A 57671-nucleotide genomic window follows, 5' to 3' on the forward strand; every position below is an offset into this window, starting at 1 on the left:
TTGTATTTTTTAGTTGTGTTGTTATATATTTAAAAGTATAGCACAACACCCCAAAACTAATGACACGGACTACTAGTGGTCTGTGTCATAAGTTTTGGTAGGTTGGTTTGCAACGGATGTAACGGATGTAACGGATGAGTTATTCGTCAAAAATATAGATTTTGTTATCTAAAATTACCTATCCGTTACATCCGTTTCACATCCGTTGCTAGCCTACCCACCAAATTTAATGACATGAACTAGTAGTTACGCAAAACCAAGGGCGCCTTTATAAAAGCATTTGGTGCAATGGTTAGAGAAGATTATCCATGTAACTTTGGACTGTTAGTATAGTTTTAGCAAATTTCTAAATTAACAAAAGTTAACTCAGTGGTTATTATTTCGATTATTCTTCTGGAGGCTAAAATAGTATTTTAATACTGCAATTCCTTATTTGAGTTTTATGTTGCAACTACGAACCCGTTATTATGGACTTAAATGAAAGGCACCGTCGTTGGCAACTAATTTTAGAATCAGGTACTGAAGGTGTGTTTGGCAAAACTTTAGATGATATTTCCCAGGCACGCGCGCAAGCTATTACATTTCTCTATGACCGGGAATATAATTCCAAAGGTAATAAATCACGGAATATTCGTCCTGGCAGCTTGGGTACACAAAGAAAAGTCAGCAAACTTTCTAAAAGTGGGCAAAACAGTCACGCGACACAAGAAGATAAACCATCTCAACAACAAGCAAAACAAACCGAAAATTTAAACAGTGATGGTTCCAGCGAAGCTTTGGCGCCTTCTCTTCAACAAAAATCAGAACAAGAAAATGGTAATAGTAGTGACAAGTTAGAACAAACTGGACAAGGAGAAGGACAAGGGCAAAGTGGGGATCAAAATTTTGTTCCACCTTTAGACCGTCAGGGAGGGATAGGACCATCTATATTAACGATTCCCGACTGGATTAATGCGATACACGAATTGTTTCCACAAAAAACTATTGAACGTTTGGAAAAGGATGCATTGGAACGTTACCAGCTTGAAGAAATGGTGACAAATCCAGATTTGCTAAGTCGCGCGCAACCAAGCCAAACTTTACTCAAAGCTGTACTACGTACTAAGCATTTAATGAATCAAGAAGTGTTGGCAATGGCACGTCACTTGGTTAGAAAAGTAATTGAACAATTAATCGAGAAACTCGCGCAAGAAGTAAAATCTCCGTTTATTGGTGCAGTTAACCGAAAAAGGTCTTTTCTAAAAGCTGCCAAGAACTTTGACGCTGATACTACTATTCGTCGTAATTTACAGTACTATGACTTAGCAACCAAACGTTTGTACATTCAACAACCTTACTTTTTCTCTCGTGTCCGGCGCCATCTCGACCGTTGGCAAATTATTATTTTGGTTGATGAGTCAGGTAGTATGCTCGATAGTGTAATTCATGCAGCGGTAACGGCAGCAATATTCTTTGGCTTAAAACAAGTACGCACTCACCTTTGTTTATTCGACACTTCAATAGTTGATGTTACTGAAGATTGTTCAGACCCAGTAGAAACAATCATGAAAGTACAGCTAGGTGGTGGGACAGATATTGGTAAAGCACTTGCTTACGCTGCTACTTTAGTTGAGAATCCCCGCAATACTATTGTGATATTAATTACAGATTTCTTTGAAGGGGCGCCTGTACAGCAATTACTCACCACTACTAAAAACTTAATCGAAAGTGGCGTAACATTGCTGGGACTCGCGGCTTTAGATGAACAAGCTAATCCTAATTATGACCGTAACATAGCGCAACAAATGGTTAACCTTGGCGCCAGTGTTGGGGCAATGACTCCAGGAGAATTAGCTGAATGGGTAGCACAGAAGATACGGTAAATTTGCAACGGATACAACGGATGTAACGGATAGGTTATTTAAAAATAACCAAACTTTTTTTGTAACCAATCACTCATCCGTTACATCTGTTCATCATCCGTTGCCAATCTTCCCTCTGTGTCCTCTGTGACTCTGTGGTAAATATCTTTACCATCAAACCAGCTTATAATACGAAGAAAATGATAGATAAACTAACTCAAGAGCAAGAAGCATTAATTCCTGTATATCAAGAAAAATGGAATAAAATTGCGCTATCAACAGAGAGTATAGATTTTAATAAGCTTAAAGCTGATATTGAAAAAGCTTGCAGTATACTGGGCGTTAATATTCCTAAAATATCTTTTTACGAAAGCCCATATGCTGCATTTAAAGAAGACATAGTATACCCTTGTAGTGAATTTTTAAGTCAACTGCGCTCGCAAATTTTAATAAATCCGGCTGATAAAATTTCCTATTCATCAAAAGATTATTTAATAAATAACTTATATTTAAATCAAGACGTATGGCAGAAGTTAATACATGCACTAATGTTTATATACGAAGTATTACAAGATAACCTTGATAATGGAGATGTGTTTATTAATGAAGATGCATATGGTTATAATGATGATTGTGGCACCACTTATTACTACCCTGAAATATTAAGTCTTAATTGTAGTTATTTAGATTTTTGTATTTCTGTATTAGGTATTCCTCATAATCAAGAAATTTGGGAAGTTTATCAAGATATAATTACCAATTGTGGTTGAATTTTTGAAGATTACAAAGGAGATTATATTGTTTGTAATCGCCCAGTAAAACTTTCTTTTGATAATCAATGTACTATCCACGCTGAAGGAGAAGCGGCTATTCAATACGCTGATGGTTATGCTATTTATGTATATCATGGTGTACGCATTGAATTGAAAGGGTAGTTCTAAAAAGTAGATTATTGTACTCATGCAAACATTTTGTGTCGGCATCAGGGGTATCTACAATCGCTATTTATTTGCTAATTGGTAATAATGCGAACTATATTTGTGATTAACCTACAATCATATATGGAATAGTAGCATTTCCCCCTTTCTTAGGTCGCTTGTATCAAACCCAGAACATGTAGAATAAAGTTAATGAGTAAAATTGCATCACATTGTGCCAAGAGTAATAGCAAAACCCAAACGAAAAACTCCTATTTGGTCAAAGAAAACTGAAATAGTCAGCTTGGCATTTGACCTGATTGCTTCTAAAGATGCCATACTTTACCCTCAGTACACTACAGGACTTCATGCTTGGTTTTTAGACCAAGTTCGCAGTATTGACCCAGATTTATCAGCTTATCTTCACGATGGACAGTCAGAAAAAGCGTTTACAATATCAAACCTTGAGGGAAATTTAATTGTTTCAGGACAGCATTTACATGCAATAGCAAACCAAAGCTATCGCTGGTACGTGACTGGACTTTCTAAAGAATTAGTGCAATGTTTAGAGATTTGGTTGAAACAATTACCTTCAACTATTGCACTTAGGCATTGTCCTTTAGTAATTCAAAATTGTGAATTAGCACTACCTGCTACAACCTATCGTGAGTTATATAACGCTGAACTAATTAACCAAACTATAAAATTAAGTTTTGTAACTCCCACAAGTTTTAGGCGCCGTTCCCATCATTTCCCGTTACCAGTTCCCAGTACAGTATTTCAAAGCTACCTGCGGCGATGGAATAATTTTTCAGGCATGGAATTTGACTCAACAGAATTTAGTGATTGGGTAGAGAATAATGTAACCATAAATCGTCATCGCATTGCGTCAGAGAAAGTAGCAGCGGGTAAACGAGGAATGGTGACAGGGTTTACAGGTATGGTGGAATTTGGATTATCTAGTAAAAGAGAGCCAAACCCAGAATTCGAGAAATTATATTACGCCTTATATAGACTGGCGCCGTATTGTGGAACAGGACATAAAACAACATTCGGACTAGGGCAAACACGCGCTTGTTGGATAGAAGAAGAAACAATAGAAGCCCCATCATTACAAACTATATTGGCACAAAGAATAGAAGAACTAACAGAAAAATTCAGAATCCAACGCAAACGCACAGGAGGAGAACGCGCGGATTTAATAGCAGAAAAATGGGCAACAATATTAGCACGTAGAGAATTAGGAGAAAGTATAATTGCAATAGCCGAAGATTTAGAAATACCGTATGAAACCGCAAAAAGTTATTTAAAATTAGCACGACGCGCAATAAACGTAGGGGCGGGTTAACCCAAAATCCACACACATAAAACAATCAAACAAAACCCGCCCCAAACCCAGCCCCAAAAACGCATCAATCATAAACACATTATAGCGGCGCCAATCATTAAGAGTAAGCCAAAAAATGAATTATCCTGCGGTGTCATGCTGAGGTACGAAGGGCGCAGTTTTCCCGTTATCCGTAAACGGAGTTTTCCCGCAGGGTAGGATATCCCGAAGGGTAGGGTAGCATCTCCGCGAGATTATAATTCAAGTTTTACAACAAAAGCGGATATGCTGATAAAAATGACTGGAGTCCGCTTTTAGCAAGTGAGAATCCTTTCGTGTAGTAATCAGCGTACTAATACGGACTATTAGCGTTAGATAAAACACTTCTTATTAATGCAAATGGCGCCTGCCAAATCGAATAAAATAGAGTATTATTATATACCAATAAACTTTAAGGCTCAATTCGTATAGTACTTTTGCATTGCATGAATAATTATTACTTTAGAATCTTTTCCATAGCTTCAGTTATCACAATACTTATATTGCTAACTAGTAAAACATTACTGAGTAGTAATAATAAAGCTAACGAAAACCAATCTAATTCAACCGAAACAATAAAAACAGAAAAGCCACAACAATCACAAGTAGAATTATCTCAACAAAAACAGTGGCGCCAACAATTATCTGTACTACAGCCAAATTTAAAAAAATACCAGCAAGATGGTAATATTACTCAAGAAATATCAACATTAAGTCAAATAGGTATTATTCATAACGAGCTAAATGAATATTCACAAGCATTAGAATATTTACAATTAGCCCAAACGAAGCTCAACGCATCAAATTTGGCGCCAAGGGAAAAATCTTTTATGGAATCTGAGCTACTTGTTGGTTTAGGAACTATTTATGCTGACCAAGGAAATTATCCTCAAGTTTTAGAAATTACAAGAAAAATATCTCAGTCTAGCTCTTTAAGTATAGGTGATTTGGGTAGCAATGCAAAACCTACACCAGACAAAAAGCAACCGCCAGAAGTAAATATAAGAAAAGATGCTTATACACTTTATAGCATCGCAACCACACAACAAAAACGCGGTAAAGTTCGTGAAGCATTACGCACTGCTGAAGAAGTATTAAAAATGCTCAGAACAGTAAATGAGAAAAACGGCGAACAAGAAGTTACTAATTTTATTAATACTCTGCGTCAGCAATTACAGTAACTCTATTCTCAAAATATAAATAAAAAAGATAGAAGTTGAAATTTACATCAATCAACTTCTATCAAACCTTTTACATGCATTATACAAATATAGCCTTCAAGCATCTAACTATCTAGCTAGAATTACTTTGCACCTTAGCCGTTCAACATAACATCAGGGCATCGTCTACGACAAACTTTTTTACCATTGATAATTTCACAGATTAAAACAGGGTATCCACCTCCGTTACACTGTGCAATTAACTGTTGAGGTTTTAAGTTTGATGAGGTTTGGGCTACAACTGGAATTACATTTAGTAATAGGGTAGTTGCAGTTGACAAGAACGCAGCAAAACTAAAAATTTTTGACTTTTTCATGGTCAATCTCACAAACATTGTATGTTTAATAGATTTGTAAGTTGTTATCCTTACCCATCTAAACGTTTACATGTTTGGCTATTCAGGTTTATGCAACTTATTCAATATAAACAGGCGCCTTATAGGTTTACACAAAGGCTCAAGATGACTAGCACCCTCCCAATGCTGATGATTTCAAATATCTGGCTTATTCCAAACCTTAGTCCTAGGTTGGTGTAGAAGAACGTAAACGTTTCTCAAGCAGCCTACGCATTCTCACTAGACCGCGACTTCGTTATTTATTATCCTGAGAATGGGAACGGCGCCGTGTGTTAAATTTATTTCTAAGAAGTCTTATTAAATAAACACATTTTGCTTCGGGCGCCATTTTTAATAAATCATAAGCCCGTAGCGATACATCTTCCATTACTGTGTTTTTTCCTAAGTACGATATACTTTTAAGTAGCTTATATTTTGGCGGCTCGAAGCGGGAGCTAAAACCTAGGGGGTTCTGCCAAAATGCTCAGAACCTAGACAACATAATATTTACAGCAATTCAGTATTTATAATAAGTGAGAAATTGTTTCAATACTGGCGCCTGAAATGGCATCTTTTTTTAGTCCTGCCAAAACCTACTCTCAGAAGCTTATTCTACGGTGGTTACAGGCGCCGGGGTTCTTACCACTACTTCTCCGTGAGGAGATTGAAACCTCTCTTCGTTATGCCGAATTGCATGACAAGGCTCTGTTCTTACCACTACTTCTCCGTGAGGAGATTGAAACAACTTTATTAGCAACATCTTTCGGATTGCGGTCAGATAGTTCTTACCACTACTTCTCCGTGAGGAGATTGAAACTTGTTAGCACGATGATTATTAGCCGTTTGTTGGGTTACGCAAAGCCTCCACCCAACCTACAAATTTTCTTAACCGAGCAGTATTGTATACTCAAAACGGCTTAAAACTATACTTTTTATGCAAACGTAAACCTTTAAGATGCTTCGTTCCTCAGCATGACAAAGTTCATTTTTTACCCGTTTGCAGTATATCAGTTCCGAGTTTCTTACTACCACTTGTCCGTAAGGAGATTGAAAGATTACGAACGTAGCTTCAATCTTTAGTAATTACACGAACAATTTATGATTAGCGCTCCTGTATCTTTATACCTTTATACTCATTATTTATTGCTACTTTGTACTTACGCTAACAATATTATTAGCGTGTGCTGAAAGCAGATATCAACGTGGTTCTGTTCCAAAAAAAGGCGCCAATGTTAGAAAAGCAGGTATCAATGGGTATTCTAATATTAGAATGCAAAGATTACTTCACTTTTAAGCGTGCAAGCGCATAAAAATGACGTAAGAAATTGTCAAAAAATCCCCTCTAACCCCGTGAATTCGGGAAAAAAAGAGCATTTTAGTCTCATTATTAAGGGGAAAAAAAGATAATTCTTAGCCCCCCTTATTAAGGGGGGTTGGGGGGATTATAACTTTTAAATAAAACTGTGCTTAACTCTCAAAACAATTCCCAAAACAACCATCCTCTACCACCTGGATACTCCATTCGTCTTGCAACAGACGAAGATATTCGCAAGCTAAATAATAATATCAATATACCGATTTTAATCGGTACATTTTTAGGTTGCTTAGTCATCTCAATTCCAATTATTCAAATTGTTATTCAACAAAGCTTGCAGAATTGGGAAAACATGCAGAGAGCTATATTATATGAGACTGGAACGCGAAGAAACACACCAACTATTGAAGATTTGTATCAAATTATTATTAACTTAGGTATAGATAAATTTTTCTTAGGAATTACCACAAGTCTTGCAATTGGACGTGGTATTTATTTATTATTACAGTCACTTTTCCCACAATCAAAGCACAAATTTCAACGTTGGGTTGCTGAATATAAAGGTAAAATAATCGGACAGGCAATACTTGAAAGAAAGCGTAGTTACACATTACTTATATATATATGTGTAAATTCTAGCCATTGGTGGCAAGGTATTGGTTCTTGCTTAGTATGGAATAGTATAAAAGATGCAAAAAAGCCACTTTATTTAACATGTAGACCAGGACTAAAACCTTTTTATCAACGCTTTGGGTTTGTTTCAGTACCTAATTTTGAGCAACCAGTAGAGTTTAGACGATACAATCTTGGTTGTGTCATGGTACTGCTTAATAAAGCTATTTTACCATTAGAACGGCGCCAATCTCAGTATCCATTACCTGCTAATCATTCAATTACCAGCTTTGACAACATCTGGATGCGATGGCAAGTGTATAAACAATTATGGTCAAGTCAAGTATTTAAACAGTGGCGCTTCTATATCTTAAACTTTATAGCTGTAATATACATACCTTTAATTTTAATTCTTGTAGCTATTTGGAATATACTTATCACCTGGGATATTTCCTGGTTAGCTGGTATAATTAGCATTATTGCACTTTTAACACCAATATTTACCATCTTTATATATTGGCAAGAATGGAGAGTCGAAATAAATAACAATACAGTTGCTTATGCTCACTTATCATGTCGTTTAAAATACTCCATCCTTTACTGTTTGTATGCAGAAAATAGCCCCCTTCTTCAACAAATTAGTCAAGCCTTTTTAGAGCGATTAAGTCGAAGAATTCAATTACCTATATACCTAGTTTGCTCACGTCAAGAAGCTAAATTATATACCCAGCTAGGTTTTTTTCCAATCAGTCAGCAACTCTTACCATTTGAACTACAAATTATCCGCTTTCAACATTACGTTGCACTTAAATATACGGCGCCTATAAATACGCAAACTGAACAATAAGTTTTGTAAAGTTACCAGACGAGAAACCCTTGTATGCACTGCACAGGCGCCTTTGACTTGTGCTACAACGTAATAAAATCCCAAAGAGCGCGTAAGTAATATGTCACGTCAAGATTTACTTGCACTTACCACAGATGATTTAACTGTCCTTAGTAATAGAGGATTAGTTAAACGTGCGCTCAAGGAACTCGAAGAGGGGAAATTATCTTATGAGTTAACACAAGACACTCAAGGTAATATTTCTGTACGCTGGTCGGATGTAGAATGTATATTGCCTGCTACAGAAGAATTAAGTGACCGTCATTGTAATTGTTCTGCGACTACTGTTTGTCGTCATCTTATTCGTTCGATTCTGATTTATCAACGTACTCAAGAAGCTAAACCAGACTCTCAAACCTCTTCACAATTTTGGAATCCTGGGGATATTAGTGATGCAGAACTGAGTAATTATTTTAATAAAACTATCATTACGCGCGCTAAAAGTGAATTTGACTCAGGTCATGTTATCGAGCTTATCAAAAGTAACAAACCTGTTGCCCGTATTCATACTTTAGCTTATACGGTTAGATTTTTAGTTCCTGGTGATATTCGTTATACTTACTGTGATTGCTCTGAACCTGCTCCTTGTCGTCACGTTCTTTATAGTGTTTGGGCTTTTCGCAAACTTCAACCTGAACAAATTAGTGGTATTATTTCTACACAGCAAGAAGCGGCGCCTATTCCCGTTGATGTATTAAATGATATTGAAGATAACTTGAACTCATTACTAAAAAGCGGAATTAGAGGTGTTAATAAAGCTTATATTAGTCGTTTACGGCGCCTAGAACAAAATTGTCGCGCTTCTTCTTTAATTTGGCTAGCAGAAATTATTGCAGAAATTATACAAGAAACAGAACGTTACGAATCTCGTGACGCGCGCTTTTCTCCCATACGAGTAGTTGAACTTGTCGGAGAACTTTGTATTCGCAGTGATGCTATACGTAACGATACAGGCGCCGTACCCCAATTATTTATTCGCGGTTCCCAAACTGATAAACTTACTGATATAGGCGCCGCACGATTAATTAGTTTAGGTTGTGGTGTGCAGGTGCGTCATAAAAATGTACAGCTAACTACTTATCTTCAAGATACTGACTCTGGTAGTGTAGTTGCGATTTACCATGATTTTCCAGACTCTCAAGATGATAACCTTGTTGATTTTTGGCAGTTGGCTCAAAATAATGCATTTAAACAAGTCTCTTTTGCTACTTTGAGTGCTGGGCAAATGCTGGTGAAAGGAGGCAAACGAACACCCAATTATCAATTTTTACCAGGTCGCGCACAAGTAGTAGTCAATCCTCAAACTTTTGAATGGGAATCGTTACGACCACCTTTACTGGTTGAAGATTTTAATTCATTGCGAGCGTATTTGGAGTTATTACCCCCTACTTCACTACGTCCCAGAAGACTTACTGAGAATTTTTATGTTTTCCAAATTCATCAGCTACAAAGTGTTGAGTTTTGTAACGTTGAGCAAGTAGTTAAAGCTAGGCTTTTTGACCAAAGTAATAATCAAGCTGTTCTGAAGTTTCCTTATTTATATAGAAGCAGAATTGGAACTGAAGCTTTATTAAAATATGTTACAAACCCATTGTTGTTTGTTGCAGGTCACGCTCATTTAACTACCGAAGGTTTGGTAATTATTCCTGTTTCTTTAATTTTTGAGGTGGATAATAAGCGCGTTATGCTTCAACCTTGGATTTGTGGCGCCGATTTTGAACGAGTTAAGTATGAGGGTGAATTATTACTTGATGGTTCTCAGTTAGATTTATCTAATAAGCATCCAATAAATTTGGTTTTGGAGGAGTTGCAACAAGTTTTGAGCGATTCGTTTATTATAGGATTGGAAAGAGTTGATGCACAAGTTATACATGAGTGGCGAAGAGTTTATAGTTATGGTCAGAGTATAGGGTTTAGTTATTTGCTGGAACCGATAAGTAAGTTGGTAAAGATTTTTGAGCAGAGGTTAGAGCGGGAAAATGGCGCCGTTATGTCTGAAGCTATTACAGATTTTAATTCATCTGTGGCTCAATTGGTGCTTCAAGTTTGTGTTTTGGTTAGGTTATCTCAGGATATATAAGAGTAAGTATGTGGGAAAGTGGGAAAGCGCTAAAGCGCTTATTACTAGTGGTTTCAGGGTTTTAATAGGTTTTGAATAGTGCGTAAATATAGGCTATGGCTTCGGGAATTACTGTTCGTATTCCTTCGCTGGAACTCCACCATCTTTTTGTGTCGTAACTGCGGGTTTCGGCGGCAATTACACCTATTTTTACATTTGGTAAGACTTTTTTGTATAGCATCCAGCTACGTCGCGCGTGTACGTTATCGCTGAATAGGTTCATTGATTCTAGTTTAATTGGAGATGTTGCTAGTTTTTCTTTTAATGCAATCACTGATGCATATGTTCTATCTTTTCTGACGTCTGGTGTTGGTATTGGTATTATTTTATCTCCGTCGGCGCCCATCGCTTTTAATGTGGAGAAAGCAAGGTTTGCAAAGTCTTTATATTCAGATAAATAATATCCACGTTGTAGGGGAATGCCTGTAGTTATTATATGAGTATATGAACCCATTTCAAATTCATTTAATGCTTGTTTTAGTGCTTCGTCAGCAAGCCATCCTTCGACTACCAGTATATCGGCTTTTATTGGAGAGGTAACGGCGAGAAATGGTTGAACTTGAGTTATTAAAATTGTGATTAAAGCTAGGATTAGTGTAGTTGTTAGTATCCAGCCTTGTAGTGTTAGAGTCAACATTTCTTGCCGTTTTACTAATTTAATATCAAAAGGTTTTTTCCTTTTACTAACTTTACTACGCATTTAGTTATGTTGAAGGTTGTTCCTTTTGTTGTGCTTTCAAATAAGCAAACACTGATTTGTCTCCAATATCCGGAGGAATTGCTTGAATTAATTTGCGTGTTGCGAAGACTACAAAGAAAATAGCCCAAATGCCTAATAACGCCCGCTCCCACTGTAATGGTAAAATTCCTAACATGTGTCCTAGTAGTAGTGTGGGTACTAGGGGAGTTAAAATTTTTGTTTCTAAGCGATTAAAACAAAATGCTTCTTTGAAGAAAATACCTGTGAGCGCTGCAAATGTAAAACCTATTCCTAGTATGGTTAATGGATGGGTGTATACGGTTACTGCAAAGGGTTGAGGGTCTGTATGTGCGACAAATAAAGCTGCGATACTACCAATTACCCAGAATGCTTGTAACGCTCGATGCAGTGCTGCCATGTATATGTGGATGAATAGTAAGCTGACACCTAGGGCTATACTAAAACATGTGTATAGGGGTGTTAGAAGTGGGTAGATGTTGGGGTTGTTATTGAATAATACTAAGATGGCGCCTGTTGCGAAGCATGATGCAGCAACTGCTAAACCTGTACGGTAGATTATTACTCCCCGACGGTCGTCCGAATCTACTGTGAATTCGCCAAATTGTCCTTGATATATTTCCATATGTTATTCCTGTGTGGATGGGTTGGGTTGGGGTGGGTCGGGTCGGGTCGGGGCGGGTTTATGTATATCCTAATGATAATGAAGATTTTGCGTTAACCCGCCCCTACCTCTACCGTTTGTGCTAATTGTATATTTAATTGTTGTTGGGCGTTGCCTCTATTAATTGCTATTTCTACCCAACCTTCACTTCCTACTAGTGCAATTGCACTATCTATGGGTACACTATTATATGTTGCTCCTCCTTTTATCTTTAAGTTACCTACTACGATATGCCAAGTTTTACCTTCTACGTAGCTTCCGGGTATGTTGGTGATTAGATTTCCGAATATGTCTATATATTGGATGCAACCGACGGCGCCTGTGGTAATGTAACAGCATTTGGGCAAGTTAAGTTCTACCAAACTATCTATATCTATTTCCCTACCTAAATTTTTTATTGGAACACCACTGGCAAGATGTGCAGCACACGGAGCAAAGATGTCTCGACCGTGAAAGGTGTAGCTCGGATTAGGAACTCTCCAATATTGTGGGTTTGTTAATTCTACTGCTCGAATCGCTCGACTTTGACTTAATACCCCACTAATTATGCCATTATCCGGCGCCACCAAAAACCCATGTGCAAATTCTACGGCAACGGCACGTCGCGTACTTCCAACACCTGGGTCAACTACTGCCATGTGTACTGTTCCATCAGGAAAATAGGGACAAGCACTCATTAAACAAAACCGTGCAGCAGCTATATTTTGCGGTGGAATTTGGTGCGTTAAGTCTATCACCCTCATTTCTGGGTTAATTCGAGCTATTACACCCTTCATTACACCGACATAAATATCACTTAAACCAAAATCGCTTAACAAGGTAAGCAGTTGTGGAGAAATCATCGTGTTATCACATAGACACTTATCTTGCTTGCTACATGATAAATAATTACATTTCTGTAACAACAGTTACCAAATTTATGCTATATTATGAATACAAGACATAGATATTTATAGATGATAGAGGCAAATTACTATGATTCGTAACAAGTTTGAGGCTGCTGAAAAAGCGCGCGAAGCACACAAACAAAGCATTAAAAAGAATTTAGAGCATCGTCTAGAAGTTGCTAGAACCAAAGGTGATGAGAACTTAATCCGCCAAATTGAAGCTGAAATGCAGTATTTCAATTAACCCATCACAAATTTTTGTTGTTGTAGAGACGTTACATGTAACGTCTCTACACACGTTGGGTTGTTTTACAAAATAATTCCCAACATCCCCAAAATCTCATTCACAGGAGCTTTGCTAATTTCTAGCTCCAGAATTATGTTGAACAAATGCTTTGGTATATATGTACTGCGAGAAATTGTTTTGCTTCCTGTGTTTAATTCCCAGTCATACCAAGGTTGCTCATACTGCTTACCATTTCTTTTAGTTACAGTTCTAAAATGAATTCTTCCCGTTCCTTTTCCTCTGCTTCTCCTTTTGGTACTACTGGTTAACTCAACTGGTAGTACTTCATCGTTTGATGGTAGTTGCTGCGCTTCATCTGACTTCCAAATTGGAAGGTAGACTATACCATGCGGTTCAAATACTTCTTTGAATCTATACTGGTTATTTCCCCAGTAAAGAAAACAGTGAGACTGTGTTGCTGGTAAATTGGGTTGTGAATTTGCGTCTAAAAATGTAATTCGTTCTTTCCAAAAACAAACTGGTTGAGTCTTTAATACTGAATTTAACCAGTCTGTATCCGTCTGTGCTGGTAAAAGAGCAACCGCTTCACTGACTCTGCCACTTGATACTTCGGTTTGTAATTTTGCTATCCACTTGTCTGGATGAGAAGAAGGTGGGTACAGGAAAAGGCGCCCATTCCACTCATGTTCTAATCCATCATCTATTCTGGTGTAATGGGAACGTGCTGGAATATTCTTATTACCCTCTGCACAAGGGTCTAAGTCAATCTCATTTAAAACCCTCTGTACAAGGGAGATAATATTTGGTGGAGTGTACCATTCATCTAAATGTTGTGTATTCGTTGTATAGTAAGCACTCGGAGCTTCTTGAGTAACAACGCGCGTTGTTCCCAAGTTTTGGTACTTCAAAGAGTACCGATTGATTACATTAACCATTTTTAGCAGCCATTGTTGATTTTTCCGCAGAAATCTCTTTTTACGTGTATTACCGTTCCCGCTTCACCACCAAAGTGTGCTACTAAAACCATGATTAATTCTGTGAATTCAGTTAGATGGTGTACCGGGTTGCAGTATTAAGTTTTGTCTATGTGCGAGAGCTATAGCGTCTGAGTACTTACAAACTGTTACCTCCGCGATTATTTTGATAGTATTGAGAAGTAAGTTAATTCGCTATTATAAATTAAGCCACTACTGAATATTATAAGCGATCATTCAGTCATGGCGTAACCAAACTTATGAATTTTTCACAGGCTTTGGATAGAACCCTCGAAAAGTATGGGATTAGTGCTAAGTGGCTGTCTGAGCAAACAGGTGTTTCTCAGCAGATGATTAGTGGCTTTCGGCGGGGTCAACAGCGAATTTATTCTGATAGTCTAGAGCGACTGTTAGCTGGATTACCCTCGGAAGCTAAGAATTATCTGTTATGCCAACTAGGAGAAGTTGATACAAATAAGATAGATATACGCTCGTTGGTGCTATCGGCATCACCGACCGAAAAAGCAGAAATTTTAAATACACTCGCTAATTGGGTACTTTTAAGCAAAGAAGAAATAGCACAAAACGCGGAATTAGTCAAGATTAGATAAATCCTATCAACAAATAATTGAATGGATTTACCAGGCTATTATGTGCTGTGTACTTTTGTGCTGGCTTCAATTGCAGGCGCCTATAATAAAATACGTTATTCAGTAAGTAACTTCATCACTATAAATTTTTTAAAGTTATTTGTAGCCAAAGAGTATTTATATACCTGTTCGATTAATACTAAGTTCGATTAATACTAAGTTCGATTAGTTTCTGCTTGTGGATATCAAGAAGAAATCGCACTTTGGGATTGTATCGCTGGGGATAGAATTGATTAATACCAATAATAACTAGTTAATGGTGCGTAACAGCACAAAGTTATTTTGTTTGAATCGAATTTGTTTATGCTGTTACGCACCCTACTCTTTACCAAAGGGTTGTCCCCAATATTTCCAATTTTCTTTGTTGAATGGAGATTTCCATTTCTTGATTAACTCTAATTCTAATCGCTGTCGCGGTCTTGTTGGTACAGGTGCATCCCACCAAAAGCCGATGTTTACTGCTGTCTCTAATTTATATCTATGATGTAAGTCTTGGTAATTTTCAATATACCGCTTACAATCATGTACTCCTTTCCATCGTTTGTTAGATTTACAAGTTTCACCGATGTATAAAAGTAGATTAGCTGTTGAATCAATTACAAAATATAGACAAGCTTGTCCAGGACTATCTACAGGTAGTCGATAAAAAGATAACGCTGATAAATGTAGGGTAAATGGGTCGATAAAATTTGGGTCAACGTGCGACTTGGGCACGTCGAATAAACTTACTTCTTCTATTGGTTCGTTTGTTGTTACCTGTTGTTGATGGATGGCAATTTGTTTTTTCCATTTGGAAAGTGCTATATCATCCATCAATAACAAAGGGCTTCGATTAAGTGGCGCCCTTACTATATCAGTTGGTGAGAACAAGTCAAGTTGATTTGTCTCCAATGGCAATCCCCAATAAATGCGACGCTGGTCATGCTATCACTGGGGTGTTACATTTGTAAACAATAAACAAGTACTATTTTATACTGAGAAGTATATTCGTGGCGCCGAGCAACCTAAATTTACTAAAAGTACTACCTGTTTACTTAACCAGTAGTACTTCACAGTTGTGACTTAAAAATTCATTATCTTGATAAAAGTACCCCCAATTGAAAAATATCCGTTTTTAATCTTGTAGGATAGGCTTGGAGCCTGTCCGTCTTAAAACATTATTGGCGCCCGCACACCATAAGGAACAGTGAGCAACTGGGTAGGCGCCGTTCACAGTACTACCTGTTTACTTAACCAGTAGTACGAGAAAGGGTGCTGATTTAAAAGTTGATAATCTTGTTAATACTAATCTCTAAACAATCAGATTAACGTAAATATCACTACTTGCTTTTGAAATTAACTACGTGTTATTCTCCTCCGGAGACACTCCGTGAACGCAAAAAAAGCGTTGTTTTACAGAATGAATAGATATGAATAATAAATTTTTTATACAGATAACCCCACAGACATTGGGTGATATTAATTTCAATTACTGGGGCTTATTTACTATATCCCCCAGTAAAATATTATCGGCGCCCACACACCATAAGGAACAGTGCTGGTATTCGCTGCTCAAGTTATAAATATGATAATTTTTACCACTTGACTCAAATCGCTGTTTATTTAAATTACTGGGGCTGTTTTTACTGGTGGTTATGATTTCTATCTCTTTTTACTGGGGTTTGTTTCTTATATCCCCCAGTAAAACATTAGTAAGCGTTCAGAAGGCGCCGCTACATCTTTATCAGCAAAATTAATGTTATAAATAATACTGAACTATTTAAAATAACACATCCGTTACATCCGTTTACCATCCGTTGCCAATCTTCTTATTCTCTGTGACTCTGTGGTAAAAATAATTATTAGTACTGACTGCACAGGCAAGATGCCTGTGCCACAAGAGCAACAAGAGCCACAAGGATTTGTATTTATTCAGCGACAGTAGAACTTAGGCTTCGAGTATCCCACATTACAACGTTGTGATTGCTGTGTGTAACAGGCTGACTGTTAACGTGACTTAGGAGTATTGGTGATGAGGGTTGATGCAGAGCGATTAACTGTGCTAGGGTTTTCTTCATTTGGGTGCGGGGGACTATTTCGTCGATAAACCCGTGCTTGAGTAAATCTTCTGCCGTTTGGAAATCTTCGGGTAGTTTTTCTCGCAGGGTTTGCTCTATCACGCGCCGACCAGCAAAGCCTATTGTTGCTTTTGGTTCCGCTATTATTATATCTCCTAACATTGCGAAGCTTGCCGTTACTCCCCCTGTTGTTGGGTTTGTTAATACGGGTATATATAATAGTCGCTCGTCTTGATGACGTTGTAATGCTCCTGATATTTTTGCCATCTGCATTAGCGATAGCATTCCTTCTTGCATTCTGGCGCCACCTGATGTACACACAATTACCACAGCACAGCGTTTTTGTGTGGCGATTTCTATTAAACGAGTTAATTTTTCACCCACTACCGACCCCATACTGGCGCCAATAAAACGAAAGTCCATTACACCCAGTGCAACTGGTAAACCGTCTATTTCTCCTAAACCTGTTCTTACAGCATCAGTCAAACCTGTTTTTTGCTGCATTTCTCGCAAACGGTCAATATACGGTTTACGGTCACGAAACTGTAATGGGTCTGCTGGACGCAAATGCTCATCTAATGGTTTCCATGTATTCGCGTCTATTAATTGTCGAATACGTTCGTCGCTATCTACCCGGTTGTGATATCCACACTCGGTGCAAACCATTTGATTTGCCATTAAATCTTTTGTATAGCTTAATACTCCACATTTAGAACATTTGTGCCAGAGTCCATCAGCTATTTCACGCTCTTGACGTTCTGGTGTTGTTGACCCTGATTTTCGGCGGTTTGCAAACCAATCTAATAGAGATTTTAAACCGCGTGTTTCTTCGTTGTTTGCCATTTTTTTCTTATAGGTCGTGGGTAGTATGTCGTTATCAAAGTCATCTTGTTAGCAAGACAGACATTTTAACAGTATCTTTGGTTGCCAGCTTAACGAAAATATGTATACCAATTCAAGTATTTTGCTCGAATACCACCCCAGACTAGCAATATTCGTTGGTATGCATGTTGTAAATGCACAGCACGGCGCCTGTTCTGAAGAGGAATATTTAAGATACAAAATAATATTACCAAAATATGAAGAATAGTTGAGGTAATCAAATTGACAGTTGCGGTTTGAGGAAAAATGTGGTTAGGGAAATAATCGTAAATAGCTTGATATAATCATCTCGCCTCCCAACAGGGTAATCAGCGAACCCAAGGCTAGACATGGACCAAATGGCATTTTTTTTCCCCATTTTCTACTCGTAAGTACTACGCCACTTCCACCAGCTACTACACCAACTATACAGCTAATAAAAACCGCTAGTAGCAAATGTCTCCATCCTAACCAGGCGCCCATCATCGCAGCAAGTTTGGCATCTCCTCCACCCATTGCCTCTTTTTGAAATATTATCGAGCCAATAAAGGAAATAGCGTCAAAAAGCCATATTCCCAAAACTGCACCAAATATGGCGCCTATTAGATGGTTGATACCAGTAGAACTATTAGACTGCATAAAACCCAAAACCGTTTGGTACACAACCCCTAACACTAAACCAGATTTAGTTAATGGGTTTGGTAGAGTCATTGTATCGAAGTCAATTAACGATAAAGCGAGTAACCAACTACAAAAAATCCAATATCCTATAGTTTGGGGCGAATACTGAAATACCCAAAATACCAACAAAAACAACAACCCTGTAATAGTCTCAACCACAGGGTAACGCATCGAAATTTTACTCTTGCAGTAACGACAACGCCCTTTCAACCATAACCATCCCAACAAAGGAACATTGTCATAAGCTTTTAACTCATTCAAACAACGTGGACACCGTGATGGTGGATAAATAACCGATAACCCAGCAGGGAGACGGTAGACCACTACATTTATAAAACTGCCAATCGATGCACCCAAAGCGAAGACAATAAGACTTGCCGGGACTAACATCAAAACATCCATATATCATTTAAGCCATTTGTCCTTTGTCATTTGTACTTTGTACAAGTGTCATTTGTCACTTGTTATTTTTCTTTACTGAATGACAAATTCTTTGAATGCATGGAACAATGACTAATACATATACGATTCAATTTGACTTATAGGTACAAAGCACTCTTCTGGCAACAATACCGGATGCTGCGTAAAAATAACTTTACCTCGGTGGTTAGAACGATTAATCGCTACACCCGAAGCATGTCCTGTAATTTCAGGATGAACTTCGCAATATATATGATATATCTGTCCAGCGGCTCTAATGAGGGCAGGGTCAATCAAAGCTGGCTGGTTTCTATTATTCGTGTAATTATCGGGTTCTTGTTTTAAAGCGTACACTGCTTATACTAATTATTTGTGTTTAGGTTTACTTTTAGTTTATCCGAAAATTTAGGCGCCGAAACTTCCTAAATTTTCACAGATTGAACCAAACTATTATTCTTCCAAGGCTTGAATTAATGCGTCGCCTATTGCACGACAGCCTAATTGCTTCATACCCGGAGACATTATATCTCCTGTACGCAACCCCCGCTGTAAAATCAGCGACACACTTTTTTCAATATGGTCAGCGGCTGTGGGTTGATTTAAGCCGTATCGTAACATCATTGCAGCACTTAAGACCTGTGCTAAAGGATTAGCTTTGTCTTGTCCTGCAATATCAGGTGCAGAACCATGAACTGGCTCAAACACTCCTGGCCCGGTTGCACCCAGACTAGCAGATGGTAGCATACCTATACTGCCTGTCAACATGGCTGCCGCATCCGACAGGATATCACCAAACAAGTTACCTGTTACAATTGTGTCGAACTGAGATGGCGCCCGTAGAAGTTGCATCGCGGCATTATCTACATAAAGATGCGATAATTCTACCGAAGGATACTCTGCTGCGAGTTTAGTCATGCTTTCGCGCCATAGCTGTGACACATCCAAAACATTCGCTTTATCTACAGAACATAATTTACCACTACGTTTCTGTGCTGCTTCAAAAGCAACTCTGCCAATACGATTTATTTCCGACTCTGTATAAACCATCGTATTTACACCACGCTTTTCACCTGTCTCTGTGGCAAAAACTCCTCTAGGTTTACCAAAGTAAATACCTCCCGTCAACTCGCGCACCACCAGAATATCAACGCCTTCGACAACTTCTTTTTTTAACGTTGAAGCATCAATTAACTCAGGAATGATTTTTGCAGGTCGCAAATTAGCAAATAACTCTAAACCCGCGCGCAATGCTAACAAACCTCCTTCGGGACGTTGAGCAGGTGGTAATGAGTCCCATTTATAACCGCCAATAGCAGCAAGTAACACCGCATCACTATTACGACATTTTTCTAAACTTTCTTGTGGTAAAGGTTCCCCAGTTAGGTCAATCGCGGCGCCACCAATAGGCACCTCTTGAAAATGAAACTCAATATCAAACTTCTTTCCTACAACCTTGAGTACATCCACAGCAACGTTCATGATTTCGGGACCGATGCCATCGCCTGGTAGAAGGGTTATGCGGAATTGCTGTGTCATAAGGGTTATGGAAATATTTTATAGTGCCAATAAATTTAATATCATACAAAGAAAGTGCATTATCTTAGATGGAATATTTAATTTATCTTGTGGAATGGGCATCGCAAGCCCCGTTCCATAAGCTTAGGGCGGGCAAGGATGCCCACCCCACAAGAACTTCGCTCATAGAAGTTTGAACATCTTTTATTTGGAAGATACAAACGCAAAGGACGCAAAGGAAGAAATAAAAAAGTTACGTCAAGATTATACACGTGATAGATATAAAATATTAGGAAATCCTACGGTTGATGAGATTTTCTCACGTATTAAGAAGCGGCGCCAACAGGGAGAAATGTGAGGTAATGAGGGCTGAAGCCCTCACAACGAACATACTACAAATTTACGCGCTTCGATATGCTGTGATAAATGCTTTTACGCAATCTCCACAGTCACTTAGTGTTGTGTAATTTACACTCTCTCGTTCTTTGAATTTGGCGATTAATCTGGCGCCCAATAATTTGTTAATTTCTGCAAATTGATTTCTTGATACCGATTGTAAGGCTTTTTGTATAGCGGAGGGCGCCGAGGATGTTTCTAGTTGATTTGCTAGTTCTGTAACGCTGACACCTGATGCTGCTGCTAATACAAGCGGATGTGCGGTTGCACGTATTGTATCAATTCCATAAATAGTAAAAAGTGTTGACGTAAGCTTGATATGCGAGTAAAGCAATGCTGCTATTTCTGATGGTATTCCTGCTGTGTTAAAAAAATCACCACAATATTGTTCATCAATATTGTTTCGCAAGGTATAAACTGCTGACTCGCTAATAGCGTGTTTAGCCATTTTAGTTTTATTACCTTTCCAAGACAGGTCATTTACGAACAGTTGCCCCCACTCCCTACCATGCTCTATTGCTAGGGCAACCGTTTGTCCAATCACGTGCAACCTGATTCCAGAGATATCGAAAAGCATAAAATATTTGGTAATGAAACGATTTTTTAAAGCCTACAGTTCCATAGTTCCCATTTTTATTATCAAACTAACTACAGAATGTAATGCTTAAATGAATCTTTATTGTTTTGATAATACATATATAAAGTTTCAATGAATACAGTTACATTTTCCGTAACAGGTGTAACAAAGCCTGTAAATAGAAGCTAAGTTAGTATTTACTTACGTGGCTTTCTGGTATAGCTATGGTGACAGATTTATCAATACATACTATTGGTTTAACTAAGCAGTTTGACCGACACATTGCTGTTAACGAGATCGAATTGGAAATAGGCGCCGGGGAAGTCTATGGTTTAATTGGCCCGAATGGTGCTGGTAAAACCACCTTAATTAGAATGTTGGCAGCAGTTGAGGAACCAACACAAGGGGAAATTTATATTGATGGGAACCGACTGACACGCGACAGAAGTAACCCAACTCTTAAGCGTCGTTTAGGATATCTACCCGATGATTACCCTTTATACGATGAACTTACTGTTTGGGATTACTTAGAATATTTCGCCAGATTATATAAGTTACGCGAACCACGTCGCACTCAGCGGTTACATGAGGTGCTAGAACTGATTCAACTCGGAAATAAACGTAATAGTTTAATTTCTACGTTGTCGCGTGGGATGAAACAGCGCTTAAGTTTAGCACGCACTATTATTCATGAACCAATAGTGTTGCTACTCGATGAACCTGTTTCTGGACTAGACCCTATTGCACGATTGCAGTTTCGCGAAATTATTAAAGCACTGCAAGAAGCTGGGATGACGATATTAATTTCTTCACATGTTCTTAGTGATTTAGCTGAACTTTGCACATCTGTAGGAATTATGGAGTTGGGTTGTTTGGTAGAAAGCACATCGCTTACGGAACTTTACCAACGTCTGTCTCGTCAGCAAATAGAAATTTCTACTCTTGGAAAAATTGATGAGTTACTGGGGGAATTAAAAAATAACCCATTTGTACAAGAGTGGGAAGTTATGCCAACTAAAGACAAAGTACGGGTAAATTTTTCTGGTCAACAACAAGACTGTGCCAATTTGCTTCGTTCTTTGATTGACGCAAGAGTTCCTCTAACTAATTTTCATTGTACTCAAGAAGATTTAGAAACAATTTTCTTGAAAATGGGTCATAAGCAAGCTTCGTAACAATTCGCAATTTATTAAATTGAATAAATATATGCTTCAATTTCTTGAGAAAATCGGTGAATGGAACCCGCAATTTACTAGGGAAATAAAAGGGCGCCTTAAAATATTTCCAATTTTAGTTACCAGTGCAATATCTTTAATCGTTCAATCTGTTGTGTTTTTAGCTCAACTAGGTCAAATACCTGGTAAAGAATATCAGATGAGTGGACAGTATTGCGGTATTGGTAAGTCTTATCAAGAGCAAATTTCTGACCTGGGTCAAGTTCTTAGCAAGCTACAAAAGAATTTTTTTCATTACAGTAGCAAACAATATTTTGACGCTGAGAAACTAGAAAATATCCGAACACAATTACAAGAAGTAAAAAATACACGCGCTCATCTACAAGATATTTTGTATAAACAGCCATGTCCGCGCAGTCAAATTGATATGGCTGAATGGTGGCGCGACCATTGGGAGTACATGTTTCAGGCTTTAAGCGTGATTTTTATTTTCACACTACTAGTTGCAGGTACTTATTTACTAATTAATAATTTAGCACAAGAAGAACGTAAAGGCACACTCAATTTTATTCGCCTTAGTCCGCAGTCTGAGGTTAGCGTTTTAACTGGTAAAATACTAGGTGTACCAATTTTAGTTTACTTGTTTGTAGCGCTTGCGATTCCTTTTCATATTTTTTCAGGAAAGCTTGCTGGTATTGCTTTCAGTCATATTTTCAGTTATTACATTGTTTTAGTAGGCAGTTGTATTTTCTTTTATAGTGCAGCATGTCTGTTTAGCCTAGTCACACAATTTTTGGGTGGTTTTCAACCTTGGTTAGGTGCTGGTGCAGTTTTAATGTTTTTGACAATTGTTTTCTCAACTGCCCAGTATAGTAATAATCTGAATAATGGCGCCGCTTGGTTTAGAATGTTTACTCCAATAGATGCAACTAGTTATCTATTTCCTAACTTCTTTAGAAATTATTCCGAGAGATATTTTGACAAATATAAAGAAACACAGTTTTTCTATATTCCAATTGGCGCCAATATCGCTAGCTTTATTGGAATGCATTTAGCCAACTTCGGTCTTTGGACTTATGGAATTTGGCAAGGACTTCTACGACGTTTCCGCAACCCAAACACACCAGTAATTAGTAAATTACAAAGTTACTTCCTTGTGATTTTTATACAGGTGTTGTCATGGGGATTTACGCTACAAAACGTCAAAAATTTCTATCCGAATTCATCTTTTGGTAAGCCACGACCTTCTTACTATGACATAAATACTCAAATCTTACAAAACTTGCCAATATTCGCACTATTCAACTTTGCGCTAATGTTTGGTTTGATATTTATTCTCTCACACGAACGCCAAACAATTCAAGATTGGGCGCGTTATCGTTATAAAGGCACTTCTACCCGTAAAGGTTGGTGGCATAATTCTCTGCTTAGAGACTTAATCTTTGGTGAAAAAAGTCCAGCACTGCTTACATTTGCACTTTGCTCGCTCATCATAACTATTCCTATTACCATTTGGGTCATCCTCTCGGAACACCTTAATGTTCGTAATAACTATGCAATAGATTGGTTAATTGAAGATGTTGGTAGATTCAAAGCTATTCTAGGTATTGTCTTATTGGTTGTTTTATGGGGTATTGGCGCCACTGTTGCCCAACGAATGCTACTGTTAAAAACATCGAAACGTTATTTGTGGGCACTTGGCACCACTAGCGCGTTATTATTTGCACCAGCGATAATCTTATCAATACTTAATAATACAATTGCAAGAAACTCTGCTCTCTGGCTTTTTTCAAGTTACCCTTGGGCAGCTTTAGCAGAAACAAACTTACCAATTGTATTCATGGCACTATTTACAGAAGTCATGGTGCTAGGATTCTTAAATGTTCGTTTGGCTAAACAAATTAAGCTAGCCGGCGAATCTGCAACCCAAGCGTTAAAATAAAACCCTTTACATGTATGGAGACTGTTCATGTACAGTCTCTACATCTATTCACGAAATAAATATATGCTTCAATTTATTGAAAAACTTGGTGAATGGAATCCACAATTCACACGGGAAATAAAAGGACGGTTAAAACTCTTTCCAATTTTAGTTACCAGTGCAATATCTTTAGTTGTTCAAGCTGTGGTTTTCCTCGCTCAACTAGGTCAAATTCCAGGGTCAGCATATCGCATGACTGAAAAGTACTGCGGGATTGGAAGGTCTTATCAACAAGAGCTTTCTGACATTAGTGAAATTCTTCCCAAGCTGCAAAATAGCTTTTTCCTTTATAGTAGTAAAGAAAATTTTGACGCTATTAAACTAGAGCAAGTTAAAATACAATTAGAACAAGCTACAAATAGACGTATTACCTTAGAAAAGGTTTTATACGAACAACCATGCCCGCCTGGTCAAATTAATATGACAGAATGGTGGCACGAACATTTTCAGTATATTTTTCAAGCTTTGAGTGTGATTTTTATTATCACTTTACTTGTTGCAGGTACTTATTTACTCATAAATAATTTAGCGCAAGAAGAACGTCGAGGTACACTAAATTTTATTCGTCTTAGTCCGCAATCGGAATTTAGTATTTTAACTGGTAAAATGCTAGGTGTACCGATTTTAGTGTACTTGTCTGTTACGCTAGCTATTCCTTTTCATATTTTCTCTGGACAAGCAGCAGGTATTGCTTTTAATCATATTTTAAGCTATTACGCCGTTTTAGCTGGCAGTTGTATTTTCTTTTTTAGTGCAGCTTTTCTATTTAGCTTGACCACGCGCGCTTTAGGTGGTTTCCAACCTTGGTTAGGCGCCGGCTCCGTATTAATGTTTTTGACATTTTTGCTTTTAAGCACTTTGTACGGGTCATATCTTCGTAATGGCGCCGCTTGGTTTATAATGTTTAGCCCAGTTGATGCAACAAGCTATTTATTTCCTAACTTATTTAAAACTTACGACGGTATAGGCTGGAGTAAATACAAAGAAATACAATTTTTCTATATTCCAATAAGCACCAACTTAGTTAGCTTTCTTGGAATACATCTAGTAAACTACGGTCTTTGGACTTACGGAATTTGGCAAGGACTACAAAGACGTTTTCGCAACCCAAACACACCAGTAATTAGTAAACAACAAAGTTACTTCTTAGTAGCTTTCGTGCAAATCTTATTATGGGGATTCACACTACAACAATACGCCGAAAATCGTGGAAGTACGGCTGTGGATAATCCATACTATAATATTGATATTAATAGCCAAATTTTGTCTAACTTGCCAATATTTGCACTATTTAACTTTGTGCTACTATTTGGTTTAATATTCATTCTCTCGCAGGAACGTCAAACAATTCAAGATTGGGCACGTTATCGTCATAAAGGTCGTAGGGGTTGGTGGCATAATTCTCTGCTTAGGGATTTACTGTTTGGTGAAAAAAGCCCTGCAATACTCGCGTTTGCGCTCCATTTGTTGACTATGAGTATTCCTTTTGCTATTTGGATTTTTCTCTCAAAACAACTTTATACTCGTAAGAACGTCTCAATAGACTGGCTATTTCAAGATAACAGTAGATTAAAATTTGCCCTAGGTATCGCACTATTAGCAGTATTATGGGCTATTGGCGCCACTGTTGCTCAAAGAATGCTGTTGTTGAAAACATCAAAACGATATTTGTGGGCATGTGGTACAACAAGCGCTTTATTATTTGCACCAGCATTAATATTATCAATACTCAATAATACATCTGATAAGCGCTCTTTTCTCTGGCTTTTCTCAATTCACCCTTGGGAAGCTTTACCAACAACAAGCTTACCAATTGTATTTATGGCACTGTTTACCGAGGTAATGGTGTTAGGATTCTTAAATATTCGCATGGTAAAAAAAATTATATCACTGCACAGGCAGGATGCCTGTGCTACGGATTAATACAGGTTAATGAGTGATTTTTGTGACTTTTTTGAGTAGCTCTGGTATTTGAGATGGACGTTCGGCAATTGGAATTTCAGCTTCGGTAAATGCTGCTAGTTTATTTTTCGCTGTGCCAAAGTCGGAGTCACGTCCAATAACTGCTGCTAATGTTCCTGTTTGGCGCCAGTGTTTACCGCGCGGCGCCTCTTTTCCTGCTATATAACCTATAACAGGTGTATCTATAACTTCAGCAATGTAACGCGCTGCTGCTTCTTCACTACCTCCACCAGGTTGACCAACTAGCACTATTGCTTCGGTTGCTTCGTCTTCGTCAAGAATTTGTAACCACTGCATAAACGACGAACCAACTATTGCGTCGCTACCAATGCTTACACTTATAGATTGACCGACACCAGCTTGCGTTAATTCTCTCGCGATTTCATAAGTAAGAGTTGTGCTTCGACTCAATATCGCTACTGAACCTGGAGTATAAAATTCACTAGGTTGTGTACCTAAGAGAATTTTCCCTGGAACGATAATACCAGGACTATTTGGTCCAATTATTAAAGTTTCTGTGGCTTCTGCTGTACGCAATAACTGCACCATGTCCAAAGGTGGAACCCCAGGTGAAATTATCACGATTTGACGAATACCTGATGCAATCGCTTCTAACGCTGCATCCAAAACTTCGTAAGGATATACATTTAAAATCGTTGTGTCTATTATTCCATATTGCTCAGTAGCTTCTTCAACTAAATCAAATATCGGCAAATCGTGTAACGTATTACCACCACATCCAGGATTCACCCCAGCAATTAAATTGGTGCCATACGCTTTCATTTGCGCGATTTGCATTGGCGATATGAATTCACAAAAGCCTTGAATTATAACTTTGCTATTAGGCGTTAAGTTCATAAAATACGTAGTAAATTTTCCACTCAGCACGTAGTCATAACTGAGATGTGACACTTTATAAAGTGTCCTGTTTATTTGATTGTTATTCAATTTTGTGCTTAGTTTTTACTGAACACTCACTTTTGCCGAATCATATTATTGATATCTAGAAATTGCCTATAAAGACAATTGACCTATAAATAAATCATAAACTTTTTTCGGATTTGTTTTAAAATTGAATTAGATATTGTCAATACCTCCCGTTACATCTGCTGGATAATATAATTTCTACTTGGTTGGCAAGTTTTTACTTTTTATACACGAGAGGTTGAGTAAGGCGCACTGCTTCACTTACTGCCTCATCTAAGTTTTCTGTCATTACTATAGACATATCGCTTTCGTGTTTTAACGCTGTTAGCTCTTTTTTGGCGCCATCTAAGTCTGAACCAGCGAGTCTCACAACCAAACGTGGGAAGTTAGTATCACGTTTGTGTTTATGACCGTTGCGCGTACCGTTTAATTTATGCTCGCTGTTATAGTGATGCACAAATTCAGTGATAACTTCTGCAATTTCAATCGCTTGAGGTATACTGCCCAAAAGATTAATTAGAATCACCTGAATACTTTTGTCAGCGCTCATGATGCTCAAAGCTTTTTCTAAACGAGTTTTAAATGTCGTTGGAGAAGTATCAAGGGGAGATGCATGACGCAAGTTCAGACAAAAGCCGGGTTTTCCACCTGCTAAAGTAACTAAGTCCATCGTGGTTAATACCGAACCGGCGCCATTACCCATAATACCGATTTTACCGTGCAGTTCCAATCCCTCCCATTCTTTAAAATCTTGATTTTTACCATTGCCGTTATACCGATTATGCATTTTAGTTGCCATTAGGGCAATGTCAGGATGACGCGAGATTGCACGCTCATTGACACTAATGCTACCGTTCAACGCCATCGCTTCACCTTGCGAATTTATACCAAGTGGATTAATTTCAACTAAATCTAAATCTTTCTCGATTAGTAAATAGTACATTTTTTCAATAACACTGCTAACAGTTTGCATTCGCTTTCCCTGCAATCCCATTTTCAACGCTAACCGTCGAGCATAAAACGGTGAAAATTCATGCTCGACAACGACGTGCTGCATCTTATCTCCATACGAGTCCAAATCTATATCTGGTTCTTGACAACCCAGTAAAATTGGACGACAAACGGCTGTATCAATTACAACAGCTAAATATAACTCCTGTTCAGCGTCATATTTTGCTTCTGCTAGCAGCACTTCTGGTAGTTCACCCATTATTGGTAAATTAAAGATATTTTGAGCTGCTGCTATTGCGTCAATTGTTGTCTCTACAAACCTAACTCCACCAACTTTTAACCTTGCTCCCCCACTGACTTGCGACTTTAGAACAATTGGGTAAGGTATTTTTAACCTCTTTAAGTCTGTTGGATGGTCTATTCGCTGTGATGGCAGTACTGGAATGCCAATCTGCCCGAACCATTCTTTAACCTGATACTCTAGTAAATCCATACCACGCACCTTTGAAATACCACTTCACGCTTGTTGGAGTTGCCGTCAAATTTTTAAGTTGCTGCATCCCCAAAGCAAAAGTCGGCTTTTAATTAACTATAATTTCTTTCTCCATCATTAATTCTATCCAATTCGGTTGATGCGGTAAATAACATGCGATTTAAATTTACTTACATACATCAAAATTGGCATTCAATTTCAGTAAAACCGCTTACGTAATACATAACAGGCATTTTTTTTAACAATTCAATTAGTATTTTTACAATGTATATCTTTTCTAAATGCTCAAGTATTTACATATGTAAAATTGGCATAGAAATATGGCAGGTTTAGTATAGTAAGAAACCCGGTTTCTAGTATAAGTGATTCATATTCCAACAATATAGTAGTTACATTTGTAACCAATTTATAAGTTTTTGTCATCTGCTTAACTATCTTTAGATAGATGAAATATGTGACAAAGAGTCATATTAATATTCTACGATTGTAAATTTATTGCTTTATTAGCGTTTTTTCTAAATCTGTGCTAGAACATTTGGCTGGTTGTATAGGAAAATAATAACTGGTCAAACTGTGTCTTTGTTAACAAACCCCAGCCTGTCATCGCCAATGAAATCAGCAGCACAGCAGGAAGACTTAGATTTTCTATCGTCCATTTTGGAAGAAAGCTTGCTCGAAATTAGTCAGCGCAATACCTTTGAAGTTAAGTGTGTTGTTAAAGACCAGCTAATGGTTTTAATACAGCACCCTAAAACTATCACCGTCGATACCGAGCATGTTTTTGCAGTCGTAGCAAAAACCCTCCAATCAGATACCGCATATCAAACGCAAGAAATACAGATGTTTGTGCGTCATACTGGAATCAAGCTCCCGTATGCTCAGAAAACGCTGTATATTGTCCCAAATATCTCAATTAATAGCGAGCAAGCTTCAAATCCATCAGATTTGTCAGATTATGATGTTTTTTCAGATTTTGTTCTTCCCGAACTCAATCAAGAACCTTTACCTCAGTCATCATTATCCTCTGAAGGAATGTTTGACTCTTCTGCTTCACTGTTGACTATAAATGCATCAGTTGTTGAAGAAGAAAAATTTGACCCGTTTGAGTCGGCGCCTCCCAACAATCAAACTAAAAAAAGCCAGCGCAGCTTCAAGCCATTATTAATTGGAGCATGTGTTCTAGCTGTTACAACAATATTCGGCGCCAGTGGTTACTTTCTAATGAGTCCCTGTATATTATCTACATGTAAAGAATTACAAACGGCAAAGCAATTACAAAATTCATTTCCCCAATTAGCTAACAACGTTAAAACCGAAGAAGATTTATTAAAGCTGCAACAACAGTTAGATGTAACAATTGCATCATTACAAAGAATACCTGGTTGGTCGCCAAATCACCAGGATGCTGTACAAGCGGCAACTGCTTTATCGAGCGAGTCGCAACAAATTAAACTGTTGACACAAGCTTTGCAATTAGGCGCCACAGCTTTGCGTTCTTCACAAAGCACGAGCAATGATATTAACGAGTTACAAGCACGTTCAAAATTATGGCGCTCTTCTATTGCCCCATTAGAAGCAATTCGTACAGATAGTAAATTTTACGGATTTGCTCAGTCAAAATTATCACTATTTCGTAGCGGTTTACAGTCGGTTAATGTTCAAACATTAGCTCAAAGCAGATGGCAGAAAAAAGTAAACGATGCTCAAGCAGCAGCAAAAGTGGCACGTGAGCGCGAAACAAACGCAAAATCACTCCTAGATTTACAACGCGCACTCACAACTTGGCAAATAGTCGTCAATGCCTTAATTGCAGTACCTCAAACCAGTCCAGCTTATGCCGAAGCACGGACACTTTTGAACGATTACCAACCAAGACTATTAACACTTCGCGACCGCGTTTCAAAACAAGAACAAGCGGCAACAAGTTTAGCCCAAGCAGTAGCTACCGCAAAACAAGCTGAACAATACGAACAGCAAAACCAGTGGCAATCAGCAACTGTTCGCTGGCAACAAGCAATAAACACAATTAAGCAAATTCCACCTGAGAGTCCACTGTATAATCAAGCACAACCTTTATTACAAGCGTATGCAGTAGCATTTGAACAAGCTCAAACTAAATTACAAACAATGATGGTGACTGGTGCGACAGCTAGTACAACTTCAACTCGTGCTGATTTAGAAAAAACTTGTAAAGGTAGCGTTCAGATTTGTAATTTCACTGTCGATGAGAGATTTATAACAGTTCGCATTACCCCAGAATATGAAAAAACTTTAGAAAGTAACGCTCCCCAAGATGTCCAGAGTGTTCAAAAGCATCTAGAAACTTTACAAAAAGCACTAGAAGTAATTGGTGATAATGCCAATACAGCAGTCTTGGTCTTTGACGCACAAGGACAGCAAATTTTTACCCATATTCCGCGACAATCACCGAATTAATTGTGCGTGTTCGTTGAAAAACTGCCGTGATAGTCCACGTGTGATTAATATTGTCGTTACTAGGTTGGCAAAGGCAATCATAAATAAAACCACAATTTGATATGAAATTGCTTCGTCAGCTTTGACACCAGCAAGTAACTGTCCTGTGAAAAAACTAGGTATTGTTACCATACCTACTAACGTCATTTGGTTGATAGTAGGTATTATTCCCGCACGTATTGCCTCTTTACGATATTGTGCTACTGCTTGAGTCGGTGTGGCGCCTAAACTTAAGTGGGTTTCAATTTCTAAGTGACTTGAATCTATGGTTTTAACTAATCTTTCCCCCGCTATCGCTGCTGCATTCATGGCGCCTGCTATCACCATCAGCGCTAAAGGTATCACATAACGTGGCTCAAACCAACGTTGAGGCTGAATTATTAAATAATTTGTATAAATAATAGATACTGAAGTACTAATAAACATTGCTCCCCACACCAATGGTAAAACAAGGGGAATTTTTTGACTAATACGATTTCTTGTAATAATTGCCGCAATCGTGATTATTACTGCTAAAATCGCCAAAACTGCAATTACATTATCAACGGCGAAGATAAAATCTAGTACATATCCCAAAACCATCAGTTGAAGGATAGTTCTCCCTGTTGCCATAAGCAACTTAATCTCAATTCCTAGTTTTTCCCAAGCTGACAACCCAATGGTTATAGCCATTAGTGCGACGGCAATACCTAAATCTGTAAAATCTAACTTGATGATTTCTGGCATAAGCAAGAGTGGGAACTTTGATTGTAACGATTTATTCTTGATGGATATCTATATATATATGTACATTTATCGCTAATGATAATGTAATAAATTGACCAATAGGTAAAAATGCTTAAGAAACCAGGTTTTAACAATAAACCCAGTTTCTCGTCCAAATTATACTTCCATAAACCTTCATACAAACTATGATACAGAGTGTAAAATCTGTTCCTGCATTTGACAATAAACAACAATACGCTGTAATTGAGGCAGAAGTTAGTGCTGCTGTCCTCGAAGTTTTATCATCAGGACGTTATATTGGTGGACCCGTTATTGATGGGTTTGAGCAAGCGTTTGCTGCATACCACGGTGTATCTAACTGTATAGCGTGTAATTCTGGTACTGATGCTCTTTATTTAGCTTTGCGTGCGTTGGATATTGGTGCAGGTGATGAAGTCATTACCACTGCGTTTACTTTTATCGCTACTTCTGAAGTTATTAGTGCTGTTGGCGCCAAACCTGTATTTGTCGATATAGATGCGAATACATATAATCTCAATTTACAACAAGTAGAAGCCGCAATTACTCCCAATACAAAAGCAATTATTCCTGTACATTTGTTCGGTCAACCTGTAGATATGACTGGGTTGATGGAAATTGCTTCTTCTCATAAAATCGTAGTAATTGAAGATTGCGCTCAATCAACGGGAGCGACTTGGAACGAGCAAAAAGTTGGTAGCATTGGACATATAGGCGCCTTTAGCTTCTATCCCACAAAAAATTTAGGTGGTTGTGGTGATGGAGGAGCAATAACGACAAATGACCCCGAAATTGCCCAAAGAATGCGAGTCATTAAAAATCACGGACAAACAAATCAATATTATTACAACGAAGTTGGTGTAAATAGCCGTTTGGATAGTATTCAAGCGGTTATTCTGCAAATTAAGCTCAAATATTTAGATGATTGGAATACTAAAAGAAAAACTATAGCATCTCGTTATCATCAGTTTCTTTCTAAAGTACCTGGTATTATTATTCCCCAAGAACTGCCAGGTGGCGCCAGCGTTTGGAACCAATATACTATTCGGATTCTCGACAATCAACGTGAGATAGTGCGTAAAAAGCTACAAGACATGGGAGTAAATACAATGATTTACTATCCCATGCCTTTGCACTTACAACCTGTATATAAAGATTTAGGGTATAAAGAGGGACAATTACCCGTTTGTGAGCAACTAAGTAAGGAAGTCACATCATTACCGATGTTTCCCGAACTTTCATCTGAACAACAAGACCAAGTAATTTACTCAATAAAAGAAGTAATGAGCTTAAACTCAACACTCAGAACTCAGCACTCAGCATTTAATACTCAGGACTAAAGCTGTGAGCGGAAGTGCTAGTCGTTGCTAGCGCTTCTACAATACCGCGTATAGCAGCAATCATGGCGATTTCGCTGTTAAGTTGATTAATAGCAGAACCAACACCAACACCTGCGGCGCCTGCTGCTGTAGCAAGTGGTGCGGTAACATTAGAAATACCAGAAGCGCAGAGTACAGGTATAGCAACCGCGCGTGAAATTTCATAAGCTGCGGCTAATGTTGGAGCAGCTTTTTCGATTAAACCAACTGTACCACCATGTACTGGCTTAGTATTGATGCCACCTTCGGTTTGAATAATATCAGCACCTGCTTGTACAAGTTCTTCTGCAAGCTGAACTTGTTTGTCGAGCGTCAGAATATGTGGAACTGTTACCGATAGAGTAACTTCAGGAAGCAACTCACGAGTTTGGTATGTTAGTGCCAATACTTCTTCTGCTTCAAATCTTCGTCCTTGAGCATAAAACGCATCAAAGTTACCGATTTCGATTAAATCTGCACCTGCTGCTACTGCTTTTCTGAACTTTTCTGGTTCAACAGCAGATACGCAAACAGGTAATTTTGTCAATCTTTTAGCTAATTTTACCAGTTCTGGGTCAGCGGCGATGTCAACAAAAGTGGCGCCACCGAGTTCCGCAGCTCTTACAACCGCAGCGACATTATCCTTGTCGAAATTATTCAAACCGCTAATAACTTTTAAAGCGCGGCGAATAGTACACGCACGTTGAAGAGTAGAATGCATCGTCATGGTTCTTGTGTATAGCAATTAAGTAAAACTATTGTCACATTATAGGTAACTATTCGCTAGTGGCTTTAGGTATAATGCAATATTTCCCATTTGGAATAAGTGTACTGCTTTTATCTACACCTAGAGAATGGTTGATATTTGAAATTCTGAATAAATCAAGTTTCTTAATTTTCGTATTGTGCTGTGCATGACATCAAACTTAGGGTAGATGTAAAATTAAGGGCGCAGCTTGAGCAAAGTTTAAAAATTGGGATAGCATTCCTCTACTTATGCCTGAAATCAGCAGTGTAGCTAGTACCATTGCCTTTTTTGGTACAATAATCGGCATTTTTGCAGCTTCGTTTCAAGTGTTAGACCAAATTGAAAAACGACGCGATAAATGGTTTCAAAAACTACAAAATAATAATTCAAAGTCTGATATAGACTTACATCCGGCTCAAATCTCAAATATAGTACAAAACATCGAGTGCCGTGTCGATTGGGGCGAAGCTGTTGATGTTTCAGTTTTTTATGGACGCACGCAGGAACTCGCTACTCTAGAAGAATGGATAATTAATGATAATTGTCGTTTGATAGCGCTGTTGGGGATGGGGGGTATAGGTAAAACCTCACTTTCGGTGAAATTAGCGCAAAAAATTGTTTCTTCAAAAACTTTTGAGTTTGTAATTTGGCGTAGTTTGGGTAATGCTCCACCATTGCCAGATATATTAGCAGAATTAATAAGATTTGTTTCTTTAGAGCAAGAAACAAACTTACCACTTGACATTGGCGCCCTTATTACGCTGCTTAAAAAATATTTACGTGCGTCGCGTTGTTTTTTAATTCTCGATAATTTTGAATCTATATTGACAGAAGGTGATAAAGCCGGAGAATATCGGGAGGGGTATGAGGACTATGGTATACTTCTTAAACGTGTTGGTGAAGAACTTCATAACAGTTGTTTAATTATTACTAGTAGAGAAAAACCTAGAGAAGTTGCAGCGAGTGAAGGTGAAACGCTTCCAGTTCGGTCATTACAGTTAAGCGGTTTACCTGCGTCAGATTCTGGAGTAATTTTTCAAGAGAAGGGAATTAGTGGAACTCAAGACGAACAAATTCGACTTGTAGATTCTTATCAAGGTAATCCTTTAGCGCTCAAAATTATTTCTACTACAATTAAAGATATATTTCAGGGTAGCATTTCCGAGTTTTTAGCACAAGAGTCGATAGTATTTGGCACAATTAGAACTTTGCTCGAAACCCAATTTAATCGTTTATCTGACTTAGAAAAAGAAGTCATGTATTGGTTAGCGATTAATCGTGAACCTGTAACGATGCTGGAATTACTTGATGATATTATTACACTTGAAAAGGCGCCGAAGCTAATTGAAACCCTTGAATCATTAATGCAACGTTCTCTAATTGAAAAAGCTAGAGATGCAACATCCGACGCTTCCACATTTACACTTCAAAATGTGGTTATGGAGTATATCACAGATAGATTTATCGAGCAAATAATTACTGAAATAAATCAGGGAGAATTTGAGTTATTTAATACTCATGCGATTATTAAAGCAACTACGAGTGATTATATTCGTTCTTCCCAAATTCGCTTAATTCTCAATCCAATACTTTATGCACTCAGTTCCGAAATTAAACGTGGTAGTGATTTATTAGAGATATTGCGTAATCAACCAGAAATTAAATCAGGATATGCAACGGGCAATATTATTAATTTATTAGTTAATCTAAAAATAAATCTAAATGGATATGATTTTTCGGAACTAGTAATAAAACAAGCGTACTTGCAGGGTGTAAATTTACGCTCGTGTAATTTTAGTAATTCTAGTTTTGATAAATGTATTTTTACTCAACCATTTGGTAGTATTCAATCAGTTGCATTTAGTCCTAATGGTCAACTTGCCGCAAGCGATACAAATGGGCAAATTATATTATGGCAAGTCGCAGATAGTAAACATTTTCTGAGCTTGAAAGCACATTTAAGCTGGGTTTGGTCGGTTGGTTTTAGCTGTGATGGTAGTATATTTGCCAGTGGTAGCTCTGACCATACTATCTGTTTGTGGCGCCTCTCGGATGGTCAGCTAATTAAAACTTTACAAGGACACACAAGTGAGGTAAGGTCGGTTACTTTTAGCTGCGATGGTACTATTATTGCAAGTGGTAGTTCTGACCATACTATACGTATTTGGAATATAAACACAGCTCAAACCCTAAAAATTTTGCGTGGACATACCAATGTAGTTAGTGCAGTTGCGTTTAGTCCAGATGGAGAAACTATTGTTAGTGGTAGTTATGACCAAACTATACGGTTATGGGATGTAGTTACAGGTAAATGTATAAAAGTTATATACGGACATACTAACCAAATACGCTCAGTAGCATTTTCACCTGATGGTACTATTATTGCAAGTGGTAGCTATGACCGCACAATTCGTATATGGAGTACACAGACAGGAGAATGTCTAAGTATTTTGCAAGGACACTCTAGTCAAGTGCGTACAGTTGCTTTTAGTCACGATGGACTTTTACTTGCGAGTGCGGGTAGAGATTTAACTATTAAACTATGGTTTATCTTATATAACGAATATTCCATCGAAACACAATTAATTTCCTCTCTTGCAGGACACACTCAGTCGATTGAATCAGTAGCTTTTAGCCCTGATGATAAAATGTTAGTGAGTGGAAGTTTTGACCAAACGGTAAGACTATGGGATGTAGACAACGAAAAATGTCTAAAGACACTTCAGGGATATGCAAATTCCATCTGGTCAGTAGCTTTTAGTCAAGACGGTCAAATTCTTGCTACTGCCAGCGATGATTTTGCTGTGAGATTTTGGAGTGTTGCGACTGGTGAACTTTTACGTACCTTCAATAAACATACAAACCGGGTTTGGTCTGTTGCTTTTAGTCCTTCTGGGCAAATCGTTGCTAGTGGTAGTGACGATAAAACGATTCGACTTTGGGAAGTTAATACAGGTGAACTCCTCAAAACTATAATTGTACATACATATCATATTCGGTCACTTGAATTTAGTCCCGATGGAAAAATGCTTGCAAGTACAGGCGCCGATGAAACAATATGTATATGGGACGTTGCTTCATGTAAATGTTTAAGAATATTACATCAACATTTACGACGTGTAGAATCAGTAGCTTTTAGTAGTGATGGAAAAATTTTAGCTAGTGGTAGTAGTGACAGCACTATAAAATTATGGGTTCCAGAAACAGGGGAGTGTGTGCAAACCTTACAAGGACATACAGCAGAAGTAAATTCAGTGATATTTAGTCCAAATGGTAAAACTCTTGCAAGTGCCAGCAATGACGGAACATTAAAATTATGGTCTACAAATAAAGGGGAATGTATTAAAACTTTACGAGGTCATGCTTATGCAGTTCAGTCGGTTGTGTTTAGTCCCGATGGTAAATATTTAATTAGTGCTGGAACCGATGAAACAATCAAGTTATGGAATATTAGAACAGGCGAATGCGTTAAAACTTTAGAGGGACATATTGGTGTAATATGGTCTGTGGCAATTAATCAATTAGGCGCCATAATTGCCAGTGGTAGTCAAGATGAGACAATTAAACTTTGGGATATCAACACAGGTGAATGTCTAAACACCCTTAGAGCAAAACGTCCCTACGAAGAAATGAATATAACCGGAGTCAAAGGACTAACTGAAGCTACCATTTCTACTTTACTAGCTTTAGGCGCCGTAGAACTGGCAACGGATACAACGGATGTAACGGATGTATAAGTCATACATATTATCATATAATGTCATACTGAACGCAGTGAACTATCTAATTTTCAAAATGTCATACTGAACGCAGTGAACTATCTAATTATTATTTTGATGGTAAATAAAATTACCACAGAGCCACGGAGTACACAGAAGAGTTGAAGAGATTTAAAATGGCGCCACTGTTTTGATGCGTTACATCGAAATCAACTATATACTTTATCAGTTCATATGTTCTTGTATCCAACGGCGAAACGCTTTAAGTGTTGCATTCCTACCAGCAGTCTTACTTTGCTTAAAGTACTGAGGAATAATATCAGTTAAAGGTAGGTTTGGAAAATTCAAGCTTTGCTGAGATTCGACGTAAGAACCTGCTTGTAGTAAATTAATTTGCAGTATACCTTTTTCAAAGCGCCAAAGTTCAGGGACTTTTAAGGCTTCGTAAATACTTGGGTGAGTTCGTGAAGTGACATCAATTTCTAATGCTAAGTCTGGTGGAGGGTCTTTTTGTAAATCAAGTCTTGCTTTACCACGAATCAAAATTTCGTTTTGAATATAAAAGCATTGGTCAGGTTCTATACCTTGAGCCATTGCCTGATTTTTAAATGTTGTAGAGCCAAGACTTATAAATTCAATATCTAATTCTTCTAAAAGCGCTTTGACTAAATCACTAATAATTTCTTTACTAAATTCATGTTCCGGCAACGGTGCCATAATTTCCAGTACTCCCTTATCATAGGCAATTCGCGTTGCCCGATGTTCTCCTAGCTCATCTAAAATTGTCTCAAATTCTTCCCATGTAACATCACGCAACAATACACGTTGTCCAGGTGGAACGTTGATACGTTTAATGTTTAAGAGCATGACTGTTACTCCTAGTTGTTGAGCTTACAGTATAGCGTGTTCAACTGGGCGCCTCGTTGCCATAATTACGTCATATTATAAATTAAAAAGCTGTAAATCTGGGTTGTTGGCGCCAATAGCACAAAACTGAAGTACTAGCTAGTAACGAATATATTTTTTAAACTCGTACCTGTAACTTTGATTGTCTTGCAGCTTCTTCAATGATATATCGCCTGCTTGTAAAAACTTGGATACCCGGAACCACGGCGTAATCAATGTCATCAGTAATTACTTTTATATTTCCGGCGCCTGCTTGACTAATTGCTTCAAGTATTAATAAATCATATCCATCAAGAGCCTGAGTTTTAAATCTATTTAAGGCAGCATCAGTTGTTTCATCGTTAACGTTCAGATTTACAGGAACAGCAAAATCTTTGACTTGCTCCCAACATTTCTCAACTTCTGCAACAACATTTAGTCGTTCTTCTGGGTAGTTATGACGGTATTCTTTTGATGTAATACTAGGATGAGATTGCCTATAGATTTTATACTCATTTTTCTCAATAATATGGGCAAGCTCTGCTAGAGTTAACCCTGAATAAGTTAAAGTTGCTCCATTTATTACAGCTTCTGTAAGATAGTTAGGGTAATCAGTTAATTTATAACTATCTCCGCTTCTAATAGTAGAAGCAGCATTTTGATATCCTTGCCAAAACCATACATTAGTATCAACGATGAAAATATCTTCCTTTCGCGGAATATCGCTTTGGATATCAATAATGTCTGCTTGAATATTAAGATTTACTGCCATAAATTATAATGCCGATGCCATTTCTGACATAACGGTATCAACTGCATTACGATATTGCTCATCATAATAATAACGTTCAGCGTTTTTTATAAGATGAGTGAGAAGTTTTTGATGACGTTCTGATAATCCTGTAAATTCCACAAGTTGATCAAATTTTTTACGTGTGATATCTTTCAAAATCCGAGTGATCGCTAAGTTAAAAAATAATGACGTAACAATTTTTACACCCGTAAAATCCAAGCTGATATTTTTCTCTGCTAGCAATTCAGGATAGACTATATCATACAACTTTTGTGCTGTAGATACTGTAGTTGCATATTCTGCAACAATATCATAAACTTTGATTTCCATGTGAATTTACCCCTAAACGCAATTCTTTTTTATACCAGCACTTCTGGTGTAACGCAATTTGCTTTTATTCTAACACAGTAATTTGAGTATAGCTAAAGTAATTGTATAAGTAATTAAAAAGATAATCAATTTCAAAATATGTAATTTATTTGGATTTTAACAATTCAAACGACAGTTTTTTACAACTTGTATAATACGGTGATGCTGCCACGTTTAAAATGTGAATTTTTTATATAAAGTTTATACCCAAATGTTTATATATATGTTTTACTATTTATAACCATTGGTGCAGAAGTATTATTGTGAACTACGAAGAACTTATTAGTGATATTAGTAACATTAACAACACAAGTTTAGCGACAGTTGCGCGCGCGGTTAATAAGATTTTGACTATTCGTAATTGGTTTATAGGCGCCTACATTTTTGAGTATGAGCAAAATGGAGTTGATAGGGCAGCGTATGGCACACAGTTGCTTCAAAGGCTTGCCAATGACTTAAAACGTAGAAAAATTGAAGGTTTATCTGAGCGTAATTTAAAGAATTTTCGCCAGTTCGCGCTGGCTTATCCTGCTTTGGCAAAAAATGAAAATATATCTACTTTTTTACCAGTGCTTGGTATATCAGGAAACGCTCTTCAAATTCGGCAGGCAGTGTCTGCCGAATTTCAAAACGCCGACCAGGACATATTTCCAGCCCTTTTTGCTCGTGAATTACAGAAACCTTCATTTTCGTGGCAAGATAGCAATTATTACTTGCGCTTGTTCTCTACATTATCATGGTCACACTTATTGGAATTAACTCGTATAGACGACAAAACTAAACAGGCTTTTTATGAGTCAGAATGTATAAAAAGCAACTGGACAATAAGAGAATTCAAACGTCAAATGGACAGTATGCTTTATGAGCGGGTAGGGTTATCGAAGGATAAAGAAGCTGTTTTGGCACTGAAGAGTGAAGAGCAGATTATCCAGAGTCCTGAAACTCTTTTGCGTGACCCGTATATTTTAGAGTTTTTGAGGTTAGAGGAGCGAGCAAGTTATTCAGAGTCTGACCTGGAAAAAGCTTTAATTAGCCATTTGCAAGATTTTATGCGCGAGTTAGGGCGAGATTTTTGCTTTGTTGACCGTCAATTTAGAGTTACTGTTGGGGGAGAACATTATTTTCTTGACCTGTTATTCTACCATCGTTCTTTGCAATGCCTGATTGCTATCGATTTAAAACTAGGAAAGTTTAAACATGATTATGCTGGGCAAATGAACTTTTATCTGAATTATTTGAAAGAGAATGTCGCATATCCTCACGAAAATCCCCCTGTTGGGATTCTTCTTTGTGCAGAAAAGGATGCGGAAGCTGTCCATTATGCAACGGCAGGACTTGATAATCAATTGTTTGTGTCGCGTTATATGGTGGCGCTTCCTTCTGAAGAGATGCTCAAACAGTGGTTGATAGATGAGCAAGATAGACTAAAGCAAAAGTTTGATATTACTTAAAAAGAAGAAAGTTAAGACTCTCTTGTGGGCTGGGTCTCTGTGGTAAGATTAAAAGCTTTTTTACCACAGAGTACACATTTAGTAGTGTGAAAATTTTAGAGATGCTTCGTTCCTCAGCATGACAATTGAAAGATGCTTCGTTCCTCAGCATGACAATTGAGAGATGCTTCGTTCCTCAGCATGACAATTGAGAGATGCTTCGTTCCTCAGCATGACAATGGTGGAGATGCTTCGTTCCTCAGCATGACATTATTTTATTGTTTTGCGGCTTTCATTGATAAACCGATGCGTTTGAGTTTTTCGTTGACTTCCATGACTCGAACTTTGACGACTTGTCCGACTTTGACTATTTTCTTAGGGTCGTCTACAAATCTGTCGGCTAGTTGGGATATATGTACTAACCCGTCTTGGTGAACACCGACATCGACAAAGGCGCCAAAGTTAGCGACATTAGTAACAACACCTTCTAATTCCATTCCTACTTTGAGGTCGGTAATTTCTTTGATACCTTCTTTAAAGGTGGCATATTTAAATTCAGCACGTGGGTCACGTCCTGGTTTCTCTAGTTCGCTAAGGATATCACGCAGCGTTGGTTCTCCAATAGTATCAGTAAGGTATTTTTTCAAACCTGTTTTTTTCAGGTTTTCGGCAATTTGTGTTACCTGGTTTATTGGAACTTTGAGGTCAGATGCTATATTTTCTACTAATTTGTAACTTTCTGGGTGTACGGCAGTATTATCTAAAGGATTTTCACCACCCCTTATTCGTAAAAAACCTGCTGCTTGTTCAAAAGCTTTTGGTCCAAGTTTGGGAACTTTCAATAACTGGCGCCGATTTTTAAATGTACCGTTAGCATCACGATAAGCGACTATATTATTAGCTACTGCTGATGTAATGCCCGAAACAAAAGTTAATAGTTGACTCGAAGCAGTGTTTAAGTCTACACCCACGTAGTTTACACAGCTTTCTACAGTTTCTTCGAGCTTTTTCTTTAATAGTTTCTGGTCTACGTCGTGTTGATATTGTCCCACTCCAATTGATTTAGGGTCAATTTTGACTAGTTCTGCGAGTGGGTCTTGCAGGCGCCGACCTATACTAATGGCGCCGCGCACGGTAACATCAAGGTCGGGGAACTCTTGCCCAGCTAGTTTGCTTGCCGAATATATAGATGCTCCCGATTCGTTTACTATTACTTTGACGGGTTTACGGTCAATTGTTTTGAGTACATCACCAATAAATTCGTCGGTTTCGCGTGATGCTGTACCGTTACCAATAGCTATCAACTCTATTTTGTATTTCTCAATCAAATTTTTGACCGACTGGGCAGCTTTCACACGTCCATCGGCGCCTGTATGAGGGAAAATAGCCTGATATTCTAAAAATTTTCCCGTTTGGTCAAGAATCGCGACTTTACAACCAGTTCTAAAACCTGGGTCTACCGCCATTGTTGGTTTCATTCCCGCAGGCGCCGATAATAACAACTCGCGTAAGTTTGTTTCAAAGGTCTTTATCGACTCAATATCAGCATAAAGCTTTTTCTCGGCAATAACTTCATTTATCAACGAAGTTTTCATCAAGCGGTTAAATGCATCTTTGAGCATTTCTTGATAAAACGCGCGTATTGGACGGTGCTTTGTTTTAATTTCTTGAGATTCTATATACGAAAGTACTGTATCTTCGTCGTAAGATATTTCAAAACTCAATATCCCTTCATTTTCGCCACGACACAGCGCTAATAAGTTGTGAGGTGCAATATTTCTAACTTTTGCGCTAAAGCTACGATACATCTCAAATTTTGTCGTTCCTTCGGCGTGTTCGTCTTTGATGTGCGAGACAAACGTACCTTCGTCTAACAAATAATCGCGTAAATATGCCCGCAATTCTGCTTTATCCGCAACTTCCTCTGCTAAAATATCAGCGGCGCCTTTGAGTGCATCGTCACCACTCTTTACACCTTTTTCTTCTGAAATATATTTAACTGCTTCAAGTTCAAGAGGAACAAGCGGCCCATTTTTGACATTTAAAGACTTAATAAATTCAGCCAAAGATTCTAGACCTTTTTCACGGGCAATAGTCGCACGTGTACGACGCTTAGGACGATAAGGTAAATATAAATCTTCTAACTCATTTTTTTGCAAACAAGTCTCTATTTTCGCTTTTAGCTCAGGGGTTAGCTTACCTTGTTCGTTAATTGAATTAAGTATCGCCGCTTTTCGCTCTTCTAACTCTGTTAAATAACTATATCTATCTGATAAGTCCCGTAACTGCACTTCGTCCATCTCACCAGTGCGTTCCTTACGGTAGCGTGCAATAAAGGGAATCGTCGCACCTTCAGCGAAAAGTTCAAGCGCACTCTCAATTTGAAAGGGTTTAAGGTTAAGTTCGCTTGCTAGAGTCTGTGGAATATTAAGCATCGGATGTTTTAAGCTGCTATTCAAACCGAAGTTACTATAACCTACTTTCACAAGAGAAACCGGGCTTGTTGTCAAAATTTTGCATCGAAGCTCTAGTCTATCGTGAAGAAGCCCGGTTTCTTAAGTGTAAGTAACAAATTTTACGCATCAAATCCTAGAAACCGGGCTTCTGGTCAAAATTTTGCATCGAAGCTCTAGTCTATCGTGAAGAAGCCCGGTTTCTTGAGTTGTAAGTAACAAATTTTTCTTACCTTGGGTATAGTTAAAACTAATCCAAATTTGTTAAGTAAATATACTTATAGACTCGAAATTCTTATTAAAATATAAAATTATGTCATATGTTAAGAAATATTAACGCATTTATACCTATAACTCATAATAGAATAACGATTTCACGTGGCTTTTTGCTTTTTAATTTTTTATAACTTTATAAGTATTAATATTCTCATAATCAGATGTTAAGATAACATACCAAATGGATTCGGAATTTAACTCCCCATCCTTGTTATCTTAAGCAGGGTGCAGTAACGAAAGTTGAAAGTAAGTGTAAAATTTACTACTTTTGCTATATTAGAAGGTCGCAAGATTTATATCTATGCGCTTCTGCTTGTGAATTCAGAGGTTTTAAAGAGATGGTCTTAGCATTTTTATTACCGCTTCTGACTGCTTTAGTTAGCGGCTACTTATTTCAAAAAAGCACTGACGAGATAGGCTATCTCGCTGGTGGTATTGCTATTATTAGTTTCGTTATAAGCTTGATACTGGCGCCTTGGGAAATCCAGCTTTTGCTACTAGTGGTTGTTTTGGTTTCTACTCAAAAGCTGCTTCAGCAAAACGACTACAAGTTTGACAGGAGGGGTAAAGGCTAAGGAATAAAGGGTAAAGGGTAAAAACTTTCCTTTACCCCTAATGGTTAAGCGTTTTGAGCAAGATTAAACTGTAAATTGTTTGACATATTTAACTACAGCAGGTGTGAGTAAAGTTTCAACTGAGGATATTACTTCACGGTCGAACTGCGACCAAACTCTTGGAGTATTAAACATACAGGGTTGTAGAATTCCCCAAAGTTGATTTTCATAACATAAGTGCGCGTGAACTAGTGCCCGGTGTCCAAACGATGAACGCTCAAATTCAACGGATAGAACATCTGGACTTGTAGTTTCAACATCTTCAATATAAATTGAGGGTTCAGTTCGCACAGCAGCAGCAAACATTGGGTCTTCTGAAGTTAAAGATGCTGGTTCTTGTTTCCAATCAGAGTCTAGCACCTCTGGAATTTCAGTATGAAGGCGCCAGCAAACGGGAACTATACCAATTTTGGTATTAGGATTTCGCACGTACAGAAATACGCGGTCACATTTTAAAATTTCTCCAAGTGCTGGCATTAAAGCATCGAAAAGTGCTTCTGGTTGGGAGTGTTCTTCAAAAACGCTGCTTAATGTATTGGGTAAGGTTGAGCTAGTCATTTATATAGTTGTTCGATTTTAGCTTTATCCTCGCAACAACTAATATTTACAACATCGTTCTAGCGATGCAGATACTTTAAGTTTAGGGCTATATAATCATAATCATTTTTATATTGATTTTAGGTCAGTGCCAGATTTAGCTGCTCGTATTCAAGTGCATCAAGCGGTGAAAATGGTTTACGAAACGAGAAAGCATAAGGTGTAGAGCCATATTGCTGTAAATGTTCCAGTCTTTTCTTCGCTTCGTTAACGGTTGGCGTGTAACCTGCACATATCCACCACATTGCTAAAATTGGCTGTTCTACCTTTTCAAACCAACGGCGCCGAGAACGCATGATATCACTATGGGCGCCGTGATAAACATAATTAGACAAAGCTTCGAGTGATTTCCATACAGTCAAAGTAATTAAAATACTCTCATCATCAAAAACTCGAATATTGGTAGCATCTTCAGCACCTTCACCACGTAATCGCCAAACAAAACCAGGGTCATCATCAGCAACGGCATTAACACTATTAATTTGTGCAACAAAATCAGCCATTTCTGGAGCATCGAGCGAATAGCGCATTTTTGCTGTATTCACTTGAGCTAAATGGTATTGCCCTACGTTTACTGGTTGCATTATTTCTAACTCCCGATAGATGTTTTGAATAGATTGGCATACTTCATCTATCTTGGGAGGTACTTTAGGCACAAATTTACAAAATTTAATATTTCTTAATAGTGCTGAGTAGAGACGCGATTAATCGCGTCTCTACAATTCGTAACGATTTTTATGTTGGTTCAAAAGCAGAAGATACCTAGGATTTGTTTTTGCAATTTGCCACTTTTGTTTAAAAATCGCCGCCGACTCAGCTTTGTAGTGGTCTTCTTCATAAGGTAAAATTAATTGCCTTGCTTGTTGCTGTGCTTCAAGTGACAATTCTTTTTGGGGATTGCTTTTATACTTTCTACCGCTTTTGTGATTTGCATAGCGACGCGCACGGGTGTATCCCATTTGCAGGAATTTTCTTGCCATATCTGCACCCACAAAATCATCCTGCTCTAAATAAGCAAGAAACATCTCGTATATTTTTTCGCTTGATTCTCTGGCTATTTCTGGAGACTTAAATCGCCAATACGGCAAAATCTCCGATTTATACGGCTCAACCAATAATACACCTTGTTCACCTTTGCCAACGCGGTAGAGTTCAGGATGTGCGCGGAAATCTATATTTTTAAAATCTAAAGAATAATCAAATGCCATAGCAGAAGTTTATTTTTCATCTTAAGATTTAAAAGTAAAGTCTCGCTTCTGTCTTAGTAAATAGCTTTGGTGCAGTTATGCTATTAAGTTCTCCTCATTTAAACACTACTCTTACGCGCGGTGATTTGCGACGAGTTCACCATATTGCGCTAAATGTTAAAGATATGCAAGCTTCGCGGAAGTTTTACGGTAATCTTTTGGGGTTACATGAGCTAATAGGTGATGAAATACCCGAAACTTTAGCAAAATTAGTAGCAGAGGGAAAAGTCGCTAACTTTGAAACACCCGACGGTACTATACTTGATTTATTCTGGGAACCCGATTTACAACCACCCGACCCAAATCCAGAACATACCTTTACAAGAGCTTACCATCTCGCATTCGACATATCACCCGAATCATTCGACCGCGCGGTGGAGGTTTTACAAGAAAATAGTATAACAATCGCACATGGCCCAGTCAGTCGTCCCACAGGTAGAGGTGTATATTTTTATGACCCTGATGGGTTCATGGTAGAAATTCGCTGTGACCCAGTGTAAATAATGCATGTAGAGACTAAACAGGTTCAGTCTCTACATGCAGAATTAACAATGGCGCCGGAAGTTAAAATTAAAGCCACTAATTATTTAAAATAAGTAAAAAGCGTTTTAATGTAAAAAAATGTCAGAACAAGCTAAGTTGTATAGTGTTATCGAAGATGCCATCAGAAGACCTTTAATTCCTTATGACCCGACAAGACAGTCTTTAAAACAGTGGACAATGTTTGTCTTACGTGATAAGGGGTTTAAAGTTGTGTATGCACAAAATGCTGATTTTGCAATTGAAAGAGGTGGTGAAAAGCTTTACTTTAATGTTTCTGATACTGACCATGAGTTAGATGGAAAGTTTGGATGGGTTGTGTGGGATAGTGCGACTAAAACTCTGAGTGTGATTCCTAAAAACACTGACTCAAAGGCGCCAAATTAAAATACTTAAATTTACCTCTTGTGGGGTGGGCATCCTTGCCCGCCCATACTATTTAAGTAAATTTAGGCTTTTGTGAATAACATTAAATGCTGTTGTGGTAGTAAGTTTTTTGTTTCTTGCCATGTTAAACCTACAGCTTGCATTTCGTTTTTGACTTGCTTTTGTGTCATTTTATGCAACCCTTTAATCATAATAAAAGGGTTTTCACCTCGATATTCAACAAGTGCGACTCGACCACCTGGTTTTAATGCTTTAGCAATACCAGACATCACTTCATAAGGATATTCAAATTCATGATATGCATCGACCATTACGGCTAAGTCAATACTTTCTGATGGTAAATTTGGACTATTGAGAGTTGCTAAGATGGGTTCCACGTTATCAATGTGCTTTTCTTCTTTGAAAAAATTAATGATGTCGAGCATTTGTGGTTGAATATCCACGGCTAAAACTTTACCTTGTGTAAGGGTCGGCGCCATCAAAAAACTTAGATAACCTGTTCCGGCGCCTATATCAGCAACTACATAATTGGGTTTTAGTTCTAATGCATTGACTATTTTACTAGGTTGTTCTTCAGCTTCTCGACTTGGACGCTCTAACCACATGGCGCCTGTATGTCGCATTACATGAGCAATTTCACGACCCATATAGAATTTACCAATCCCGTCAGGGTTATGAATTGTACGCTCAGAGTATTTACTAGTTGTTATGGTGTTGCTAGATGCTGTAACAGGATAAGCTATTAAGCTATATATAAAGATAATGATAATTAATACAGTTCTCATAATTTTTGAAATAGTTGATGTTGTGCAAATAAGGTGCATAACACACCTTATAGAAAAGGCTATATCTGCATTCAGCAGCTACAGCAACTTACTTTAACGTTGTTAGCAACTCTTGGAATAACCTCTAACTTAACAATTGGGATTTAATGGCGCCAGTTATTCTCAGCCTGCTGTAGTACATATGTCGCAACATCCTGAATTTCTGGCGCCGTCAATTTGTCTTTATAAGCAGGCATATTATTCTTACCATTGGTTACCAGCTCAGTAATAGCTTCCATCGAATCGATTCCATTTCGTTTCAGAGCCTTCTTAAACAGATTTTTACCACGTCGCACAATATTACCACCATTAATATGGCATCCTGCACAATTGGCTTCAAATATTTTACTTCCGGCGCCTATATCTTCAGCATATGCGGGTTGAATAGTAATAACTATCAATAATAATACTAGAACTACTAACTTCTTCAATTTATTCACCTCATAATTACTGGTATCTATAATTATACTCTACTTAAGAAGTATATCTAAAGATAGATGCTATTAAAAATGTACTGATTATCTACCTAAAGGAAGTAACGAATTTTAAGTTACTGCGCCAATATAAAAATAATATGACATGTCAATTAATTAGTGCGGTAAGAACCGTAGTAGCATATGGCTAATAACATAAAAGAACAAATAAAAGCTGACTTAGATTTAGCGAAACAAACTGGGCAACTGCGAGTTGACCGAGTTAGAGAAATCGTGAAATCTGCCGTTTCGGGGGTAGTTGGAGAATTTAAAGAAGGTTCAAGAGATTTACGTATATTAGTACGTGAAGCCGTTTCTGCGGTAACTGAAAACCTAACTGAACGCGGTACTGAAATCAAAGAAGAAGTTACTGCATCAATTGAAGGTGCCCTCGAAGCTGTAAACGCCCAAAGACACGAAGCAATTGCACAAACACAAGCTCAAGTTAAGCAGTTGCAAGCGCAGGTAGACGAAGAAGAAGAGAAAATTCAACAAGAAGTAGACGGAATCTTGGCAGAAATTAAAGACACAAGCACAGAAAAGTCTTCACACGTCAAAACCTCTATTGAATCTGCTGTAAACGCAATTCAAAATAGTGACGAAGCAGCATTATTAAGAAAACGCTATGCTCAGTTACAAGCACAACTGGCAATTGTTAGAGCAAACTTAGCCGCGCGTTATGGTGGACGTGGTGAAGAAGTAACTAATTACCTTGAAGAAGCCAAAAAATGGTACAATGATTCACGCCCACAAGCTGAATCCATGATTGGACAAGTCAAAGAAAAGCATGGGCAACTCGATGTTAAATTGGGTGAAGCTGGCGGCGCCATTGCACGTCGTGAACATCAAGTAAAACAAGTATTAAAAGACTTACTTGTAGCAGCGACAAGCTTGTTTAAAGACAAAGACACTGTAGACAACGGTAAGGAACCTGCAATTCGTAAGTAAATTAAATTGTAGATAAAATCCCCCCCTGCCCCCCGAAATTCGGGGGGTAAATTTATGCATTTAAAGCCCCCCTTATCAAGGGGGTTGGGGGGGTTAATTATATATCAAAAAATAAGGTGTAAGCTTAACTTACACCTTTTGAAAACCACTCTTATCCTTACTTACCTAGATAAACTTTTATACAGTTCTGCGGGGGTCGAGACCTTCTTCATACTTGGAAATTGCCCAAAGCGCATGAATACTACCAGGAAGCCAACCTAACAAAGTCAACAGAACATTGATAATTAGAGTTTGACCTACACCGTATGTGAGGAAAATACCTAAAGGAGGTATTGCAATACCGAGAATGTAACGAAGTGCTTTCATAGTTTTGTGAGTTGTTTGTACAGATTGATTTAGTTGAATAATTAGCTAGAAGGCAATTGAGCTTTATTTTCGCTACCCTTGAGGGCAACATTCTTTTCGACGAAGTAGTTGTTAATAAACGTGTTAGCTAGCGATAGAATTACAGGTCCTAAAATAAATGCTGCAATTCCATGTACGCCAAATCCAGGAACTAATGCTGCTGCCAACCAAAAACAGAATCCGTTGACAATTAATGAGAAACCGCCGAAAGTGGCAAAATTCAATGGTAAAGAGAATGCTGATAAAACTGGCTTAAGCGAACCATTAAGAAAACCGATTACGGCGCCCGCAATTAAAGCTGCTGGAAAGTTGGCGATAACAACGCCACGAAAAAGAATATCTACAATCAATAGGCTCAATGTGGTAGCCAAGACTGTTAAAAAGGTGGGTAACATCACTTTCACCTGCAATGAATATTAGCTTGTTATGTTCTTTTTATATATTTATCGATTTGCCAATTCTTTACCTCTTTAACAAGGATGATAACGGTTATATCGTGAGATAGAGATTAAACTAGCAACGGATGATGAACGGATGTAACGGATAGTTTATTTTAGCTAACTGTTGGTGGCTTATAAGCCACCTTACAATTACTCATCCGTTACATCCGTTACATCCGTTGCCAGTTATCTACCTACCAACTTGTCGCGTAAGGTTTTAATTTTGTCGCGAAACTTAGCTGCTTCTTCAAATTCTAAGTTCTTGGCAGCATCCTTCATTTGCGCTTCTAATTTGGTAATTAAATCAGGAATGCTTTCTAATGGTATTTCGTCAATGTGTTCTTCGACTATCTGTAATTCCTGGGAATTCAGGCGCCGCGAAACTTCTAAGAATGATAAAATTGCATTACTCGATTTTTTCTTGGCTATTGGTTGCGGTGTAATGCCGTGCATCTTATTATGTGCCATTTGAATACCACGGCGCCGTTCGGTTTCTTCGATGGTTTTTAACATGCTGTTAGTAAGGTTATCAGCGTACATTATCGCTTGCCCACGTATATGACGCGCAGCTCGACCTACGGTTTGAATTAAAGAACGTTCCGCACGTAGAAATCCTTCTTTATCAGCATCTAAAATTGCCACTAACGAAACTTCAGGTAAATCTAAACCTTCCCGCAGTAAGTTTACACCTACCAATACATCAAATTTTCCATCACGTAAGTCTTGGATAATTTCAATACGTTCAATGGAATTAATTTCTGAGTGTAAATATCTAACGCGAATACTATTATCTTGCAAATACTCGGTTAAATCCTCAGCCATTCGTTTAGTTAAAGTCGTAACTAATACCCGTTCTTGTAGGTCTACACGGTCTTTAATTTCGCCTAATAAATCATCAATTTGACCATTACTAGGACGGACAACAATTTCTGGGTCAAGCACTCCAGTCGGACGAATAATTTGTTCAGCGACATTATCTTCAGAGATTCCTAACTCCCAATCCCCAGGAGTTGCTGAGACAAAAATACACTGATTGACTTTCTGCCAAAATTCCTCTGATTTTAAAGGACGGTTATCAGCAGCACTTGGTAAACGAAACCCATGTTCGATTAGTACTTTTTTACGCGCTTGGTCGCCATTATACATACCGCGAATCTGAGGTACTGTAACGTGAGACTCATCTATTACTAGCAACCAATCTTTAGGAAAATAATCAATTAAACATTCAGGTGGTTCTCCTGCAAGTCTCCCAGCTAAATGACGTGAGTAATTCTCGACACCGTTACAATAACCAACTTCGCGCAACATTTCTAAATCGTAACGGGTACGCTGGTCAATGCGCTGTGCTTCTAACAACTTATTTTGTTCTTCTAGTTCCAGTTTACGTGCTTTAAGTTCAGCCGCTATATCATTAATAGCTACCTCTAATCTATCTTCGGGTGTAACGAAGTGACGTGCTGGATACAAATTTACTGCTTGTAAACTCTGTAATATTTCCCCTGTTACTGGGTCAACATAACGAATTGCATCAACTTCATCCCCAAAAAACTCAATGCGAATAATTCTATCTTCGTATGCAGGTCCAATTTCGAGAACATCACCCCGAACCCTAAACTTACCCCGACCCATTTCAATATCGTTACGGGTATATTGAACAGACACAAGGTCTTTCAAAATTTCTCGTTGGTCTACTTCCATCCCGACTTGAAACGGAATTGCAGCTTTGAGATATTCATTAGGGATACCCAAACCATATATACAGCTAATCGAGGCAACAACAATAACATCGTTCCGTTCAAACAGCGAACGAGTCGCTGAGTGTCGTAACATATCTATTTCGTCATTAATCGAAGCTGTCTTTTCTATAAATGTATCGCTGACAGGAATATAAGCTTCTGGCTGATAATAATCGTAATAACTAACAAAATATTCAACAGCGTTATTTGGGAAAAACTCTCGTAATTCGTTACATAACTGCGCTGCCAACGTTTTATTGTGTGCTAAAACTAACGTTGGTTTACCTACCTTTTCTATTACTGACGCGATTGAAAACGTTTTACCAGTCCCAGTGGCGCCGAGCAACGTTTGGTACATATTACCAGCATTTACAGATTTAACCAATCGCTCAATAGCGTGCGGTTGGTCACCAGTTGGTTGAAAGGGTGCTTGAAGATTAAACTCTTTCATATATTCGTACTTAAGTACTATGAATACCCTACATAATAGTAGCGAATGTACCACCAAGAGCGCTTGCTAAAAATACGGTATTTTCCTACGGATAACCAGAAACCGGGTTTCTACGCTAATTTGTAACTTTTATTACAATCCCCAACAAAGAAACCCGGTTTCTAACGTTTCTATTTTGTAATTAAGTTTTACTAATCGTAACGATTAATGTTTACTTATATGTATATGATGAAGATAATTATACCTATGTAAGCCCTTTTGAAGTTAAACTCTCATATAGAGGGAAATTTTTCATACTCCTAAGTATCGTAAAATTCAATTAAGAAGTGAGGGTATAATACATGGGCATCAGCAGCACTGGCAAACCAACCAGTCCTCGGCAGCGACGTGCCAAGCTCAAAGGGGAAGCCACAGTGGATGTTGAAAACAGCCAAGGTCAAGCTGAAACCACACCTGAAACCAACAATTCAGTTGAAACAGAAGAAACAAAAGTAGAAAACAAAGTCGAGTTAACAAAGGATAAGCCAGTGCCAGCAGAATCATCCAACGGAAAAGAAAAATCGAGCAAGCTTGAGCTTCGTGAAGAAAAACCCAGTTCACTTGCAGTTTCCGGTCAACGTCCAATTGCCGCAAGTGATTTAGAAATTGCCGAAACAATGTCAATTTCAGGTATTCGTCCAATTGGGGTTAGCCATCTACATGTTGTAGACACAGTGAATATCATGGGTATTCGTCCAATTGGTGCGAATACAATAGATGTAGTAGACAACATCAACCTTTCTGGTATTCGTCCTATCGCTTCCAGTGCGCTTGTTGTTTCAGAAACCTATTCAGTAATGGGCAATCGTCCTGTCGCTTCAAACAGCATTGACGATTCCGACATGATAATGGGCTTTTTAGATTAATAATTTAAATTAATTCAATAAGTAAAACTTATTTATTCTCTCAACCCGATTTTGAACAATCGGGTTTTTTAGTTTGAATATTTTTACTAGGGGATATATGCCATTTCCATAATTACTAGGGTCGTTACTAGGGTCATTACTAGGGCTAATGTTATATCCCCTAGTAATTTTGAGATGTTTTTACTAGGGGATATACGCTATTTCCATTAATTACTAGGGTTTTTACTAGGGTCATTACTAGGGCTAGTGTTATATCCCCTAGTAATTTTGAGATGTTTTTACTAGGGGATATACGCTATTTCCATTAATTACTAGGGTTTTTACTAGGGTCATGGCGCCTGCTTCTAATGAAACGTGGTATCTATCTTTAAGTAGACTATCGCTTATCCCAATAGAGAGAAGGCATCATCTGAGGGATCAAGTTAAGATTCATCAATAAATAAACAAAATATAAATAAAGTTTAAAGTTTTACCAGTGCCAGAGCTTCAATAATAGGCTTACTGGGATTTAAGTGTTTACTGTGGTTGAATTTTAGGTGAGTATTAATGCTCACCTTTTTTTATTGGAGGAAAGCACGCTTGGGAAGCACTGAAGTGCTTATTACGTGGGGCAGCAGCGTTTTGTTAACTTCCAATTACGACACCCCAGAAATAATCCTCGAAAGGCGCCTCGTCTAAATTGATATGATATTGTCTAGCCCAAGAATACACGTCCATACTAATACGCCCGTTCTCGTCAGAAAACCAGTCGCCTCCTTTTATTGAGATATTACCTAAAATGCTAATCCAATGGGTGGGAAGTGGAAGGAATGGTGTTTTTCCACGTAACAAACCATCAGCAGTAATTAAAGCAAATGCAACTCCACCTGCTGCAACTGATGCAGATGCTTCTTGCAGTGCGTCAAATTCTCCATATAAATATGTGTGACGGTAAGTGCAGGTGCGATAGCCTAATATTTCTTTTGTCCAACCTTTCATTTCCCAAGATTTTGTCATCCCAGCTAAGTTACGCACAATCTCCGGCGCCTCTGCTTCAATATTAAATATGGAGTTTTCAGATTCTCGCAACGTCGCTAAAACCATCCAGTCAGACTGACTCATTCGCAGGCGCCCATTACTACGTCGTAAAGTCCGTGATGCCTCTATTTTGGTTGTTGTCAGAGTGTAACTGCCTGTTTCAAACAAACTACGGCAAATTTGGACATACCGTAAAGGCTGCTTGCGAACCAATTCAAATACAATAGCAGCAGGGCCACAAAAAGGTTGGGCACCTTGGTTGATTTGAAACGGGTCATTTAGACGCAACCGCATTTCTGCAACTAACTGCTTTTTATCAACGCTTGCCCATACACCAGGAGTTTTGGAATTTTCAAAGTCTGTTAAGGCGCCGAGGACTGTAGGATTTAATAGCTGGGAAGTCATAATTAGCTGGTATAAATAAAATTAGTTAAAAACAAACTTATAACCATTTATACCTGCTTGAACAAACTAATTACAGAATTTCTCTACACATCGTACAAAAATTTCCACACCCATTGCCAAAGCAGTTTCGTCAAAATCGAATCGTGGGTGATGGTGCGGATATGCTAAACCCTTCTCAGGATTTGCTGAACCCAAGAAAAAGTAACAACCAGGAACTTCTTGTAAGAAAAATGACATATCCTCGGCGCCCATAGTTTGACATTCGGGTGCAATACCAAGCGGTGTCTCCACAACTTCCTCAGCAACAGAGCGAACAAGTTCTGCGATAGCTGCATCGTTAATTACTGCCGGATATAATGACCAGTAATTTAAGTCATATTTGGCACCCTGCGCTTCACAAATACCACTGATAACTTGCTCGATACGATTCTTAAAAAAGCCTACTAAAGCTGGGTTAAAGTACCTAACAGTCCCGCTCATGTCAGCAGTATCAGCAATTACATTACGCTTAGTGCCCGCATGAAGTTTACCAATGGTAACAACGGCGGAATCAATCGGGTTAACGTTACGTGAGACAATAGTTTGCAGTGCATTAACAACTTGGGCAGCAACAACAACCGAATCTACAGTTTGATGTGGCATGGCGCCATGTCCACCTCGACCAGAAATCGTGCAATCAAAAGATTCTACAGCAGCCATTAAGGCGCCGGGTCGAACACCTACAGTTCCTACAGACAAGTTATTCCACAAATGTAAGCCAATAATCGCATCAACCTGTGGATTTTTGAGAACTCCCGCTTCTATCATCGGTTTGGCGCCACCTGGGCCTTCTTCAGCAGGTTGAAAAATTATTTTAACAGTGCCAGCAAAATCATGACGATGTTGATGTAAATAATACGCTGTACCAAGAGCAATAGCAGTGTGCCCATCATGTCCACAAGCGTGCATCAACCCGTCGTGCTGCGAACGGTAACTTACTTCGTTAAGCTCCTGAACAGGTAATGCGTCCATATCCGCACGAATTGCCAAAACTTTAGAGTGCTGAGTGCTGAGTACTGAGTGCTGAGTGGGGAGTTTTTCGCCTTTGATAATGGCAACAATACCTGTTTGGGCAATACCTGTTTGATGTTCAATGCCCCATTCTTGCAACTTACTCGCAATAAATGAAGAAGTAAGTTTTTCTTGAAAACCTAATTCGGGCTGTTGATGGAGTCGGCGCCGCCATTCGATTATTTGCGGATGAAGGTTGCGAATAGACAGGCGAATTCGAGATAAATCGACTGAAGTTAAACTTGGAAAAGCAGAAATCATCTTAAAACTCTAATTGAATAACAGTAATGCACTTCTATTCCTATTATGCTTTGGTTTATCCGTTACATCCGTTACATCCGTTGCCAGAGGTGTTCTAAATCTAAATTAGATACTGAAGCCGCTAACTTTTCTAAATCACTAGGGTTTTCAAAATATGGCAAACAGCCAAAAACTCGAATATTAGTAAGTGATTGTATCAAATCGGCTGGCGCCAAATCTTCAATGTCTGCTTCGCTATATGGTTGAGAACAGTTTAGAACGATTCCCAGTAAGTTAACTTTGGTTAATTTAGCGAGCGCGACATTTGCAACAGCTTGAGAAATGGCGCCTAGTTTCACAGGCACAACTAATATAGTAGGTAAACGCCATTCGGCTGCTAAGTCAGCTACTGTTAACTCAAAAGTGACGGGAGAACCCAGTCCTCCTAATGCTTCGACAAACACAAAATCTCTGTTTTGCTGCAATTTCGTCAGAGTTTGCCATACTAACCCCAAATCTACATTTCTATTTTCTTTGGCAGCAGCAATTGGTGGCGCCAGTGGCGCCTGAAAATATAGTGGTGTGATTTCGGATGGTGACTGCTGTAACGAAAATAGCTTCTGGTAAGTTTCGCGGTCACCTTCTCCTGATTGTATTGGCTTCAGGATGCCAAAGCTATGGGATGCACGATATTTTTGCCAATAAGCTGCAAGCGCAGTTGTCAAAACTGTTTTACCTGCTTCGGTATCAGTGGCTGTAATTAGTAGTGAATTCAACTTTAATTTTTTTTAAGGTTCTTGTTTATTTATTATCTTACAAATTTCATCGATTATTTCGACCTGACTACTCAGTAGGAGCAGCATTTTCTAGTTGAGTGCTATCTGGTGTTGGAGTCGGAAAACTACCAGGTACTCTTCTATCGAAAATGCCTTCTGCTGGTTTTGTTAAGTCAATAGTTGGGGTTGGTGTTGGAAAAATCTCTGTTGTAGTAGGTGTTGGTTCGGGAGTTGGTTCAAGCGTTGCTGTTGGTGTAGGTGTTGGGACTGTAGGAGAAGGTGTTGGTGTAGAAATTAAAGGTTTGACTAGCCCAACTGTTAAACTATACTCGCTTTCTGCAACTCCAGGCGCCGGACTAAGTTGAATCGTATATCTACCTGTAAATGGAAGCGTGCCTTGATATGATGCAACATTTCTTGCTGCCCCATCTACTGCTTCGCGGTTTGGCGCCAGTACCGTTAGCTCGATTTGACCTTGTTGAGCCAATGAAACTGTTAGTTGCTGTCCCTCTTCACCTTGAAATGTATATAAAACAATTTGATTGGCGCCTAATTTACCTTGAACAGTAGCAAGACCAGAAGCATCAAATCTCAACCTTTTACTAAATACAGCAGGTTC

General features: G+C 38.2%; 55 protein-coding genes (1 of these 55 running past the window's edge). 23 read left to right on the top strand and 32 right to left on the bottom strand.

Annotated features, from left to right (window positions below):
• The first annotated feature begins 467 nt into the window (after positions 1–467).
• The 4 genes from DSM106972_RS40010 to DSM106972_RS40025 all read left to right on the top strand — a co-directional run bounded on the left by DSM106972_RS40010 (position 468) and on the right by DSM106972_RS40025 (position 5305).
• Positions 468–1862, top strand: a complete 1395-nt coding sequence (locus tag DSM106972_RS40010) for a VWA domain-containing protein (RefSeq protein WP_127085918.1) — start codon at positions 468–470, stop codon at positions 1860–1862.
• A 179-nt stretch (positions 1863–2041) separates the two neighbouring features.
• Positions 2042–2611 carry a hypothetical protein gene (locus DSM106972_RS40015; protein WP_127085919.1) on the top strand — a complete coding sequence of 190 codons (570 nt, stop codon included), beginning with the start codon at positions 2042–2044 and terminating at the stop codon, positions 2609–2611.
• 382 nt (positions 2612–2993) lie between these two features.
• Positions 2994–4106, top strand: coding sequence for a CRISPR-associated endoribonuclease Cas6 (gene cas6, locus DSM106972_RS40020; protein WP_233787009.1), 1113 nt, complete (start codon positions 2994–2996; stop codon positions 4104–4106).
• A 521-nt stretch (positions 4107–4627) separates the two neighbouring features.
• Complete coding sequence (locus DSM106972_RS40025; RefSeq protein ID WP_127085920.1) at positions 4628–5305, top strand: tetratricopeptide repeat protein; 678 nt, start codon at positions 4628–4630, stop codon at positions 5303–5305.
• A gap of 134 nt (positions 5306–5439) precedes the next feature.
• On the opposite strand, the gene DSM106972_RS40030 is transcribed toward DSM106972_RS40025, so the two are convergent.
• Both DSM106972_RS40030 and DSM106972_RS55155 read right to left on the bottom strand, forming a co-directional pair.
• Positions 5440–5661 (bottom strand): hypothetical protein, encoded by a 222-nt coding sequence (locus tag DSM106972_RS40030; protein ID WP_127085921.1) that lies wholly within the window; start codon positions 5659–5661, stop codon positions 5440–5442.
• Between the two features lie 274 nt (positions 5662–5935).
• On the bottom strand, positions 5936–6067 hold the full coding sequence (locus tag DSM106972_RS55155; protein ID WP_267901213.1) for a hypothetical protein: 132 nt from the start codon (positions 6065–6067) through the stop codon (positions 5936–5938).
• Between the two features lie 176 nt (positions 6068–6243).
• On the opposite strand from DSM106972_RS55155, the gene DSM106972_RS56020 reads away from it, so the two are divergent.
• The 3 genes from DSM106972_RS56020 to DSM106972_RS40040 all read left to right on the top strand — a co-directional run bounded on the left by DSM106972_RS56020 (position 6244) and on the right by DSM106972_RS40040 (position 10572).
• Positions 6244–6600 (top strand): hypothetical protein, encoded by a 357-nt coding sequence (locus tag DSM106972_RS56020; RefSeq protein ID WP_411675384.1) that lies wholly within the window; start codon positions 6244–6246, stop codon positions 6598–6600.
• 542 nt (positions 6601–7142) lie between these two features.
• Positions 7143–8453, top strand: coding sequence for a GNAT family N-acetyltransferase (locus tag DSM106972_RS40035; protein ID WP_201800846.1), 1311 nt, complete (start codon positions 7143–7145; stop codon positions 8451–8453).
• Between the two features lie 100 nt (positions 8454–8553).
• Complete coding sequence (locus DSM106972_RS40040) at positions 8554–10572, top strand: YehQ family protein (RefSeq protein WP_127085922.1); 2019 nt, start codon at positions 8554–8556, stop codon at positions 10570–10572.
• 61 nt (positions 10573–10633) lie between these two features.
• Here the strand turns inward: DSM106972_RS40040 and DSM106972_RS40045 are convergent, their stop codons facing one another.
• The 3 genes from DSM106972_RS40045 to DSM106972_RS40055 all read right to left on the bottom strand — a co-directional run bounded on the left by DSM106972_RS40045 (position 10634) and on the right by DSM106972_RS40055 (position 12835).
• Complete coding sequence (locus tag DSM106972_RS40045; protein ID WP_127085923.1) at positions 10634–11311, bottom strand: YdcF family protein; 678 nt, start codon at positions 11309–11311, stop codon at positions 10634–10636.
• A gap of 4 nt (positions 11312–11315) precedes the next feature.
• Positions 11316–11954: a DUF2301 domain-containing membrane protein gene (locus tag DSM106972_RS40050; protein ID WP_127085924.1), complete on the bottom strand. Its 639-nt coding sequence runs from the start codon at positions 11952–11954 to the stop codon at positions 11316–11318.
• Positions 11955–12046: 92 nt separating this feature from the next.
• Entirely contained in the window at positions 12047–12835 is a 789-nt protein-coding gene (locus DSM106972_RS40055) for an SAM hydrolase/SAM-dependent halogenase family protein (RefSeq protein WP_127085925.1), read from the bottom strand.
• 133 nt (positions 12836–12968) lie between these two features.
• On the opposite strand from DSM106972_RS40055, the gene pirA reads away from it, so the two are divergent.
• On the top strand, positions 12969–13124 hold the full coding sequence (gene pirA, locus DSM106972_RS52350) for an arginine synthesis PII-interacting regulator PirA (RefSeq protein ID WP_170213639.1): 156 nt from the start codon (positions 12969–12971) through the stop codon (positions 13122–13124).
• A gap of 65 nt (positions 13125–13189) precedes the next feature.
• Here the strand turns inward: pirA and DSM106972_RS40060 are convergent, their stop codons facing one another.
• Positions 13190–14062, bottom strand: coding sequence for a DNA N-6-adenine-methyltransferase (locus DSM106972_RS40060; protein WP_127085926.1), 873 nt, complete (start codon positions 14060–14062; stop codon positions 13190–13192).
• A 299-nt stretch (positions 14063–14361) separates the two neighbouring features.
• Between DSM106972_RS40060 and DSM106972_RS40065 the strand changes: the two genes are divergently transcribed.
• Positions 14362–14712 (top strand): helix-turn-helix domain-containing protein, encoded by a 351-nt coding sequence (locus DSM106972_RS40065; RefSeq protein WP_073618492.1) that lies wholly within the window; start codon positions 14362–14364, stop codon positions 14710–14712.
• Positions 14713–15069: 357 nt separating this feature from the next.
• Here the strand turns inward: DSM106972_RS40065 and DSM106972_RS40070 are convergent, their stop codons facing one another.
• Positions 15070–15642: a GIY-YIG nuclease family protein gene (locus DSM106972_RS40070; protein ID WP_186538377.1), complete on the bottom strand. Its 573-nt coding sequence runs from the start codon at positions 15640–15642 to the stop codon at positions 15070–15072.
• 1016 nt (positions 15643–16658) lie between these two features.
• Complete coding sequence (gene accD / locus DSM106972_RS40075) at positions 16659–17651, bottom strand: acetyl-CoA carboxylase, carboxyltransferase subunit beta (RefSeq protein WP_127085928.1); 993 nt, start codon at positions 17649–17651, stop codon at positions 16659–16661.
• A gap of 100 nt (positions 17652–17751) precedes the next feature.
• Here accD and DSM106972_RS51785 point away from each other — a divergent pair, with 100 nt between their 5' ends.
• Positions 17752–17898 (top strand): hypothetical protein, encoded by a 147-nt coding sequence (locus DSM106972_RS51785; RefSeq protein ID WP_158632954.1) that lies wholly within the window; start codon positions 17752–17754, stop codon positions 17896–17898.
• Between the two features lie 44 nt (positions 17899–17942).
• On the opposite strand, the gene DSM106972_RS40080 is transcribed toward DSM106972_RS51785, so the two are convergent.
• The 3 genes from DSM106972_RS40080 to leuB all read right to left on the bottom strand — a co-directional run bounded on the left by DSM106972_RS40080 (position 17943) and on the right by leuB (position 20306).
• Positions 17943–18752, bottom strand: a complete 810-nt coding sequence (locus DSM106972_RS40080) for a prepilin peptidase (RefSeq protein ID WP_127085929.1) — start codon at positions 18750–18752, stop codon at positions 17943–17945.
• Between the two features lie 111 nt (positions 18753–18863).
• Positions 18864–19124, bottom strand: coding sequence for a hypothetical protein (locus tag DSM106972_RS40085; RefSeq protein WP_019489681.1), 261 nt, complete (start codon positions 19122–19124; stop codon positions 18864–18866).
• A gap of 96 nt (positions 19125–19220) precedes the next feature.
• Positions 19221–20306 (bottom strand): 3-isopropylmalate dehydrogenase, encoded by a 1086-nt coding sequence (gene leuB, locus DSM106972_RS40090; RefSeq protein WP_127085930.1) that lies wholly within the window; start codon positions 20304–20306, stop codon positions 19221–19223.
• A 187-nt stretch (positions 20307–20493) separates the two neighbouring features.
• On the opposite strand from leuB, the gene DSM106972_RS51790 reads away from it, so the two are divergent.
• The gene (locus DSM106972_RS51790; protein ID WP_158632955.1) at positions 20494–20643 is read left to right on the top strand and encodes a hypothetical protein; all 150 of its coding nucleotides are present in this window, start codon (positions 20494–20496) and stop codon (positions 20641–20643) included.
• Positions 20644–20685: 42 nt separating this feature from the next.
• Here the strand turns inward: DSM106972_RS51790 and DSM106972_RS40095 are convergent, their stop codons facing one another.
• Positions 20686–21258 carry a hypothetical protein gene (locus DSM106972_RS40095; protein WP_127085931.1) on the bottom strand — a complete coding sequence of 191 codons (573 nt, stop codon included), beginning with the start codon at positions 21256–21258 and terminating at the stop codon, positions 20686–20688.
• Positions 21259–21482: 224 nt separating this feature from the next.
• Here DSM106972_RS40095 and DSM106972_RS40100 point away from each other — a divergent pair, with 224 nt between their 5' ends.
• From DSM106972_RS40100 to DSM106972_RS40110, 3 genes are all read left to right on the top strand, one after another.
• A complete protein-coding gene (locus tag DSM106972_RS40100; RefSeq protein WP_127085932.1) occupies positions 21483–22433 on the top strand; it encodes an ABC transporter ATP-binding protein in 951 nt (316 codons plus the stop codon).
• A 31-nt stretch (positions 22434–22464) separates the two neighbouring features.
• Positions 22465–24375 carry an ABC transporter permease gene (locus DSM106972_RS40105; protein ID WP_127085933.1) on the top strand — a complete coding sequence of 637 codons (1911 nt, stop codon included), beginning with the start codon at positions 22465–22467 and terminating at the stop codon, positions 24373–24375.
• Positions 24376–24438: 63 nt separating this feature from the next.
• Positions 24439–26337 carry an ABC transporter permease gene (locus DSM106972_RS40110; protein ID WP_127085934.1) on the top strand — a complete coding sequence of 633 codons (1899 nt, stop codon included), beginning with the start codon at positions 24439–24441 and terminating at the stop codon, positions 26335–26337.
• A gap of 6 nt (positions 26338–26343) precedes the next feature.
• Here DSM106972_RS40110 and DSM106972_RS40115 read toward each other — a convergent pair whose 3' ends face one another.
• Both DSM106972_RS40115 and DSM106972_RS40120 read right to left on the bottom strand, forming a co-directional pair.
• Positions 26344–27234, bottom strand: a complete 891-nt coding sequence (locus DSM106972_RS40115) for a succinate--CoA ligase subunit alpha (protein ID WP_127085935.1) — start codon at positions 27232–27234, stop codon at positions 26344–26346.
• Positions 27235–27520: 286 nt separating this feature from the next.
• A complete protein-coding gene (locus DSM106972_RS40120; RefSeq protein WP_127085936.1) occupies positions 27521–28747 on the bottom strand; it encodes a succinate--CoA ligase subunit beta in 1227 nt (408 codons plus the stop codon).
• A gap of 573 nt (positions 28748–29320) precedes the next feature.
• Here DSM106972_RS40120 and DSM106972_RS40125 point away from each other — a divergent pair.
• Positions 29321–31183, top strand: a complete 1863-nt coding sequence (locus DSM106972_RS40125; protein ID WP_127085937.1) for a hypothetical protein — start codon at positions 29321–29323, stop codon at positions 31181–31183.
• Here the strand turns inward: DSM106972_RS40125 and DSM106972_RS40130 are convergent.
• Positions 31172–31948: an ABC transporter permease gene (locus DSM106972_RS40130; protein ID WP_127085938.1), complete on the bottom strand. Its 777-nt coding sequence runs from the start codon at positions 31946–31948 to the stop codon at positions 31172–31174. The two genes, DSM106972_RS40125 and DSM106972_RS40130, sit on opposite strands and share 12 nt — an antisense overlap.
• Before the next feature lie 185 nt (positions 31949–32133).
• Between DSM106972_RS40130 and DSM106972_RS40135 the strand changes: the two genes are divergently transcribed.
• On the top strand, positions 32134–33306 hold the full coding sequence (locus tag DSM106972_RS40135; RefSeq protein WP_127085939.1) for a DegT/DnrJ/EryC1/StrS family aminotransferase: 1173 nt from the start codon (positions 32134–32136) through the stop codon (positions 33304–33306).
• Here DSM106972_RS40135 and DSM106972_RS40140 read toward each other — a convergent pair.
• On the bottom strand, positions 33290–34051 hold the full coding sequence (locus DSM106972_RS40140; protein ID WP_127085940.1) for a DUF561 domain-containing protein: 762 nt from the start codon (positions 34049–34051) through the stop codon (positions 33290–33292). The two genes, DSM106972_RS40135 and DSM106972_RS40140, sit on opposite strands and share 17 nt — an antisense overlap.
• Before the next feature lie 269 nt (positions 34052–34320).
• Between DSM106972_RS40140 and DSM106972_RS40145 the strand changes: the two genes are divergently transcribed.
• The gene (locus tag DSM106972_RS40145) at positions 34321–37809 is read left to right on the top strand and encodes a WD40 domain-containing protein (RefSeq protein WP_127085941.1); all 3489 of its coding nucleotides are present in this window, start codon (positions 34321–34323) and stop codon (positions 37807–37809) included.
• Between the two features lie 207 nt (positions 37810–38016).
• Here the strand turns inward: DSM106972_RS40145 and DSM106972_RS40150 are convergent, their stop codons facing one another.
• The 3 genes from DSM106972_RS40150 to DSM106972_RS40160 form a co-directional block, all read right to left on the bottom strand.
• Positions 38017–38658, bottom strand: a complete 642-nt coding sequence (locus DSM106972_RS40150; protein WP_127085942.1) for a Uma2 family endonuclease — start codon at positions 38656–38658, stop codon at positions 38017–38019.
• Between the two features lie 157 nt (positions 38659–38815).
• Complete coding sequence (locus DSM106972_RS40155; protein ID WP_127085943.1) at positions 38816–39448, bottom strand: hypothetical protein; 633 nt, start codon at positions 39446–39448, stop codon at positions 38816–38818.
• Between the two features lie 3 nt (positions 39449–39451).
• On the bottom strand, positions 39452–39799 hold the full coding sequence (locus DSM106972_RS40160; protein WP_127085944.1) for an STAS-like domain-containing protein: 348 nt from the start codon (positions 39797–39799) through the stop codon (positions 39452–39454).
• 302 nt (positions 39800–40101) lie between these two features.
• On the opposite strand from DSM106972_RS40160, the gene DSM106972_RS54230 reads away from it, so the two are divergent.
• Positions 40102–41289, top strand: coding sequence for a PDDEXK nuclease domain-containing protein (locus DSM106972_RS54230; protein WP_158632957.1), 1188 nt, complete (start codon positions 40102–40104; stop codon positions 41287–41289).
• A 254-nt stretch (positions 41290–41543) separates the two neighbouring features.
• Here DSM106972_RS54230 and DSM106972_RS40170 read toward each other — a convergent pair whose 3' ends face one another.
• Positions 41544–43703, bottom strand: a complete 2160-nt coding sequence (locus DSM106972_RS40170) for a Tex family protein (protein WP_127086016.1) — start codon at positions 43701–43703, stop codon at positions 41544–41546.
• A 632-nt stretch (positions 43704–44335) separates the two neighbouring features.
• On the opposite strand from DSM106972_RS40170, the gene DSM106972_RS40175 reads away from it, so the two are divergent.
• A complete protein-coding gene (locus DSM106972_RS40175) occupies positions 44336–44572 on the top strand; it encodes a hypothetical protein (RefSeq protein WP_127085946.1) in 237 nt (78 codons plus the stop codon).
• 63 nt (positions 44573–44635) lie between these two features.
• Here DSM106972_RS40175 and DSM106972_RS40180 read toward each other — a convergent pair whose 3' ends face one another.
• The 3 genes from DSM106972_RS40180 to DSM106972_RS40190 all read right to left on the bottom strand — a co-directional run bounded on the left by DSM106972_RS40180 (position 44636) and on the right by DSM106972_RS40190 (position 46416).
• The gene (locus tag DSM106972_RS40180; protein ID WP_127085947.1) at positions 44636–45169 is read right to left on the bottom strand and encodes a GAF domain-containing protein; all 534 of its coding nucleotides are present in this window, start codon (positions 45167–45169) and stop codon (positions 44636–44638) included.
• Positions 45170–45288: 119 nt separating this feature from the next.
• On the bottom strand, positions 45289–45864 hold the full coding sequence (locus DSM106972_RS40185) for a DUF3291 domain-containing protein (protein WP_233787010.1): 576 nt from the start codon (positions 45862–45864) through the stop codon (positions 45289–45291).
• Positions 45865–45924: 60 nt separating this feature from the next.
• Positions 45925–46416, bottom strand: a complete 492-nt coding sequence (locus DSM106972_RS40190; RefSeq protein ID WP_127085948.1) for a DUF4385 domain-containing protein — start codon at positions 46414–46416, stop codon at positions 45925–45927.
• Between the two features lie 77 nt (positions 46417–46493).
• Between DSM106972_RS40190 and DSM106972_RS40195 the strand changes: the two genes are divergently transcribed.
• Positions 46494–46955: a VOC family protein gene (locus DSM106972_RS40195; RefSeq protein ID WP_127085949.1), complete on the top strand. Its 462-nt coding sequence runs from the start codon at positions 46494–46496 to the stop codon at positions 46953–46955.
• Between the two features lie 121 nt (positions 46956–47076).
• Positions 47077–47382: a hypothetical protein gene (locus DSM106972_RS40200; protein ID WP_127085950.1), complete on the top strand. Its 306-nt coding sequence runs from the start codon at positions 47077–47079 to the stop codon at positions 47380–47382.
• 62 nt (positions 47383–47444) lie between these two features.
• On the opposite strand, the gene DSM106972_RS40205 is transcribed toward DSM106972_RS40200, so the two are convergent.
• Together DSM106972_RS40205 and petJ are read right to left on the bottom strand one after the other, a co-directional pair.
• Positions 47445–48167, bottom strand: coding sequence for a class I SAM-dependent methyltransferase (locus tag DSM106972_RS40205; RefSeq protein ID WP_127085951.1), 723 nt, complete (start codon positions 48165–48167; stop codon positions 47445–47447).
• A 143-nt stretch (positions 48168–48310) separates the two neighbouring features.
• Positions 48311–48637 (bottom strand): cytochrome c6 PetJ, encoded by a 327-nt coding sequence (gene petJ / locus DSM106972_RS40210; protein WP_127085952.1) that lies wholly within the window; start codon positions 48635–48637, stop codon positions 48311–48313.
• Positions 48638–48823: 186 nt separating this feature from the next.
• Between petJ and DSM106972_RS40215 the strand changes: the two genes are divergently transcribed.
• The gene (locus tag DSM106972_RS40215; RefSeq protein ID WP_127085953.1) at positions 48824–49627 is read left to right on the top strand and encodes a histidine kinase; all 804 of its coding nucleotides are present in this window, start codon (positions 48824–48826) and stop codon (positions 49625–49627) included.
• A 177-nt stretch (positions 49628–49804) separates the two neighbouring features.
• Here the strand turns inward: DSM106972_RS40215 and DSM106972_RS40220 are convergent, their stop codons facing one another.
• The 3 genes from DSM106972_RS40220 to uvrB all read right to left on the bottom strand — a co-directional run bounded on the left by DSM106972_RS40220 (position 49805) and on the right by uvrB (position 52659).
• Entirely contained in the window at positions 49805–49993 is a 189-nt protein-coding gene (locus DSM106972_RS40220) for a YqaE/Pmp3 family membrane protein (RefSeq protein ID WP_127085954.1), read from the bottom strand.
• Between the two features lie 41 nt (positions 49994–50034).
• A complete protein-coding gene (locus DSM106972_RS40225) occupies positions 50035–50427 on the bottom strand; it encodes a phage holin family protein (protein ID WP_127085955.1) in 393 nt (130 codons plus the stop codon).
• Positions 50428–50658: 231 nt separating this feature from the next.
• Positions 50659–52659: an excinuclease ABC subunit UvrB gene (gene uvrB, locus DSM106972_RS40230; protein WP_127085956.1), complete on the bottom strand. Its 2001-nt coding sequence runs from the start codon at positions 52657–52659 to the stop codon at positions 50659–50661.
• A 341-nt stretch (positions 52660–53000) separates the two neighbouring features.
• On the opposite strand from uvrB, the gene DSM106972_RS40235 reads away from it, so the two are divergent.
• The gene (locus tag DSM106972_RS40235) at positions 53001–53564 is read left to right on the top strand and encodes a hypothetical protein (protein ID WP_127085957.1); all 564 of its coding nucleotides are present in this window, start codon (positions 53001–53003) and stop codon (positions 53562–53564) included.
• 624 nt (positions 53565–54188) lie between these two features.
• Here the strand turns inward: DSM106972_RS40235 and DSM106972_RS40240 are convergent.
• From DSM106972_RS40240 to DSM106972_RS40255, 4 genes are all read right to left on the bottom strand, one after another.
• Positions 54189–54986 carry a hypothetical protein gene (locus tag DSM106972_RS40240; protein WP_127085958.1) on the bottom strand — a complete coding sequence of 266 codons (798 nt, stop codon included), beginning with the start codon at positions 54984–54986 and terminating at the stop codon, positions 54189–54191.
• A gap of 66 nt (positions 54987–55052) precedes the next feature.
• A complete protein-coding gene (locus DSM106972_RS40245; protein ID WP_127085959.1) occupies positions 55053–56297 on the bottom strand; it encodes a M20 family metallopeptidase in 1245 nt (414 codons plus the stop codon).
• 71 nt (positions 56298–56368) lie between these two features.
• Positions 56369–57052 carry a dethiobiotin synthase gene (gene bioD, locus DSM106972_RS40250; protein WP_127085960.1) on the bottom strand — a complete coding sequence of 228 codons (684 nt, stop codon included), beginning with the start codon at positions 57050–57052 and terminating at the stop codon, positions 56369–56371.
• A 67-nt stretch (positions 57053–57119) separates the two neighbouring features.
• Positions 57120–57671 carry the final stretch of a serine/threonine-protein kinase gene (locus DSM106972_RS40255; protein WP_127085961.1) on the bottom strand. Its footprint extends 1215 nt past the window's final position, so only the last 552 of its 1767 coding nucleotides appear in the window; its start codon lies beyond the right edge, outside the window — the gene reads right to left on this strand; its stop codon occupies positions 57120–57122.

Origin of the sequence: Dulcicalothrix desertica PCC 7102, from assembly GCF_003991905.1 — a bacterium.
GTDB lineage: Bacteria > Cyanobacteriota > Cyanobacteriia > Cyanobacteriales > Nostocaceae > Dulcicalothrix > Dulcicalothrix desertica.

Excerpts from the sequence above, each read along its gene's own strand:
- DSM106972_RS40010 (WP_127085918.1), top strand. The coding sequence starts at position 468 with ATGGACTTAAATGAAAGGCACCGTCGTTGGCAACTAATTTTAGAATCA.
- DSM106972_RS40015 (WP_127085919.1), top strand. The coding sequence starts at position 2,042 with ATGATAGATAAACTAACTCAAGAGCAAGAAGCATTAATTCCTGTATAT.
- DSM106972_RS40030 (WP_127085921.1), bottom strand. The coding sequence starts at position 5,661 with ATGAAAAAGTCAAAAATTTTTAGTTTTGCTGCGTTCTTGTCAACTGCA.
- DSM106972_RS55155 (WP_267901213.1), bottom strand. The coding sequence starts at position 6,067 with ATGGAAGATGTATCGCTACGGGCTTATGATTTATTAAAAATGGCGCCC.
- DSM106972_RS56020 (WP_411675384.1), top strand. The coding sequence starts at position 6,244 with ATGGCATCTTTTTTTAGTCCTGCCAAAACCTACTCTCAGAAGCTTATT.
- DSM106972_RS40040 (WP_127085922.1), top strand. The coding sequence starts at position 8,554 with ATGTCACGTCAAGATTTACTTGCACTTACCACAGATGATTTAACTGTC.
- DSM106972_RS40045 (WP_127085923.1), bottom strand. The coding sequence starts at position 11,311 with ATGCGTAGTAAAGTTAGTAAAAGGAAAAAACCTTTTGATATTAAATTA.
- DSM106972_RS40050 (WP_127085924.1), bottom strand. The coding sequence starts at position 11,954 with ATGGAAATATATCAAGGACAATTTGGCGAATTCACAGTAGATTCGGAC.
- DSM106972_RS40055 (WP_127085925.1), bottom strand. The coding sequence starts at position 12,835 with ATGATTTCTCCACAACTGCTTACCTTGTTAAGCGATTTTGGTTTAAGT.
- pirA (WP_170213639.1), top strand. The coding sequence starts at position 12,969 with ATGATTCGTAACAAGTTTGAGGCTGCTGAAAAAGCGCGCGAAGCACAC.
- DSM106972_RS40060 (WP_127085926.1), bottom strand. The coding sequence starts at position 14,062 with ATGGTTAATGTAATCAATCGGTACTCTTTGAAGTACCAAAACTTGGGA.
- DSM106972_RS40065 (WP_073618492.1), top strand. The coding sequence starts at position 14,362 with ATGAATTTTTCACAGGCTTTGGATAGAACCCTCGAAAAGTATGGGATT.
- accD (WP_127085928.1), bottom strand. The coding sequence starts at position 17,651 with ATGGCAAACAACGAAGAAACACGCGGTTTAAAATCTCTATTAGATTGG.
- DSM106972_RS51785 (WP_158632954.1), top strand. The coding sequence starts at position 17,752 with ATGTATACCAATTCAAGTATTTTGCTCGAATACCACCCCAGACTAGCA.
- DSM106972_RS40080 (WP_127085929.1), bottom strand. The coding sequence starts at position 18,752 with ATGGATGTTTTGATGTTAGTCCCGGCAAGTCTTATTGTCTTCGCTTTG.
- leuB (WP_127085930.1), bottom strand. The coding sequence starts at position 20,306 with ATGACACAGCAATTCCGCATAACCCTTCTACCAGGCGATGGCATCGGT.
- DSM106972_RS40095 (WP_127085931.1), bottom strand. The coding sequence starts at position 21,258 with ATGCTTTTCGATATCTCTGGAATCAGGTTGCACGTGATTGGACAAACG.
- DSM106972_RS40100 (WP_127085932.1), top strand. The coding sequence starts at position 21,483 with ATGGTGACAGATTTATCAATACATACTATTGGTTTAACTAAGCAGTTT.
- DSM106972_RS40105 (WP_127085933.1), top strand. The coding sequence starts at position 22,465 with ATGCTTCAATTTCTTGAGAAAATCGGTGAATGGAACCCGCAATTTACT.
- DSM106972_RS40110 (WP_127085934.1), top strand. The coding sequence starts at position 24,439 with ATGCTTCAATTTATTGAAAAACTTGGTGAATGGAATCCACAATTCACA.
- DSM106972_RS40115 (WP_127085935.1), bottom strand. The coding sequence starts at position 27,234 with ATGAACTTAACGCCTAATAGCAAAGTTATAATTCAAGGCTTTTGTGAA.
- DSM106972_RS40120 (WP_127085936.1), bottom strand. The coding sequence starts at position 28,747 with ATGGATTTACTAGAGTATCAGGTTAAAGAATGGTTCGGGCAGATTGGC.
- DSM106972_RS40130 (WP_127085938.1), bottom strand. The coding sequence starts at position 31,948 with ATGCCAGAAATCATCAAGTTAGATTTTACAGATTTAGGTATTGCCGTC.
- DSM106972_RS40135 (WP_127085939.1), top strand. The coding sequence starts at position 32,134 with ATGATACAGAGTGTAAAATCTGTTCCTGCATTTGACAATAAACAACAA.
- DSM106972_RS40140 (WP_127085940.1), bottom strand. The coding sequence starts at position 34,051 with ATGACGATGCATTCTACTCTTCAACGTGCGTGTACTATTCGCCGCGCT.
- DSM106972_RS40145 (WP_127085941.1), top strand. The coding sequence starts at position 34,321 with ATGCCTGAAATCAGCAGTGTAGCTAGTACCATTGCCTTTTTTGGTACA.
- DSM106972_RS40150 (WP_127085942.1), bottom strand. The coding sequence starts at position 38,658 with ATGCTCTTAAACATTAAACGTATCAACGTTCCACCTGGACAACGTGTA.
- DSM106972_RS40155 (WP_127085943.1), bottom strand. The coding sequence starts at position 39,448 with ATGGCAGTAAATCTTAATATTCAAGCAGACATTATTGATATCCAAAGC.
- DSM106972_RS40160 (WP_127085944.1), bottom strand. The coding sequence starts at position 39,799 with ATGGAAATCAAAGTTTATGATATTGTTGCAGAATATGCAACTACAGTA.
- DSM106972_RS40170 (WP_127086016.1), bottom strand. The coding sequence starts at position 43,703 with ATGCTTAATATTCCACAGACTCTAGCAAGCGAACTTAACCTTAAACCC.
- DSM106972_RS40175 (WP_127085946.1), top strand. The coding sequence starts at position 44,336 with ATGGTCTTAGCATTTTTATTACCGCTTCTGACTGCTTTAGTTAGCGGC.
- DSM106972_RS40180 (WP_127085947.1), bottom strand. The coding sequence starts at position 45,169 with ATGACTAGCTCAACCTTACCCAATACATTAAGCAGCGTTTTTGAAGAA.
- DSM106972_RS40190 (WP_127085948.1), bottom strand. The coding sequence starts at position 46,416 with ATGGCATTTGATTATTCTTTAGATTTTAAAAATATAGATTTCCGCGCA.
- DSM106972_RS40195 (WP_127085949.1), top strand. The coding sequence starts at position 46,494 with ATGCTATTAAGTTCTCCTCATTTAAACACTACTCTTACGCGCGGTGAT.
- DSM106972_RS40200 (WP_127085950.1), top strand. The coding sequence starts at position 47,077 with ATGTCAGAACAAGCTAAGTTGTATAGTGTTATCGAAGATGCCATCAGA.
- DSM106972_RS40205 (WP_127085951.1), bottom strand. The coding sequence starts at position 48,167 with ATGAGAACTGTATTAATTATCATTATCTTTATATATAGCTTAATAGCT.
- DSM106972_RS40215 (WP_127085953.1), top strand. The coding sequence starts at position 48,824 with ATGGCTAATAACATAAAAGAACAAATAAAAGCTGACTTAGATTTAGCG.
- DSM106972_RS40220 (WP_127085954.1), bottom strand. The coding sequence starts at position 49,993 with ATGAAAGCACTTCGTTACATTCTCGGTATTGCAATACCTCCTTTAGGT.
- DSM106972_RS40225 (WP_127085955.1), bottom strand. The coding sequence starts at position 50,427 with ATGTTACCCACCTTTTTAACAGTCTTGGCTACCACATTGAGCCTATTG.
- uvrB (WP_127085956.1), bottom strand. The coding sequence starts at position 52,659 with ATGAAAGAGTTTAATCTTCAAGCACCCTTTCAACCAACTGGTGACCAA.
- DSM106972_RS40235 (WP_127085957.1), top strand. The coding sequence starts at position 53,001 with ATGGGCATCAGCAGCACTGGCAAACCAACCAGTCCTCGGCAGCGACGT.
- DSM106972_RS40240 (WP_127085958.1), bottom strand. The coding sequence starts at position 54,986 with ATGACTTCCCAGCTATTAAATCCTACAGTCCTCGGCGCCTTAACAGAC.
- DSM106972_RS40245 (WP_127085959.1), bottom strand. The coding sequence starts at position 56,297 with ATGATTTCTGCTTTTCCAAGTTTAACTTCAGTCGATTTATCTCGAATT.